Origin of the sequence: Brevibacterium sp. Marseille-P9724 (genome assembly GCF_902500275.1) — a bacterium.
Lineage (GTDB): Bacteria > Actinomycetota > Actinomycetes > Actinomycetales > Brevibacteriaceae > Brevibacterium.
In genome coordinates this window covers 112,949-170,619 of the sequence record NZ_LR722990.1, presented here as the reverse complement: position 1 = coordinate 170,619, position 57,671 = coordinate 112,949, and the positions used below count along the sequence as shown (strand labels likewise).

At 61.8% G+C, this 57,671-nt stretch carries 50 protein-coding genes, 3 tRNA genes and 3 pseudogenes (2 of these 56 running past the window's edge); 18 read left to right on the top strand and 38 right to left on the bottom strand.

Annotated features, from left to right (window positions below; genetic code table 11):
- The 5 genes from GC119_RS00845 to GC119_RS00825 all read right to left on the bottom strand — a co-directional run.
- Positions 1-853: the 5' portion of a GTPase gene (locus GC119_RS00845; RefSeq protein ID WP_070573805.1), read on the bottom strand. It extends 737 nt beyond the left edge of the window; 853 of the gene's 1,590 nt are visible here — the first part of the coding sequence; its start codon is at positions 851-853; its stop codon lies off the left edge, out of view.
- Positions 850-2,562 (bottom strand): GTPase domain-containing protein, encoded by a 1,713-nt coding sequence (locus GC119_RS00840; protein ID WP_070573806.1) that lies wholly within the window; start codon positions 2,560-2,562, stop codon positions 850-852. The genes GC119_RS00845 and GC119_RS00840 overlap by 4 nt, the downstream gene beginning before the upstream one ends.
- A gap of 266 nt (positions 2,563-2,828) precedes the next feature.
- The gene (locus GC119_RS00835; RefSeq protein WP_218079071.1) at positions 2,829-4,454 is read right to left on the bottom strand and encodes an inorganic phosphate transporter; all 1,626 of its coding nucleotides are present in this window, start codon (positions 4,452-4,454) and stop codon (positions 2,829-2,831) included.
- A 143-nt stretch (positions 4,455-4,597) separates the two neighbouring features.
- A tRNA-Arg gene (locus tag GC119_RS00830) sits at positions 4,598-4,670 on the bottom strand.
- A gap of 129 nt (positions 4,671-4,799) precedes the next feature.
- Complete coding sequence (locus GC119_RS00825; RefSeq protein ID WP_070573808.1) at positions 4,800-5,990, bottom strand: acetyl-CoA C-acetyltransferase; 1,191 nt, start codon at positions 5,988-5,990, stop codon at positions 4,800-4,802.
- Between the two features lie 220 nt (positions 5,991-6,210).
- Between GC119_RS00825 and GC119_RS00820 the strand changes: the two genes are divergently transcribed.
- Positions 6,211-7,629: a cell division protein gene (locus tag GC119_RS00820; protein WP_070573809.1), complete on the top strand. Its 1,419-nt coding sequence runs from the start codon at positions 6,211-6,213 to the stop codon at positions 7,627-7,629.
- A gap of 86 nt (positions 7,630-7,715) precedes the next feature.
- Here the strand turns inward: GC119_RS00820 and GC119_RS00815 are convergent, their stop codons facing one another.
- Complete coding sequence (locus GC119_RS00815; RefSeq protein WP_226829147.1) at positions 7,716-8,024, bottom strand: hypothetical protein; 309 nt, start codon at positions 8,022-8,024, stop codon at positions 7,716-7,718.
- Between the two features lie 22 nt (positions 8,025-8,046).
- On the opposite strand from GC119_RS00815, the gene nucS reads away from it, so the two are divergent.
- Both nucS and GC119_RS00805 read left to right on the top strand, forming a co-directional pair.
- Positions 8,047-8,742, top strand: a complete 696-nt coding sequence (nucS, locus tag GC119_RS00810; RefSeq protein ID WP_070573813.1) for an endonuclease NucS — start codon at positions 8,047-8,049, stop codon at positions 8,740-8,742.
- Positions 8,743-8,877: 135 nt separating this feature from the next.
- Entirely contained in the window at positions 8,878-9,858 is a 981-nt protein-coding gene (locus GC119_RS00805) for a pirin family protein (RefSeq protein WP_070573815.1), read from the top strand.
- 10 nt (positions 9,859-9,868) lie between these two features.
- On the opposite strand, the gene murA is transcribed toward GC119_RS00805, so the two are convergent.
- The 21 genes from murA to argS form a co-directional block, all read right to left on the bottom strand.
- Complete coding sequence (murA, locus tag GC119_RS00800; protein WP_070573818.1) at positions 9,869-11,152, bottom strand: UDP-N-acetylglucosamine 1-carboxyvinyltransferase; 1,284 nt, start codon at positions 11,150-11,152, stop codon at positions 9,869-9,871.
- Positions 11,152-11,619: a DUF2550 domain-containing protein gene (locus GC119_RS00795; RefSeq protein WP_070573820.1), complete on the bottom strand. Its 468-nt coding sequence runs from the start codon at positions 11,617-11,619 to the stop codon at positions 11,152-11,154. Before GC119_RS00795 ends, murA begins: the two co-directional genes overlap by 1 nt.
- Before the next feature lie 34 nt (positions 11,620-11,653).
- Positions 11,654-11,911 (bottom strand): F0F1 ATP synthase subunit epsilon, encoded by a 258-nt coding sequence (locus GC119_RS00790; RefSeq protein ID WP_070573822.1) that lies wholly within the window; start codon positions 11,909-11,911, stop codon positions 11,654-11,656.
- Positions 11,912-11,914: 3 nt separating this feature from the next.
- Positions 11,915-13,369 (bottom strand): F0F1 ATP synthase subunit beta, encoded by a 1,455-nt coding sequence (gene atpD, locus GC119_RS00785; protein ID WP_061942531.1) that lies wholly within the window; start codon positions 13,367-13,369, stop codon positions 11,915-11,917.
- 39 nt (positions 13,370-13,408) lie between these two features.
- Positions 13,409-14,329 carry a F0F1 ATP synthase subunit gamma gene (locus tag GC119_RS00780; protein WP_151952237.1) on the bottom strand — a complete coding sequence of 307 codons (921 nt, stop codon included), beginning with the start codon at positions 14,327-14,329 and terminating at the stop codon, positions 13,409-13,411.
- Between the two features lie 25 nt (positions 14,330-14,354).
- On the bottom strand, positions 14,355-15,986 hold the full coding sequence (gene atpA / locus GC119_RS00775) for a F0F1 ATP synthase subunit alpha (RefSeq protein WP_070573826.1): 1,632 nt from the start codon (positions 15,984-15,986) through the stop codon (positions 14,355-14,357).
- Between the two features lie 42 nt (positions 15,987-16,028).
- Positions 16,029-16,829, bottom strand: a complete 801-nt coding sequence (locus tag GC119_RS00770) for a F0F1 ATP synthase subunit delta (RefSeq protein ID WP_070573828.1) — start codon at positions 16,827-16,829, stop codon at positions 16,029-16,031.
- Complete coding sequence (locus GC119_RS00765) at positions 16,829-17,383, bottom strand: F0F1 ATP synthase subunit B (RefSeq protein ID WP_083304103.1); 555 nt, start codon at positions 17,381-17,383, stop codon at positions 16,829-16,831. Before GC119_RS00765 ends, GC119_RS00770 begins: the two co-directional genes overlap by 1 nt.
- Positions 17,384-17,403: 20 nt before the next feature.
- On the bottom strand, positions 17,404-17,634 hold the full coding sequence (gene atpE, locus GC119_RS00760) for an ATP synthase F0 subunit C (RefSeq protein ID WP_062021720.1): 231 nt from the start codon (positions 17,632-17,634) through the stop codon (positions 17,404-17,406).
- Positions 17,635-17,719: 85 nt separating this feature from the next.
- Entirely contained in the window at positions 17,720-18,508 is a 789-nt protein-coding gene (gene atpB, locus GC119_RS00755; protein WP_070573832.1) for a F0F1 ATP synthase subunit A, read from the bottom strand.
- 193 nt (positions 18,509-18,701) lie between these two features.
- Positions 18,702-19,142, bottom strand: a complete 441-nt coding sequence (locus GC119_RS00750) for a hypothetical protein (protein ID WP_070573834.1) — start codon at positions 19,140-19,142, stop codon at positions 18,702-18,704.
- Positions 19,139-20,251, bottom strand: coding sequence for an MraY family glycosyltransferase (locus tag GC119_RS00745; protein ID WP_070573836.1), 1,113 nt, complete (start codon positions 20,249-20,251; stop codon positions 19,139-19,141). The genes GC119_RS00750 and GC119_RS00745 overlap by 4 nt, the downstream gene beginning before the upstream one ends.
- On the bottom strand, positions 20,251-21,012 hold the full coding sequence (locus GC119_RS00740) for an L-threonylcarbamoyladenylate synthase (protein ID WP_070573838.1): 762 nt from the start codon (positions 21,010-21,012) through the stop codon (positions 20,251-20,253). The genes GC119_RS00745 and GC119_RS00740 overlap by 1 nt, the downstream gene beginning before the upstream one ends.
- Complete coding sequence (gene prmC, locus GC119_RS00735) at positions 20,996-21,907, bottom strand: peptide chain release factor N(5)-glutamine methyltransferase (RefSeq protein ID WP_151952236.1); 912 nt, start codon at positions 21,905-21,907, stop codon at positions 20,996-20,998. The genes GC119_RS00740 and prmC overlap by 17 nt, the downstream gene beginning before the upstream one ends.
- Positions 21,908-22,987, bottom strand: a complete 1,080-nt coding sequence (prfA, locus tag GC119_RS00730) for a peptide chain release factor 1 (protein ID WP_070573840.1) — start codon at positions 22,985-22,987, stop codon at positions 21,908-21,910. It lies immediately after the preceding gene.
- Positions 22,987-24,795: a transcription termination factor Rho gene (rho, locus tag GC119_RS00725; protein ID WP_370919383.1), complete on the bottom strand. Its 1,809-nt coding sequence runs from the start codon at positions 24,793-24,795 to the stop codon at positions 22,987-22,989. Before rho ends, prfA begins: the two co-directional genes overlap by 1 nt.
- A 304-nt stretch (positions 24,796-25,099) precedes the next feature.
- A complete protein-coding gene (thrB, locus tag GC119_RS00720) occupies positions 25,100-26,029 on the bottom strand; it encodes a homoserine kinase (RefSeq protein ID WP_070573842.1) in 930 nt (309 codons plus the stop codon).
- A gap of 2 nt (positions 26,030-26,031) precedes the next feature.
- Entirely contained in the window at positions 26,032-27,102 is a 1,071-nt protein-coding gene (gene thrC / locus GC119_RS00715; protein ID WP_070573844.1) for a threonine synthase, read from the bottom strand.
- A gap of 8 nt (positions 27,103-27,110) precedes the next feature.
- Positions 27,111-28,406 (bottom strand): homoserine dehydrogenase, encoded by a 1,296-nt coding sequence (locus tag GC119_RS00710; protein WP_070573845.1) that lies wholly within the window; start codon positions 28,404-28,406, stop codon positions 27,111-27,113.
- The gene (lysA, locus tag GC119_RS00705; RefSeq protein ID WP_151952235.1) at positions 28,403-29,842 is read right to left on the bottom strand and encodes a diaminopimelate decarboxylase; all 1,440 of its coding nucleotides are present in this window, start codon (positions 29,840-29,842) and stop codon (positions 28,403-28,405) included. Before lysA ends, GC119_RS00710 begins: the two co-directional genes overlap by 4 nt.
- Positions 29,842-31,479 carry an arginine--tRNA ligase gene (gene argS / locus GC119_RS00700; RefSeq protein ID WP_070573849.1) on the bottom strand — a complete coding sequence of 546 codons (1,638 nt, stop codon included), beginning with the start codon at positions 31,477-31,479 and terminating at the stop codon, positions 29,842-29,844. Before argS ends, lysA begins: the two co-directional genes overlap by 1 nt.
- 662 nt (positions 31,480-32,141) lie before the next feature.
- On the opposite strand from argS, the gene GC119_RS00695 reads away from it, so the two are divergent.
- The 5 genes from GC119_RS00695 to GC119_RS00675 are packed head-to-tail and all read left to right on the top strand — an operon-like array spanning position 32,142 to position 35,845.
- A complete protein-coding gene (locus tag GC119_RS00695) occupies positions 32,142-32,255 on the top strand; it encodes a hypothetical protein (protein ID WP_370919382.1) in 114 nt (37 codons plus the stop codon).
- Positions 32,252-33,346, top strand: a complete 1,095-nt coding sequence (gene arsB, locus GC119_RS00690; RefSeq protein WP_070573851.1) for an ACR3 family arsenite efflux transporter — start codon at positions 32,252-32,254, stop codon at positions 33,344-33,346. The genes GC119_RS00695 and arsB overlap by 4 nt, the downstream gene beginning before the upstream one ends.
- Positions 33,343-34,344, top strand: a complete 1,002-nt coding sequence (locus tag GC119_RS00685) for a metalloregulator ArsR/SmtB family transcription factor (protein WP_151952234.1) — start codon at positions 33,343-33,345, stop codon at positions 34,342-34,344. Before arsB ends, GC119_RS00685 begins: the two co-directional genes overlap by 4 nt.
- 20 nt (positions 34,345-34,364) lie before the next feature.
- A complete protein-coding gene (locus GC119_RS00680; RefSeq protein ID WP_151952233.1) occupies positions 34,365-34,775 on the top strand; it encodes an arsenate reductase ArsC in 411 nt (136 codons plus the stop codon).
- An 11-nt stretch (positions 34,776-34,786) separates the two neighbouring features.
- Entirely contained in the window at positions 34,787-35,845 is a 1,059-nt protein-coding gene (locus tag GC119_RS00675) for an ArsO family NAD(P)H-dependent flavin-containing monooxygenase (protein ID WP_070573856.1), read from the top strand.
- A 279-nt stretch (positions 35,846-36,124) separates the two neighbouring features.
- On the opposite strand, the pseudogene GC119_RS10995 reads toward GC119_RS00675, so the two are convergent.
- Positions 36,125-36,495, bottom strand: a pseudogene (locus GC119_RS10995) (IS21 family transposase); the annotation flags it as partial.
- 391 nt (positions 36,496-36,886) lie between these two features.
- On the opposite strand from GC119_RS10995, the pseudogene GC119_RS00670 reads away from it, so the two are divergent.
- Positions 36,887-37,084, top strand: a pseudogene (locus GC119_RS00670) (integrase core domain-containing protein); the annotation flags it as partial.
- Between the two features lie 377 nt (positions 37,085-37,461).
- Here GC119_RS00670 and GC119_RS00665 read toward each other — a convergent pair.
- The 4 genes from GC119_RS00665 to GC119_RS00650 form a co-directional block, all read right to left on the bottom strand.
- Positions 37,462-37,534 (bottom strand) — tRNA-Arg (locus GC119_RS00665).
- Between the two features lie 42 nt (positions 37,535-37,576).
- Positions 37,577-38,689 carry a D-alanyl-D-alanine carboxypeptidase family protein gene (locus tag GC119_RS00660; protein WP_226829143.1) on the bottom strand — a complete coding sequence of 371 codons (1,113 nt, stop codon included), beginning with the start codon at positions 38,687-38,689 and terminating at the stop codon, positions 37,577-37,579.
- A gap of 154 nt (positions 38,690-38,843) precedes the next feature.
- A complete protein-coding gene (locus GC119_RS00655) occupies positions 38,844-39,893 on the bottom strand; it encodes a hemolysin family protein (RefSeq protein WP_070573859.1) in 1,050 nt (349 codons plus the stop codon).
- A complete protein-coding gene (locus GC119_RS00650) occupies positions 39,890-41,197 on the bottom strand; it encodes a hemolysin family protein (protein WP_226829141.1) in 1,308 nt (435 codons plus the stop codon). Before GC119_RS00650 ends, GC119_RS00655 begins: the two co-directional genes overlap by 4 nt.
- 267 nt (positions 41,198-41,464) lie before the next feature.
- Between GC119_RS00650 and GC119_RS00645 the strand changes: the two genes are divergently transcribed.
- The 3 genes from GC119_RS00645 to GC119_RS11230 all read left to right on the top strand — a co-directional run bounded on the left by GC119_RS00645 (position 41,465) and on the right by GC119_RS11230 (position 45,945).
- Complete coding sequence (locus GC119_RS00645) at positions 41,465-45,181, top strand: multifunctional oxoglutarate decarboxylase/oxoglutarate dehydrogenase thiamine pyrophosphate-binding subunit/dihydrolipoyllysine-residue succinyltransferase subunit (RefSeq protein WP_070573861.1); 3,717 nt, start codon at positions 41,465-41,467, stop codon at positions 45,179-45,181.
- Entirely contained in the window at positions 45,178-45,786 is a 609-nt protein-coding gene (locus GC119_RS00640) for a GDSL-type esterase/lipase family protein (protein ID WP_070573863.1), read from the top strand. Before GC119_RS00645 ends, GC119_RS00640 begins: the two co-directional genes overlap by 4 nt.
- 78 nt (positions 45,787-45,864) lie before the next feature.
- Entirely contained in the window at positions 45,865-45,945 is an 81-nt protein-coding gene (locus GC119_RS11230; RefSeq protein WP_370919328.1) for a 50S ribosomal protein bL37, read from the top strand.
- A 151-nt stretch (positions 45,946-46,096) separates the two neighbouring features.
- Here GC119_RS11230 and rsrA read toward each other — a convergent pair whose 3' ends face one another.
- Together rsrA and GC119_RS00630 are read right to left on the bottom strand one after the other, a co-directional pair.
- Positions 46,097-46,336: a mycothiol system anti-sigma-R factor gene (gene rsrA / locus GC119_RS00635; protein ID WP_083304107.1), complete on the bottom strand. Its 240-nt coding sequence runs from the start codon at positions 46,334-46,336 to the stop codon at positions 46,097-46,099.
- 29 nt (positions 46,337-46,365) lie between these two features.
- Positions 46,366-46,977 (bottom strand): sigma-70 family RNA polymerase sigma factor, encoded by a 612-nt coding sequence (locus GC119_RS00630; protein ID WP_070573867.1) that lies wholly within the window; start codon positions 46,975-46,977, stop codon positions 46,366-46,368.
- A gap of 263 nt (positions 46,978-47,240) precedes the next feature.
- Here GC119_RS00630 and GC119_RS00625 point away from each other — a divergent pair, with 263 nt between their 5' ends.
- From GC119_RS00625 to GC119_RS00605, 5 genes are read left to right on the top strand one after another with little or no spacing between them, the layout of a single operon-like run.
- Complete coding sequence (locus tag GC119_RS00625) at positions 47,241-47,711, top strand: DoxX family membrane protein (RefSeq protein WP_083304108.1); 471 nt, start codon at positions 47,241-47,243, stop codon at positions 47,709-47,711.
- Positions 47,711-49,009 (top strand): 3-phosphoshikimate 1-carboxyvinyltransferase, encoded by a 1,299-nt coding sequence (gene aroA, locus GC119_RS00620; protein WP_070573868.1) that lies wholly within the window; start codon positions 47,711-47,713, stop codon positions 49,007-49,009. Before GC119_RS00625 ends, aroA begins: the two co-directional genes overlap by 1 nt.
- Positions 49,009-50,019: a ribosome small subunit-dependent GTPase A gene (gene rsgA, locus GC119_RS00615; RefSeq protein ID WP_070573870.1), complete on the top strand. Its 1,011-nt coding sequence runs from the start codon at positions 49,009-49,011 to the stop codon at positions 50,017-50,019. The genes aroA and rsgA overlap by 1 nt, the downstream gene beginning before the upstream one ends.
- A gap of 23 nt (positions 50,020-50,042) precedes the next feature.
- Positions 50,043-50,807: a histidinol-phosphatase gene (gene hisN / locus GC119_RS00610; protein ID WP_070573872.1), complete on the top strand. Its 765-nt coding sequence runs from the start codon at positions 50,043-50,045 to the stop codon at positions 50,805-50,807.
- On the top strand, positions 50,804-52,051 hold the full coding sequence (locus GC119_RS00605) for an aminotransferase class I/II-fold pyridoxal phosphate-dependent enzyme (protein WP_070573874.1): 1,248 nt from the start codon (positions 50,804-50,806) through the stop codon (positions 52,049-52,051). The genes hisN and GC119_RS00605 overlap by 4 nt, the downstream gene beginning before the upstream one ends.
- Before the next feature lie 313 nt (positions 52,052-52,364).
- On the opposite strand, the gene GC119_RS00600 is transcribed toward GC119_RS00605, so the two are convergent.
- Both GC119_RS00600 and GC119_RS00595 read right to left on the bottom strand, forming a co-directional pair.
- The gene (locus GC119_RS00600; RefSeq protein WP_070573876.1) at positions 52,365-52,703 is read right to left on the bottom strand and encodes a P-II family nitrogen regulator; all 339 of its coding nucleotides are present in this window, start codon (positions 52,701-52,703) and stop codon (positions 52,365-52,367) included.
- A gap of 42 nt (positions 52,704-52,745) precedes the next feature.
- Positions 52,746-53,959 (bottom strand): annotated as a pseudogene (locus GC119_RS00595) (ammonium transporter).
- 785 nt (positions 53,960-54,744) lie between these two features.
- Between GC119_RS00595 and GC119_RS00590 the strand changes: the two are divergent.
- Positions 54,745-55,827, top strand: a complete 1,083-nt coding sequence (locus GC119_RS00590; protein WP_070573878.1) for a hypothetical protein — start codon at positions 54,745-54,747, stop codon at positions 55,825-55,827.
- 341 nt (positions 55,828-56,168) lie between these two features.
- Here the strand turns inward: GC119_RS00590 and GC119_RS00585 are convergent.
- Together GC119_RS00585 and GC119_RS00580 are read right to left on the bottom strand one after the other, a co-directional pair.
- Positions 56,169-56,245: transfer RNA gene (locus GC119_RS00585), tRNA-Met, on the bottom strand.
- A 152-nt stretch (positions 56,246-56,397) separates the two neighbouring features.
- Positions 56,398-57,671: the 3' portion of a UPF0182 family protein gene (locus tag GC119_RS00580; RefSeq protein ID WP_070573880.1), read on the bottom strand. Its footprint extends 1,687 nt past the window's final position; 1,274 of the gene's 2,961 nt are visible here — the last part of the coding sequence; the start codon falls outside the window, past its right edge; its stop codon occupies positions 56,398-56,400.

Sequence of the window (57,671 nt, the reverse complement as noted above, 5' to 3'; positions counted from 1 at the left end):
CGATGAGCATGTCCGACTGAGGAATCTTCTCGGGATCGTCAACCGGTCGGCCCAGTTCAGCGCGGATGCGGCCGGCGATATCTGCCAGTTCCTGCTCAATGCGCAGCTGGCCGGCCTCGCGACTTTTGATCATCTTCACAAGCTCGCGGCGAATCTCCGGTACGCCTTCGCGTGTGACAGCGCTGGCGGCTGCAACTCCGGCCTTCTCCATGCCGTCGGCTTCCAAAAGGCTGCGCAGGTGGCCCATGGTCGTCTTCTTCTGCTCGGCGTCCAGACGGTCAACCTGATTGAGCACCACAACAGTGCTTTCGGCAGCTGCCGACATCTTCGCCAGGTAGCGGTTGTGCAGCGTGAAGTCGGCGTACTTCTGCGGATCGACCACCCAGAAGACAACATCGACCATTTCGATGAGCCGATCGGAGACTTCCCGGTGGGCGTAGGCGGTCGAATCATGGTCGGGCAGATCAATGAGAATCAGTCCGCGCAGGGGCTCTTCGTCATCACCGTCGAGGGCAGATTCACGCCAGGTGCGCCGGGATTCGGGGACTTCCAGCCAGTCGAGGAGATCGTCGCCTCCCTCACCCCACACACAGGCGATCGGCTCGGAAGTTGTCGGCCTGCGCACTGCCACCTCGGCGATTTCCAGACCGGAGACCGCGTTGAACAGCGAGGACTTGCCAGACCCTGTGGATCCCGCGAAGGCAACCACGGTGTGCTCGCTGCCGAGCCCACGGCGTCCGTCTGCCCTGCGGAGCACCTCGGCAGCAGCCTGTGCGGTCGAAGCAGACAGCGCACCGCCCTCGAGGTCGAGTGCAGTGCGAATGCCCTTGGACAGTTCGTCAGAGCGGTTCACGTCAGGCCTTCCAGTCGGCGAACAGTAGCGAGCAGGTCTTCAGCTTGGCTTCCGCTGACTGCAACGGATGCAAGCGCGTCTTCAAAGGGCTCGCGAGCCCGCGACAGCAGGCTGATGCCTGTATCGAGCAGGCGACGGCGCGAGGCAGCGGCGAGCTCTTCAGTGGCTTCCGGGCCGAAGATCGTATTGAGCAGCCGGTGCACGGCGAGGCGATCCTCGGACTCACCGGTGCCGGCGTGGGCTGGTCCCGTTCCTCCTGCACCGGCACAGACGGCGTACATCAACACGGCGGAAACACCTGCCACGCCAAAGGACATAATGCGAGCCTTTGCCACTTTTGACTGGCCGACGCTGCGCACGGTGTCCTCGACACTCGACGCCCACTCGGCCACGCGCTGCTGGCACAGCTGATCAAAGCCCGCGGGCAATGAGCCCAGCTGCGGGTGACGCTCAACAACCGGGCGGCCATGTGGGAGCTCCTGCCACATTTCGACAATCGAACCGGACGCGCGAACAGCCTGTTCGCGCACCAGAACGACAATCGACGACAGAATGGCCTGAATAAGCAGATCGGCGCTGTCGCGCTGGCCGGTGACAGCCGATGTGATGCGATCACGCAGGCGGCTGACCGTGGGCTCAAGGCCGCGGAAGAACTGCCCGGTGCCGACGAAGTCCTGCCACCGGGCCTGCACTTCACCGCGCAGCACCTTGTCATTGACGAGAGCCTCACCCAGGTTTCTGCCTGCCGCAGCGAAACTGTCTTCGGCCGACCCCTGCAGTTCGCGGAAAGCACCCACCTGTTCTTCCGCAAAGTCAGCCAGGGCTTCTGTCTGCGGGCGCACGGAGGCCAGCGCGCCGCGGAGGGTGCGCTCGAGCACCGCGGTGCGCGCACGGGATGACCGTCCCAAGTTCTCTACCCACGACTTCAGCGGGTACACGGCTGTCTCGGGGATCAGGTCGTCTTCCAGCTGGAGTTCTGGAACAGTGAAGATCGGAGCGGAACCGTGCCCCGCCTCGGCGAGCAGCCGGGACAGATGATGGCGAACTTCGCGGTTGGCCTGAGGCGGAACCCGGTTCAAAACGACAGCAACAGATGTGCCGCGCTCGTCAGCCTGGTGCAGCAGATCCCACGGGACCGCGTCGGAATAGCGAACAGCAGTTGTGACAAACAGCCACAGGTCGGCAGCCGCCAGCAGCTGGCGGGACAGTCGGCGGTTGGAATCGCGCACGGAGTCGATGTCGGGAGAATCGACAATCGCCAGTCCCCGCGGTACGGCGGTACTGGCGACAAGGCGAAGCTTCTGCTGACTCTTGGATCCTTCATCATTGCCCCGGGTGCGCTGAAGGTGCGGAAGGATTCTGTCTGAAGCGAAATAGGACCGGTCCTCCGGGTGGTGAACGAGCACCGGCCAAACGGTTGTGGGCCTGACGACACCGGATTCGGTAAGCTCTTCGCCGACAATCGAATTGACGAGCGTCGACTTGCCAGAGCCGGTGGATCCGCCGACGACGACCAGCAGGGGCGCGTCAGGGTCACGAAGACGAGGCAGAAGATACTCGGAGATCTGCGTGCTGAGAGCACGTTGAAGTCGGGCGCCCTCCTCTGCCCTCTGCGTATGCAGGGGAAAATCGGCAGCTCGCACTCGCGCCGCAGCGTCCGATAGGATCGGCACTGCCTTAGCACGCAGGTTCGTTCGCTGTGAAATCACATATTCACTTTGACGAAATTTTCAGCTTGTCTCCACTCGCCGCGCCGACAGAACGGGACAGCTTTGGTAAGTCTGCTCACCAAAACCCCTGTTTTCTAGGGCTTTGCGGCGCTGGAGGCAGCCATTGCGCTTGGCAGGACCGCGAATCTCACACGGCAGAAACGTTCACACTGGCCCGCTGCAGCAGGCGCGTCGCACAGTCAAAAGAGCGGGGCGGTCAGGCGACCGCCCCGCTCACATCTGCCCCATCGACCTTGGAGCAGCTGTCAGCCGCCGAACACGGCGCGAAGACCCAAGACTCCGATCGCACCAATCACCGCGGCCGCCGGCACCGTGATGACCCACGCCAGCGCAATCGGCTTCATGAGGTTCCAGTTGGCGGCCTTGTTCACGATGCCGACACCGAGAACAGCGCCGATCAGGATGTGCGTCGACGACACCGGCAGACCGAGAACCGAGGCCAACATAACGACACCGGCGGCCGAAAGCTCCGCGGCGAAGCCGGACGCCGGGTGCATCTCAGTCAGACCCGAGCCCACTGTCTGGATGACGAACCGGCCGATGAACCACAGACCGGCGATCAGGGCGACACCGGCAGTGAGCATAACTGCCGGGTGGACCCCCGCCTCGTCATTGATCTGATTGGTCTTGAGCACGTCGAGAATCGCCGCGAACGGTCCGACGGCGTTGGCGATGTCGTTCGAGCCGTGGCTGAAGGCGAACGCGGCGGCCGTGAAAACCTGCATCCAGCTGAACAGCAGGAACGTTGAGCGCGACAGGTCGCGCTTCTTCAGCGAGCGCGCGAAGATGAAGACGGCCATCCACACGGTTGCCGCGATCATGCCGAGGATGAGGAAGTTGCCGACCGAGCTCAGTTCGAAGTTGAGGTTCTTCAGCCCCTTGAACAGCATCATCGAGCCGATGACCACGGCACCGAAGGCTGCCAGCAGAGGCACCCATGTTTCCAATGCGCGGTGCGCGTTGATTTCCTTCGCCCGGGTTTCCACGCGGTGCAGGTCACGGTAGTACTCCGATTCGAACTCTTCCGGATCGTAGTCGTCGCGCTGGTAGACCGAGGCGTCGCGCGCCATGGCATTCGTGTACGAGATCTGCTGCAGTTCGTCGAGACGTTCGAACGCCTGCTTGTGCTTAGTGCGCAGTTCAGCACGTTCGCGCTTGAGCTCGCGCAGCTTCACATCCATTTCCTCGTTGTAGACGAGGATGTGCTTTTTGATCTGCCCGAACAGCACCCAGGCCACGATTCCGCCAAGCAGCGGCGAGAGCACCCAGGACATGACGATCTTGCCGATTTCGCCCCACTGCACCATTTCGAAACCGCCGGTGCCCGTGGTGAAGCCCAGGGTCAAGGCTGCACCGACGATGCCGCCGACGATCGAGTGGCTTGTCGATACGGGCCAGCCCATGCGGGTTGCCACCAACAGCCAGATGGCAGCACCCAGCAGCGCCGACATCATGATGAACACGAAGTCCATGGGCTCAAGGTCAATCGCATTGAGGTCGACGATGCCCGACCGCACGGTCTCAGTCACTTCCCCACCGGCCAGCACAGCACCGCTGACTTCGAAGATGGCGGCGATGACAAGCGCCTGCTTCATCGACAGGGTGCCGGCGCCGACGCTCGTTCCGAAGGAGTTGGCGACGTCGTTGCCGCCGATGTTGAAGGCCATGAACAGTCCGAAGAGGACCGTCAGCACCAAAACCACCTTGTTCGCTCCGACATCGACGTAGCCGAATGACCACACCATGAACACGACGAGCGCGATCGTCATGAGGCCGCCGAAGGAAATATGCCACCAGCGGTCCGGTCCTAAGAAGCCGTGGCCGCCGGGTTTCACCGAGATGTTCTGCTGGGGTTTCATCGTCTGCGACATACAAAGCCTTTCCGTAGTGGCAACATCGTGGCGCAGACGGTTGACACACAGAACAAAGCTGTGTGAATTCTGTGTGACGATTGTGCGGCATGCAAAAGGCCCGGAGTCTCTGATGCTTGTTCAGAGACTCCGGGCCCAAGAAGCGCCCCCAGCAGGACTCGAACCTGCAACCTACGGATTAGAAGGCCGTTGCTCTATCCATTGAGCTATGGAGGCTTCAGCTCGTCATTCTAGCGCCCGCCGAGACGGTGAGAACGGCGGCCTGCATGCACCCGCACCCGTACAGACAGCTGGGCTCGGCATCGGAACTCCCCGAGGCCGAACCCAGCAGTCACTAGGACGGGATCAGGCCTGCGGCACCTGGATGATGAGGGCGTCACCCTGACCACCGCCGCCGCAGAGGGCGGCAACACCTTGGCCTCCGCCTCGACGCTTCAGTTCCAGGGCGAGGTGGAGGACAATGCGCGCTCCCGAGGCACCGATCGGGTGCCCCAGGGACACGGCACCGCCGTTGACGTTCACACGCTCAGCGTCAATGCCGAGGTCCTTCATCGACGCCAACGACACTGCAGCGAAGGCCTCGTTGATCTCGTACAGATCAAAGGAGTCCGCCGCCACGCCTTCGCGCTCGGCGGCAGCCTTGATGGCCTGCGAGGGCTGGTGCTGCAGAGTCGAGTCCGGGCCGGCCGTCCACGCGTGGGACTTGATTTCTGCGAGGATCGGCAGGCCCTGTTCGAGTGCCTTGTCCTTGTTCATGACGACGACGGCCGCAGCACCGTCGGAAATCTGCGAAGCGTTGCCGGCGGTGATGGTGCCGTCCTTGCGGAACGCCGGACGCAGACCGGCCATGGATTCAGCGGTCGTGTCCGCGCGCACACCCTCGTCGCTGTCGACGACGACTTCGCCCTTGCGGGTCTTGATCGTGACCGGGACGACCTCGTCGGCGAACTTGCCGTCAGCCCAGGCCTTCGCAGCACGCTGGTGCGACTGAGCAGCGAAAGCGTCCTGCTCTTCACGCGAGAAGTGCACACCGTCTTCGTCGTTCATCGATTCGGTCAGACCGCCCATAGCCTTATCAGTGAAGGCATCCCACAGACCGTCGTAGTCCATGTGGTCGCGCATCTGGATGGTGCCGTACTTGAAGCCGGCACGCGAGTTCTCCAGCAGGTGCGGAGCATTCGTCATCGATTCCTGACCGCCGGCGACGACCACATCGTATTCACCGGAGCGAACCAACATCGCGGCGTGAGTGATGGTGTTGATGCCCGACAGACACAGCTTGTTGAGGGTGACAGCCGGAACGCTCATGGGAATGCCTGCCTTGGCTGCGGCCTGACGGCCAGCGCCCTGACCGACGCCGGCCTGCAGGACTTGGCCCATGAGGACGTATTCAACGGCGTCGGGAGCAACTCCGGCCTTGTCGAGTGCACCCTTGATAGCGTGCGCACCAAGATCGACTGCGGAAAGACTTGCCAGACCACCGGACATTTTGCCCAGCGGCGTGCGGGCACCGGCAACGATGACGGCTTCTGCCATGAGAACTCCTTTGCTGAGGTTTCAGTGAGTCACGCCTCACTTTGGCAACAATCCTAGAGCACCGCACAGTGACCCACGACACTGCGGGCATCGGAAACTCCCTCTTTGAGGAAATGTGAAGCTGACTACGTAGAATTGTCCTAGGCGTTCAACACCGACGCGAACCGAACAACCGCAGCGCCGGACGCGCCGAGCAATTGGATTAAGGAGAATCGGAACCGTGACACAGCCGGAAGAATTCCGCACAGCTATGCGGGGGTACGAAAAAAACGAAGTCGATTCGCGTTTGAGCCAGCTCAAGCAGGAAATCGAATCCCTCCGCAAGGCTCTCTCCGATGCCCGCAGCCAAGTCATCGCGGCCGACCGCGCCAAGTTGCAGATCGCAGGAGAGCTCTCCGAAGTCAAACAGCAGCTCAAAAAGGCAGCCGATGACAGCGAAGCACAGGCCGGCCCTCCCGGCAGCCGCATCGACCAGCTGATCAAAATCGCAGAATCCCAGGCTCGCGAAACCCTCGCCCAGGCGACTGCGGACGCGGAGACAATTCGCAACAAGGCCCGGGCTGACGCTGCATCGTCCCGTGCTCGAATGCACACCGAAAGCAACGACACCCTCAGCAGCGCCCGCGCAGAAGCAGAAGCCACCGCCAAAGCAGCCGACCTGCGCGCCAAAGAAACCATTGAGTCCGCAGAAAAGCGCGCTGCCGAACTCAAGCAGACCGCAGAGCGCGAAGCACAGCAGATCCGCGACGACTCCGCTGCCGAAAAGTCCGATTCTCACGAGGCACTCAAACGCGAACTAAGCGAAAAGCGGGCCACAGCAGAGAAAGAAGCGGCAGATACAATCGCCGCGGCTAAGAAGGAAGCGGACACGCTCCTGGAAAAGGCGAAGGTCGAAGCGCAGGCTCTTCGAACAGAAGCAGAAAAACTGTCGACCGAAACTAAGAAAGCCGCCGATGCTCAGACTGCGAGCCTGGCCAAAATCCGCGCCGACCACGAAAAGGCAGAAAACGAGCGCTTCACCAAGGCCCAAGAAGAAAATCAGAAGCTGCAGAAAGCAGCCGCTGATCGCGCCGCAAAGGCCGATGCCGACGCCAAGGAAGCTGCCGAACGCGCTGAGAAGACCCGCCGAGAAGCCCTCGAAAAGGCCGACAAGATCATTGCCGACGGCAAAGCGCGAGCACAGGAGATCATCGACGAGGCGCGCGACACCGCCGAAGCGACACTGGAAGAATCAGCGGCCGAAGCCAAGCGGTCGGTTTCCTCGGCGCAGTCGCAGGTTGACCTGCTGACCAAACAGCGCCGCACCATCACTGCCCAGCTGGAACAGCTGCGCTCTATGTTCAGCGCACCGGGGCTGTTCGACGACGTTGACCTCGAGGATGACCGATCCGACCAGATCAAAGCAGCTTCCTTCCCCACCGAAAAGATCGGGTCTAAGGAAGAACTCGAAAAGCTCAAGAAAGCCGAAGGACCGGCACAGAAGACCGGCCCGGCAGCCGCCCCCGGCAAGAACAGCAAGCCCTCCATCCGGCCGACTTCGAAACAGCCTGCCGAAAACAAGAGCCCCGCAGCGGCGTCTGGCAATAAGCAGACGGGCCAGGCAGCCGGTCCGGCCAATGGCAAGAACGCAGGCAAGTGATCTGAGCAAACAGCCAAAACCGGCGCCGCAGGTGCGGCGCCGGTTTTCTGTGTCTGTTCAGCTGCGCTGATCCGACAGCGGCTGCCTCAGCGCCGACTGCGGGCATTGAAACACGAAGTGTGCCAGTGGCGCCGCTCACCCACGCCGGTCCCCCATCCGAACTCATCGTCTGAGCGCCATGCGACTGTATGCGGTGTCGACGCCGGTAGGTCCTGATTGCAGCCGGGGCAGATGTACACCTTGCCCGAAGTGCCGCTGCGAATCTGCTGCACAACCCACGTGCCGTCCGGTTCTGTGATCGACCGGCGCACAGAGTTCATCGACGACAGCGGTCGATGCGGCTGCTGCCACTTATTGCGGCGGCGGTTCGACGGGGAGCGTGGCATAGAAGTCATTGTGTCACGTAGAGTGTGCGACGTGCGTTTGGTGATTGCTCAGTGCAGTGTTGACTACGTCGGTCGTCTGACCGCCCACCTGCCCATGGCCACCCGGCTTATCATGCTCAAGGCCGACGGTTCGGTACTCGTTCACTCCGACGGCGGTTCCTACAAACCGCTTAACTGGATGACCGCTCCGGCTCAGCTTAGAGTCGATGATCCCTCCGACGATCAGGTCGCGGCCGGCATTCGAGAAGTCTGGACCGTCAGCGCTGAAAAGACCGAGGATCGGCTCATCATCTCGATTGCCGAAGTTCTCCAGGACACAACACACGAGTTCGGCGTCGACCCCGGCCTCATCAAGGACGGTGTTGAGGCGCACCTGCAAGAGCTTCTAGCCGACCAGATCGACACACTCGGCGAGGGCTACACAACCGTTCGCCGGGAGTACATGACGGCCATCGGTCCGGTCGATATCCTCGCCCGCAGCGCAGAAGGAACCTCGGTTGCGGTGGAAATCAAAAGACGAGGTGGAATCGACGGGGTCGAACAGCTCACCAGGTACCTTGAGCTGCTCAACCGCGACCCGCTCCTGGCTCCCGTCACCGGGATCTTCGCCGCCCAGGAAATCAAACCGCAGGCGCGCACCCTCGCAGAAGACCGGGGAATCCGGTGCGTCATCCTGGACTACGACGCCATGCGCGGAGTCGATGACTCTGAGTCCCGCCTTTTCTGACCACCACATGCCGGCGACGCCAAACTGACGACGGCTTTGATCCCCGAATGTTAGGGTCAACGCGGTGGGCGCGGAAGGTGCCTGTCGAAGTCTGTCGACCCAAGCTGATTACCCTCGCAAGGAGCGAGACGACCAATGAGCAATCTGGAAAAACGGCCCCGTGTCCACGTATGCACAGCAGCGGATGTCGCTGAGCTGACCGTGGTCGAACCGCGTGACATTCGCAGTGTGGACACTCACGGCATCCCCCTGCGTCGGGCGCTGCCCCACGCCGAGCTCGGGATGATCGGCCCGTGGTGCTATCTTGACCACTTCGGCCCACAGGGCATTGACGATGAAACCGGCAGACTCTCAGTGCCCACGCACCCCCACGCGGGCATCGCTTCGATTCCCATGCTCTTCAGCGGCAGCCTCACACAGACCGACTCGACTGGGTCCACTGTCACGGTTGAGCCCGGTCAAGCGTCTCTGTTCATTTCCGGCCGAGGGGCTTCGCACTCCGAGTTCACGACGGAAGACACAAAGATTCTCCACGGTGTAGAACTGTGGTATGCGCTGCCGGACAAACACCGTTTCGCTCCGGCGTCGGCCCAGCTTCATCAGGCTGAGTGCTTCTACGCCGGTGACTGCAAAGTGACTGTCTATCTGGGCTCACTCGGCGAGGTGCGCTCCCCCATCGACCCTGTGGTCAGTGTTGTCGCAGCGCAGCTGGACATCTACGGCAACACGCAGATCACGCTCAGCGAACATTTTGAGCACGGTCTGCTCGTTGACTCAGGCGAAGCCCACCTGGGGCTCGAAGACGGCACCACGACTGTCATCGAAGCTGAACAGCTGGCTTTTCTACCTCGCGGCAACACCACGGTCACACTGTCAGCGGATATCCCGACGCGACTGGTGCTCATTGGCGGTCGGCCATTCGACGAAGAAGTCGTCATGTGGTGGAATTTTGCGGGCCGTTCTTACGAAGAGATCGAGCAGTGGTACGCCCAGTACAAGAGCGAAGTCGACGGCGACGAGCAGCAGCAAGCCGACGAGCAGATCTCTGTGTTCGGCCCGCTGCCGCACAATCCGGCTGACACACTTGCTCTGCCGACCCTGCCGGAAGCCGAGTGAGCTTAGGCTCTCAGCTGAAGTCGAGAACCTCGGGAACAGCAGCGCGCTCAACGTCAGCCCCCAGGGCGCGCAGCTTCTCAGCGAAGTGCTCGTATCCGCGATCAATGTGATCGACACCGGCGACTTCGGTCGTGCCGCTGGCAGCTAGACCGGCGAGAACCAAACCCGCGCCTGCGCGAATATCGGAGGCTTCCACCTCGGCACCCGTCAGGTCCGCTTGGCCGGTGATAAGCGCATGATTGCCGTCAATCGCGATGTTCGCACCGAGGCGGGCAAGTTCATGCACAAACCGCCAGCGAGCCTCGAACAGGTTCTCGGTCACAACGCCAACACCGTCGGCGACCGCGTTCAGGGCAATGGCAAACGGCTGCAGATCAGTGGGGAAACCGGGGAACGGAAGAGTAGAGATGTTCACCGAACGCGGCCGCTCAGGTCCAATAACACGCAGACCGCGCTCAGTGTCAGAAATCGTGGCGCCGGCTGCATCGAGCTTGTCAAGAACGTTCGGGAAGAGATCACGCGTCACTCCCACGACTTCAACATCGCCGGCCGTGATCGCCGCAGCGTAGGCCCACGTGCCGCCCACAATCCGGTCCGGTACACAGCTGTACTCAACCGGATGCAGCTTGTCTACGCCGTCAATTACAAGACGAGCGGTGCCGATGCCGTCAATGTGCGCGCCCATGCGCACCAGCATGGCGCAGATGTCGATGATCTCCGGTTCCTTAGCCGCGTTGTCAATGACGGTGCGCCCATCTGCCAGAACCGCGGCCATCACCAGATTCTCTGTCGCGCCGACGGAAGGAAACGCCAAGGCGATCTCAGCGCCGTGAAGGCCAGCCGGTGCCTCTGCAACGAAATAGCCGTGGTCCAGATGAACATCGGCACCTAGAGAGCGAAGGCCGGCAGCGTGCAGGTCAAGGCCGCGCGAACCGATCGCGTCCCCGCCGGGGAGGGCAACCTTTGCACTGTGCATACGCCCGATGAGCGGGCCCAGAACCGAAATGGAGGCGCGCATAGCGCGCACGAGCTGATAGTCGGCCTGAATGTCTGTGCGCTCAGGCACGTCGATCGATACGATGCCGGCCGGCGCATCGTATTCAACAGAACAACCCAGCCGCTCCAGCAGACGGGCCATGATAGACACGTCGAGAATCGCCGGCACGTTCGTGATGACTGAACGGCCGGGCGCAAGAAGGGCGGCGGCCATGAGTTTGAGGACGCTGTTCTTAGCACCTCGAACTTCTACTGAGCCTTCGAGACGAACAGGGCCGCGTACGCGCAGAACTTCCATCAGTTGAACCTTCCGACGGCTATGTTGTCGCCGGGAGGAGACGATTCGATCCAGGCGGACAGAGCAGACAGCGAATCCGCATCGAGTGCGAGCCTGCAGATCTGCGGATCCGGATTGCCAGTGGTGATCGCCAGTGTAGCGATGTAGGCGTCCGACATAACGGCGAAGCGTTCATCGCCTTCCGGTTTCGTCCGCTCCGCGATTTCCATAGTCGAACGCGGCAGACGCACTGCCGGGCGGGACGAAAAGCCGAAGATCGGATACCAGTCAAGAGTGCGGACGCTGAAAACCGCAACGCCTAAACGCCAACGTGGGCGGTGACCAGAGCCACCGCCCACGCAGTATGAGCAGTCAAAGGCGCCCTTGAGGCGACCGATGGCGCGGCGGCGAAAAGAGACTGCTGCAACTGCAATAACAGCCAATCCCACCAACGAGAGCAGAATAATCAGCAGGACGGATGCGTTCACAGTAACAGTCTAAATTCGCGGGCGTCGAAAGCGGTCAGACCAGTTTTGCCGTGTCGGCAACGATGTGCACACGGTCGTTTTCGACCGAAATGAACCCACCGGCCGCGTGTGCGGTAACCAGCTGATCTTCAGAGTCAATGATCCTCACGTCGCCGCCGGCGATCACGGCAAGCACCGGTTCGTGACCGGTGAGGATGCCGATTTCGCCTTCAACGGACTTAGCGACAACGCGCTTGGCCTCGCCGGACCACACTTCGCGGTCAGCGGCGACGACGGTGACGTCGAGTGCCATGGATCAGTTCTCCTTCTGGAGCTGCTCGTAGTTGCGCAGCACATCGTCGATTGGGCCGACGTTGAAGAAGGCCTGTTCGGGGATGTGGTCGAAGTCGCCGTCGCAGATTCCCTTGAAGCCTTCGATCGTGTCCTTGATCGGAACCGTCGAGCCTTCAACACCGGTGAACTGCAGAGCGGTGTAGGTGTTCTGCGACAGGAACTGTTCGATGCGACGAGCGCGGTGAACCGTGAGCTTGTCTTCTTCGGACAGTTCGTCAACACCGAGGATGGCGATGATGTCCTGCAGTTCCTTGTTCTTCTGCAGAATCTGCTTGACGCGCACAGCGGTGTCGTAGTGATCCTGACCAACGTAGAGCGGGTCGAGGATTCGCGACGACGAGGTCAGCGGGTCAACAGCCGGGTACAGACCGCGCGAAGCGATGTCACGCGAGAGCTCCGTGGTGGCGTCCAGGTGGGCGAACGTCGTAGCCGGAGCTGGGTCGGTGTAGTCATCTGCGGGCACGTAGATGGCCTGCATCGACGTAATCGAGTGACCGCGGGTCGAAGTAATGCGCTCCTGGAGCACACCCATCTCATCGGCCAGGGTCGGCTGGTAGCCCACTGCGGAAGGCATACGGCCCAGCAGAGTCGAAACTTCCGAACCCGCCTGCGTAAAGCGGAAGATGTTGTCGATGAACAGAAGCACGTCTTGCTTCTGGACGTCGCGGAAGTACTCAGCCATTGTCAGACCGGTCAGGGCGATGCGCAGACGCGTGCCCGGCGGTTCGTCCATCTGGCCGAACACCAGGGCGGTGTTGGGCAGAACTCCCGATTCATCCATTTCGTGGATGAGGTCATTGCCTTCACGGGTGCGCTCACCGACGCCGGCGAACACGGACACACCGCCGTGGTCTTGGGCGACACGGGTGATCATTTCCTGAATGAGCACGGTCTTGCCGACGCCTGCACCGCCGAACAGACCAATCTTTCCACCCTGCACGTAGGGGGTGAGGAGGTCGATGACCTTGATGCCGGTTTCGAACATCTGGGTCTTCGATTCGAGCTGGTCGAAGTTGGGGGCCGTGCGGTGGATGGGCCAGCGTTCGGTGATCTCGTAAGGTTCGTCGATCATCGAGTCGTTGAGCACGTCACCGGTGACGTTGAAGACCTTGCCCTTGGTGACGTCACCGACGGGCACCGAAATCGGACCGCCGGTGTCGCGGACTTCCTGGCCGCGCACAAGGCCATCGGTCGGCTGCATTGACACGGCGCGAACGATGCCGTTGCCGAGCTGCAGCTCGACTTCGAACGTCAGTTCGCGGGTGCCCTCAGACAGTTCGACCTCGGTCTTGAGTGCGTTGTAGATTGCGGGAACCGAATCGAGCGGGAACTCAATATCGACAACGGGGCCGATAACTCGAGAGATCCGCCCGACCCCACCCTTGACCTGGGGTGTTTCAGTAACGGTTGCAGTCATGTTCTCTTTCTTTTCTGCTCTCTTAGGGCGTTAGACGCTTCAGTCAGCAGATCCCGCGCCGGCGAGTGCGTCTGCACCGCCGACGATCTCAGAGATCTCCTGGGTGATCTCAGCCTGACGTGCCGAGTTGGCAAGCCGCGTGTACGTCCGGATGAGGTCGTCTGCGTTGTCGGTTGCGGTCTTCATTGCCTGCTGGCGCGCTGCCTGCTCGGATGCTGCCGCATTCAGCAGTGCAGCGAGGATGCGCGACTCGATGTACTTCGGCAGCAGCGCGTCCAGCACGGTGTCTGCGTCAGGTTCGAATTCGTACAGCGGCAGAGGACCGTCGGCGGTCGTCGGCGCCGGATTTTCGTCATCGGCTTCGACGACCTCGAGCGGAAGCAGACGACGGTGTTCGGGCTCCTGGGTAACGGAGTTCACGAACCGTGTGTAGACGAAGTAGATTTCGTCGACACCGTCGTTGCCGAAGTCGCGGTCGAATGCTTCCAGAAGGGCATTGCCGATCTTCTGTGCGTCTTCAACCGAAGGGTTCTCAGAGAATCCCGTCCAGGCGCCGGCCAGCTGACGCTCGCGGAACGTGTAATACGTTTCGGGCTTGCGTCCGACCACGTAGAGCTGCTGTTCGACATCTCTTTCGTCAAGAAGCTGAACGAGCTCTTCTGCTCGCCGGATGACGTTCGATGAGTACGCACCGGCGAAGCCGCGGTCGGGGCCGATGACGACAACAGCCGCGCGGCGCACGTTCTCCGGTTCCGTTGTCAGCACGTGGTCGACATTCGACTGCGTTGCGACGGCGGAAACGGCTCGCGTGATCGCGTTGGCGTAGGGTGTTGCGTCCTTGACCCTGCGGATGGCCTTCTGAATACGGGAAGCCGCGATGAGCTCCATCGCCTTGAAGATCTTCCTCAAGGACGATGTCGAGTTGATCTTCGCTTTGAAGACCCTCTGTGAAGCTCCCATCAGTACTTCCTTTCCCTATACCGGATCAGCGCTGCTTGACGATCTGCTCCTGAACGACTTCTTCTTCGTCAGTTGCGTCGAAGTCTTCAGTGCCGACCGCCGAGCTTCCGTCCGAGGACTGGAACTCGCGCTTGAATTCGGTGATCGCGGTTTCAAGCTCTCCGAGGAGATCCTTGCCGAGCTTGTCGTTCAGGTTGGCGATCGTGGACAGAATCTCGGTCTTGCGCTCGAGGTAGTCGTGGAACTCCCGCTCAAAGCGCAGGACGTCTTCAACCGCAATGTCGTCGAGGTGGCCTTCGGAGCCTGCCCAGATGGAAACGGTCTGCTTTTCCGACGGCATCGGGTCGTACTGGCCCTGCTTCAGAAGTTCCATCAGACGCGCACCTCGGTCGAGCTGACGTTTGGTGGCCGCGTCGAGGTCTGAGGCGAACATCGCGAACGCTTCGAGCGAACGGTACTGCGCCAGGGAGATCTTCAGGGTTCCCGAAACACCGCGCAGCGGCTTGCGCTGAGCCGAACCGCCGACGCGCGAAACAGAAACACCGACGTCGACGGCCGGACGCTGGTTGGCGTTGAAGAGGTCCGACTGCAGGAAGATCTGACCGTCGGTAATCGAAATGACGTTCGTCGGAATGAACGCACCGACGTCGTTGGCTTTGGTTTCGATGATCGGCAGACCGGTCATCGAACCGCCGCCGAGTTCGTCGGAGAGCTTGGCGCAGCGTTCAAGGAGGCGCGAGTGCAGGTAGAAGACATCGCCCGGGTAGGCTTCACGGCCCGGCGGGCGGCGCAGCAGCAGCGAGATCGCACGGTATGCCTCAGCCTGCTTCGACAGGTCGTCGAAGACGATGAGCACGTGCTTGCCCTGGTACATCCAGTGCTGGCCGATAGCCGAACCGGCGTAGGGTGCCAGGTACTTGAAGCCTGCCGGGTCGGAGGCTGGCGAAGCCACGATCGTGGTGTATTCGAGAGCGCCGTTTTCTTCCAGAGAACGGCGGACCGAAGCGATAGTCGAGCCCTTCTGACCGCATGCCACGTAGATGCAGCGAACCTGTTTGTTCGGGTCACCGGATTCCCAGTTGGCCTTCTGGTTGATGATCGTGTCGATCGCGAGTGCGGTCTTGCCGGTCTTGCGGTCGCCGATGATGAGCTGACGCTGACCGCGGCCGACTGGAACCATGGCGTCGATGGCCTTAAGGCCGGTTTCCATGGGCTCCTTGACTTCCTTGCGGTCCATAACGCCGGCGGCCTGGAGTTCGAGTTCGCGGCGTCCTTCGGCTTCGATGTCGCCGAGCCCGTCGATGGGGTTGCCGAGCGGGTCAACAACACGGCCGAGGAACTTGTCGCCGACGGGAACCGAGAGGACCTCGCCCGTGCGGTACACCTTCTGCTCTTCGGCGATGTTGGCGAATTCACCGAGGATGACCACGCCAATCTCGCGTTCATCGAGGTTCTGGGCCAGGCCGAGCGTTCCGTCTTCGAAGCGCAGCAGTTCGTTGGCCATAACTCCGGGCAGCCCGGACACGTTGGCGATGCCGTCGCCAGCGGTCACAACGGTGCCCACTTCCGTTTTGTCAGCCGAGGTCGGCTTGTAGTTCTCTACAAACTTCCCCAGCGCGTCCCGGATCTCCTCCGGGCGAATTGTCAGATCCGCCATCGCGGTTTCCCTGCTTCCTTGGTTTCTGCGGCGCGGCCGCGTTTAGCTTGCGAGCCTGCGCTCGACTTCTGCGAGTCGGTCGGCAATCGTCGAGGTCATCACTTCGTCTCCCACCTGCACGCGCACGCCGCCGACAACGCCGGGGTCGATGCGGATGTTGAGGACGAGCTTGCGGCCGAAGCTGGCCGACAGAGCGGCCTCGAGACGGGATTTCTGCTGTTCGCTCAGCTCCCGTGCGACCGTGACGTCAGCAACTGCGCGCTGCTGGCGGAACGCCAAGACCTCCGAGAAGTTCTCGTAGGCTTCGGCGACTCGGCGGCGGCGCGGGTTGACTGCACCGTGGACGAGCAACATGAGCGTTTCTGCCGAAACGCGATTGCCGACGATCTGCTTCAGCAGCTGTTCCTTGGCTGCCGGCTCTGCGTCAGATTCGAGAGCGCGTTCGAGGTCGTGGTCGGAGAGAACCAGGCGCGTAAAGCGGAACAGCTCTTCTTCAACCTCCCCCAGGCGCTCCTGCGACTGAACGTGTGCAGCCAGAGACGCCACGCCCGCGGTTTCGACAGCGGTCACGTAGTCCTGAACGCGCGCCCACCGACGGCCAGCGGCGTTGACGAGCAGATCGACAGCGGGAGCCGAGAGCTTGCCTGCGAACAGTGAGTTCAGCAGGTTCCGCTTGGCTTCGATGTCGACTGCCGAGTCCGTCAGAACGCGTCGCAGCTGAACATCCGAAGCGAACACGCCGACAGCTGCCAGAAGATCGGCGGCGAAGCCGGTTCCGGGCGTGACTGCAGACGATGCCTCGTCAACGGTCTGCAGCAGTGAATTTCTGCTCGATGCCAGCATCACGCGTCCTTGCCGGCCGGAGCCTGTGCTTCGAGGTCAGCGATGAAGCGGTCGACAACACCGTTGGAGCGGGCGTCGTCCTGCAGCGATTCGCCGACGATGCGGGATGCGAGGTCTGTGGCCAGCGTGCCGACTTCGCTGCGCAGCGAAATCATTGCTGCCTGGCGCTCAGCTGCGATCTGCGCTTTGGCAGTCGAGATGATGCGCTCGGCTTCCTCGTTGGCCTGCTGCTTCATATCAGCGATGATCTGAGCTCCGTCTTCCTGAGCCTCGGCACGCAGACGGGCTGCCTCTGCGCGGCCCTCGGCGAGCTGCATCCGGTACTCTTCCAGCGCTGCATCGGCCTCAGCCTGTGCCTTTTCGGCCTTTTCGATGCCACCCTGGATAAGCCTGGATCGCTCGTCAAGGACTTCCTTGAACTTCGGAAGGATGAACTTCCAGAAAGCGAGCAGGATGATGACGAAGCAGACCATCGACCACACAATGTCGTAGACAGCCGGAATCATGGGGTTCTGGTCAGAAGCCCCAGCGGCGATAAAAGTAGTCGGGGTCAAGAGTCAGTCCTTATTCCAGATCAGACGAAGATGAAGTGGGCTGCAATGCCGAGGAAGGCCAGGAGCTCGACGAATGCAATACCCAGGAACATGGTGGTTCGCAGCTGGCCGGAGACCTCAGGCTGGCGAGCCATGCCCTCGACGGTCTTGCCGACGAGGATGCCGATACCGATACCGGGGCCGATAGCGGACAGACCGTAGCCGACCGTTGAGATGTTGCCCGAGACTTCAGCGAGAATGGTGGTATCCATGGGATGTTTTTCCTTCCAGTATCTTGGCCGACTCGCTTAAGCCGACCGTGGTCCCGTGTGTTACAGGAGTTTGTGGGATTGTGCCTCAGTGGTCCTGAGAGATGCTCAGCTGGATGTACACAGCGGTCAGCAGTGCGAAGACGTACGCCTGCAGCACGGCGACCAGGATTTCGAAGAGAGTGAACGCGAAGCCGCCGATCAGCGTCAGTCCGCCGAGCGCAAAGAGACCGCCCCCGACTTCGAAAAAGAAGAATTGGGTGGCAGCGAAGCACAGCACCAGCAGCAGGTGACCGACGATCATGTTGAAAGTCAGACGCAGTGTGAGCGAAACCGGGCGGGCGATGAAGGTCGAGACGAACTCAATCGGCGTCACGATGATGTACATGAGCGGCGGGACACCAGCCGGGAACAGCTGGCTCTTGAGATATGCGCCACCGCCCTGGGCCTTGATTCCCGCACCGATCATGACGAAGTAGGAAACGAGGGCCAACACCAGGGGCATGCCGATGTTGGAGTTGGGCGAAATGTTCAGGAACGGGATGATGCCCGTGATGTTCATGCAGAACACAGTCAGGAAGATGACGGCGATCAGCGGGAAGAAGCGGTCGCCATCCTTCTTGCCGAGGATGTCGTGGGCGATGCCCTTGCGGCAGAAATCAAGCGCCATTTCCGCGATCGACTGTGCACGGGTGGGAACCAGGCGTCCGCCGCGCAGCATCAGCCAGAATGCAAGCACCATGAGGAGGGCAACTGCAATCCGAATGATCATGATTCGATTGAGTTCGAAAGGGGTCCCAGCGAAGAGCACAGCGCTTGGGAAGAACTCTTCGAGCCCTGGTGCGTGGAAGCCTCCTCCCTCTGCGACGAGGGACATCGGTGAAGTCAGAGCTGACGCGTTAAACAGGGCGAACTCCCAAAGCTCAGGGCACACGCGTGCGGTGGCCATATGCGGATGGTCGATGTGTTTGCAGGGCTACGATTGACGGCCCCGGAAGAACACACACGATTCCCAGTGGAATCATCGCGGTTTCACTGAATCCTACCAAGCACGACTACTCTTTCAAAACTCAGTCCCGTTTCCCAGCAGTCGGATCAACAGTGGGAATCCGCGCGTTCTGAACAGCCCAGGTTTCGATTGCCAACGACGCGACGGCTCCCGCGACGAGCGTGATGAACAGGACCATCGGATGGTAGAAGTCCCGTCCCGACAGAACCGCAACCACCGCGAACATGAGTGCGATCTTGACGAGAAAACCGCCCATTGCGGCACCGGCTGTCACAGCCGGCCCCGAGTCTGCGGTGAAGAGCATGATGATCGCGGTTATGCCGAAGAACACAAACGCGACAGCCGCACCGATGAGCGCACTGTAGACACCGCTCACGCCCACGACCAGTCCCCCGATCACCGCGCCGATCAGCCCGATGGCGATACCGGCGATCGCACTGAGCAGGAGAATGCGCCGCATGAGCTGGCTGATGATTGCCGCGCTGGTGGACTGCTGGCTCATCTGGTTATTTCCCTTCGATACCGACGGCGGGCGATCACAGGGTAGAAGGTGACCGCGAGTGTTATGAGGAGGCTGATGCCCATGACGATGATGACGATGTCTGTTGGAAACAGCAGGAAGCCGATCGCACCGAAGGCGAAGTTCGCCGTCCACAAGTACATGATGAGCACTGCGCGTGCGTGTGAATGACCCAGGCGCAGCATGCGGTGATGAAGGTGCTTGGCATCCGCGCTGAACGGCGATTTGCCCGCAGCCATGCGCCGAACGACGGCCAAGAAAAGGTCGATCAGCGGCAGGGCCATGACGGCCAGGGGCAGAATGATCGGCATGTAGGCGGCGAACACGCGTTCGTTTGACAGCAGCGCGGGGTCGACCTGACCGGTGACTCGAATCGTCGAAGCCGCGAGCAGAAGGCCGATGAGCATTGATCCCGAATCGCCCATGAAGATGCGTGAGGGATTGAAATTGTGGGGCAGGAAGCCTATGCAGCCTCCCACCAGCAGGGCGACGATCAGCGAGGCCAGATTCGCGTAGCTGGCGGGGCTGGTGTCCACCGCGAGCTGATAGCTGTAGATGAAGAACGCCACGCCGCCGATTGTGACGACGCCGCTGGCCAGGCCGTCGAGCCCGTCGACGAAGTTGACGGCGTTGATTGTCACCAGAACGACGAACACCGTGAGGATGACCGACATGCGGGGCGACCCCACGATGATGTCAACCCACGGGATCGACAGCATAGCCACGCCGTTGAGTGCCATGAAGCCGGCAGCCAGCGCCTGCCCGGCAAGCTTCGCCGCCCAGTTGATGTCCCAGATGTCGTCGATGACCCCGATGAGCACCAGCAATCCGCCTGCCCCGGCTACGCCGATGATCGGGGCGGGGTTGTCGAACAGGTGCCGCAGAAACGGCGTTTGGGAAGCAAACAGCAGTCCCACGAGAACACCCGTGTAGATGGCCACTCCGCCGAGCCTGGGGGTGGGAACCGAATGGACGTCGCGATCGCGCAGCGGCGAGAAGATGAGCCCGCGTTCGGCGACGCGACGGACCATGGGCGTCACGAGATAGGACACGATGGCCGATATGACGACAATGAACAGGTAGACGCGCATCAGCCGTCCCTATCGGCCTTTCCGGAAGTCGGCTTTTCCACCGCGGCTGGCTCATCTTCGAAAGACTGTGCTTCTGCGGCAGTCGGCGCATTGGCCTCAGAGCCAGCCGGCTCCTGACCGACGTCGAGAAGGTTCGGCACGTGTTCGGCCAGGGCGGAGTACGGAATAGGACCGGAGCGCACAACCCGCGGCGGCTGCGCCGTCATGTCGATGATGGTCGACGCCCCCTGCCCCTCGGCAGGACCTGAATCGAGGTACAGTTCGATGTTCTGCCCCAGCATCGCCTCAGCGTCTTCAACGGTCTGCGCTGCCGGCTGTCCGTGTTCGTTGGCGGAGGAAACAGCCAGAGGACCCGTGCGGCGCAGCACGTCGAGAGCGGGCTCGTGATCGGGCATGCGCACAGCGACGGTCCCGTGAGTGTCGCCGAGGTCCCAGTCGAGCATGGGCTGGGCTCGACAGATGATGGTCAGCGCACCGGGCCAGAACTCTGCCGTGAGCGCCATTGTCACCGCATCGACACCCTCGGCAATGCCCATGAGAGTTTCCGGGCGGGCTATGAGCACAGGCGGCGGCATGGTTCGATCGCGGCCCTTGGCATCGAGCAGCCGTTCAACCGCTTCGGGAGAGAATGCGTCGGCTGCTACACCGTAGACGGTGTCAGTGGGCAGAACGATGAGCTTGCCGTCTTCGATGACCCGTGCGGCTTCGGCTATCACGAGGTCGTGGACCTCTGAGCTGCGAAGGTCATAGTGCCGCGACATGGGTCTCCTCGTGTGGTTTGAAGCCGGTTGTGAAACGTTCCCTGCCAGTGTAGTCGCGGTGGACCTCGACCTGTTCAAAGCCTGCGTCTGCAAAGGCGGCCCGCATCTGCTGGACTTGGTACTCTGCGTGTTCGACTGCCAACGCCCCGCCGCCGACCACGATTTCCGCTGCATGGGCGATGAGTGCACGGGGAAAGTCCATACCGTCCTCTCCCCCGCCGTACAGGGCGATTTCGGGGTCAGCATCGACTTCGGGAAGATTGGGCTGGCGGGCACGGTCAACGTACGGCGGGTTGGACACGACCAGGTCCACTGGACTTTCGGGAATGAACTGCAACGCGTCTGCCTGGATGACTGCGCACTGCGAACCGCAGCGGCTGAGCAACGGCACGTGGTTTTCGATGTTTGCCTTTGCCCACCGAGTGGCTGAGGGACTCAGCTCGACACCCGTTGCCGAAGTGGCGCCGACCTCACTGGCCACGGACAGTGCCAGGACCGAGGTGCCGGTGCACAGATCAAGAACCCGCCGACTGCCGCGGGGACGGCTGCGCAGAAAGTCAATGCCCCACTGGGCAAGAAGCTCAGTTTCGGGGCGGGGAATGAAGACTCCAGGGCCCACCGCAAGATCGAGATGCCGGAAAGCCGCCCTGCCGGTGATGTGCTGAACCGGAACCCGCTCGGCCCGCCGGGCAAGGCCCTCTTCAAGGCGCTGTGCAACGTCGTCGGGCACAGCGGGATCCGAAAGGAGCGTCAGAGAGAGGCTCTTAACGTCGAACTCCCAAGCCCACGCCAGCAGGAGGCGCGCCTCCGCATCGGCGGTTTCGATTTCCGCTTGGCGCAGCCGTGCGCAAGCGGCGGACAGCGCCTGCCGAGCGCGGATCGGCTCAGCAGACAATCAGCCGATCCCTTCGAGCCGTTCAGCCCGCTCAGCAGCACGCAGCGATTCGACGACCTCATCCAGTCTGCCGTCAAGCACCTGGTCGAGGTTGTAGGCCTTATACCCGGTCCGGTGATCGACAATCCGGTTTTCCGGGAAGTTGTAGGTGCGGATGCGCTCTGAACGGTCGACCGAGCGCACCTGCAGGCGGCGCGCGCTCTGGGCTTCTGCCGCAGCTTCTTCGGCCTGCTTTGCAAGCAGGCGTGCACGCAGAATCCGCATGGCGGCCTCACGGTTCTGCAGCTGCGATTTTTCGTTCTGACAGCTGGCGACGATCCCCGTGGGCAGGTGGGTGATGCGCACAGCGGAGTCCGTTGTGTTGACAGACTGGCCGCCGGGGCCAGAAGAACGGTAGACGTCGATCCGCAGATCATTGTCGTCAATGCGGATTTCATCGGGCTCATCGACTTCCGGGAAGACCATCACGCCCGCCGCGGATGTGTGGATGCGGCCCTGCGATTCCGTGACGGGAACCCGCTGTACGCGGTGAACACCGCCTTCGAACTTCATCCAGCCGTACACTCCGCCTTCGCGCGACTTGACAGCCAGAGTGATGTCTTTCCAACCGCCCAAAGCGGTTTCAGTGGAATCGAGAACCTCCACGCTCCACCCGCGGTTGGATGCCCAGTGGCGATACATGTTGACGAGGTCCGCGGCGAACAGGGCCGATTCGTCCCCGCCCTCGCCGGCTTTGACCTCCAGCAGGGCGTCGCGAACATCGTCGGGGTCTTTGGGAACCAGCAGTTCCCGCAGCCGCTCTTCGAGGTCGGCGATCACGCCGTCCAGACGATGCGCCTCGTCAGCAAAAGAACTGTCCTCTTCGGCAAGCTCAGCGGCAGCTTCACGGTCGCTGCGCGCAGTGTCGATTGCATCGACACAGGTCTTGACCTGACCGAGCTCGGAGTACCGCCTGGTCAGCTTCCGCGTCCGCCCGGCATCGGCGAGCACGTCCGGGTCGGCCAGTTCCGCCTCGATCCGGTCGTGCTCGTCAATGAGAGAGCGAACGCTGGCTTCCAGCTGCGAAGAGTCAAGCGCCATCAGTCGTCAGAGGCGGCTTTCGGCAACGGAGTGGTCTTCTGCACCTGCATGAGGAACTCGGCGTTGTTCTGCGTTTCCTTGAGCTTCGACAGCAGAAGCTCAAGTGCCTGCTGCTGTTCAAGGCCTGCGAGCACACGGCGCAGACGCCACATGATCTTGCGCTCTTCTGCGCCCATGAGGTTCTCTTCGCGGCGCGTGCCGGAGCCGTTGACGTCAACGGCCGGGAAGATGCGCTTGTCTGCAAGGCTGCGCGACAGGCGAAGCTCCATGTTGCCGGTGCCCTTGAACTCTTCGAAGATGACTTCGTCCATCTTCGAACCGGTCTCAACGAGAGCAGTTGCCAAGATGGTGAGCGAACCGCCGCCTTCGATGTTTCGCGCAGCGCCGAAGAAGCGCTTGGGCGGGTAGAGGGCGTTCGCGTCGACACCACCGGAGAGGATGCGGCCGGAGGCCGGCTGGGCCAGATTGTAGGCCCTGCCCAGGCGGGTGATGTTGTCCAACAGGACCACGACGTCTTGGCCCATTTCGACCAGCCGCTTAGCGCGCTCGATGGCGAGTTCCGCAATTGCCGTGTGGTCATCGGCCGGACGGTCGAATGTCGAGGCAATGACTTCGCCGTCGACGGCGCGCGTCATGTCCGTGACCTCTTCGGGGCGTTCGTCAACCAGGACGACCATGAGGTGAACATCGGGGTCGTTTGCTTTCACCGCGTTGGCGATCTGCTGCATGATCGTGGTCTTGCCTGCCTTGGGCGGGGCGACGATCAGACCGCGCTGGCCCTTGCCGATGGGGGCGACAAGATCGATGATCCGCTGTGTGACGTTGGACGAAGTCGTCTCCATCCGCAGGCGCTCCTGCGGGTAGAGCGGGGTGAGCTTCGAGAAGTTCACACGGCGCTTGGCATCTTCGACTGACAGGCCGTTGACGGAGTCCAGGCGGACGAGGGCGTCGAACTTTTCGCGGCGGTTGTTGCGTTCGCCTTCGCGCTGCTGGCGAATGGCGCCGACAACGGCGTCGCCTTTGCGAAGCCCGTTGCGCTTGACCATGTTGTTCGACACGTAGACGTCGTTCTGACCCGGCAGGTAACTGGACGTGCGCAGGAAAGCGTAGTTGTCGTGCACGTCGAGGATGCCGCTGACGGGGATGAGGACGTCGTCCGGACGCAGGTCATCGTCACCGCGACGGCGCTTGCGGTCGCGGCCGCGCCCGCGGCGACCGCGGTCGTTGTTGTCATCCCGACCCGAATCGTCGTGGCGGTTGCCGCGGTTGTCGCGATTGTCACCGCTGTTGCGATTGTCAGCGCCGTCATCGCCGTTGTTTTTGCGGCCTCGGCCGTTCTTGTTTTTCTTCTGGCCGTGTTTGTCGTCGCGGTCGTTCTTGTCGGCACGACCGTTTTTGTCGTCGTGGGCGCTATCATCGCGCTCATTGTTGTCGCGGTTCTTCTCGCCGCGTTTGCCATTACCGGACTTAGCAGCGTCCTCGGAGTTGTTATCTCCGCGCTTTCCACCGCGGCCGCGACGGCGTGAACGACCGCCGCCTTCACCGTTGTCCTCAGCGTCTGCGCCGCTTTCGGGCTTCGCCTCGGCACTCTGGCTGGCGCTGTCGTCGTCCTTCTGGCCAGCGCTTTCGCCGTCCGTCTTTTCGTCAGCGGTCTCGGTCTTCTCCGCGGGAGCGTCCGAGCGCTCCTTCTTGTCTGCGCCGGCATCAGAACCAGAAGGGGCGGCCCCGCCCTGAGCCTTAAGAATTGCGTCAATCAGATCACTCTTGCGAAGGCGGCGGTAGCCTTTGATGCCCAATCCTGCGGCCATTTCCTGCAGCTGCGGCAGGCGAAGGGCGGACAGGCTTCCGGAGTGGTTGAAGTCAGTGTTTTCTGACACGAAGGTTCCTTCTCCCTCGTTCGGCTGAAGCACACAGAGGCATTCAGCAGTGGTCTGCACATGAAAGTGGCTGTGAAAGCACCAACGTGGGTGCTGAGGTGATTGTTCTTCATCGGAGACAGAATCTGTCGATCCGAGCATCACAGCAATCGCTGCGGAAGAACAGCCTAAGCATAACGTGAAAAAACGGTGCAAGGCTAATCAGCACGCCGACAGAACAGCGTACTGATTGGCTTTATGCGCCTGTTCGAGTGATGGTTGCCCCAAAATCGGCAATCGAGGCGGCAATGACGTCGGCATCGTCTTCACCGATGACTGAGACGACCTCGTCGCGCAGATCTTCGCCGGTGCCCAGCACCAGCGCCGTCGGACCAGCTCCGGACACAACAGCGGCAAGGCCGTGTTCGCGCAGCGCATCGACCCGGGCCAGAGTTTCGGGCATGGCCGGCCTGCGATATTCCTGGTGCAGGTGGTCTTCTGTCGCCGCAAAGAGCAGCGAGGGATCACGCCCGATTGCGTGGATGAACAGCGCCGCGGCCGCCGAGTTCGCCACGGCATCAGCGTGCGGAACCTGTTCGGGGATGAATGATCGCGCGTAATCGGTGTCCAGCGTCGTGTCGGGAACCACGAGCACCGCCCTCACAGCAGGGTGGGCGGGAACTGAAACCGAGCGCGGACTGCCCTGTGCATCGGCCATGCTGATGGAAACGCCTCCGAACAGCGCCGGTGCAGCATTGTCCGCGTGCCCCTCAAAGTGAACAGCCCAGGCGAGTCGCTCGGCTTCGCACAGCTCGCCTCGGCCGACGCACGCGAGAAGGGCATCGGCAATCGAGATCCCCGCGACCACAGCGGCAGCCGATGAGCCCATCCCCCGCGAATGCGGAATCGTATTGGCGCATCGCAAAGTCAGCCGGTCTGCCAGTTCGGCGCTGCCGTGGTGGTCGAGCACTTCGCGCACGACCCTGTGGATCAGATGATCCGAGGAGGCGGGCACTTGGCCGGCACCCTGGCCCGTAACCTCGACACAGCTGCTGAGGTCGACGGGAGAGGAGTGCAGTTCGGCCACCACCTCGTCGGCAATGTCGAGGGCAAGGCCGAAGGTGTCGTAGCCGGGCCCCAGATTGGCCGAAGTCGCAGGAACCGAGACCTCGATGCTGCAGGGCACTCTCAGTCCTCCAGACCCAGTGCGCGCGCAGCGCTGACAGCGTCAACGGGCACGCTCCCCGCTTCGAACTGACCTTCTGCGGCCTTCAGCGCCCAGTCGGCGTCTTTCAGTCCATGACCGGTGACTGTGCACACTATGACAGCCCCCTGCGGCACTCGACCGGCCTCGTGCATCTTCAGCAGACCGGCAATAGACGCTGCCGAACCGGGTTCGATGAAAATGCCCTCTGTGGAAGACAGCAGGCGGTGAGCCCGGATGATCTGCTCGTCTTCAACCGAGTCGATGAGTCCGCCCGATTCTTCACGAGCGGCAATCGCCTTGTCCCACGACGCGGGGTTGCCGATCCTGATGGCCGTCGCGATAGTCTCCGGTTCGTCAATCGGATGGCCGGTGACAAGCGGAGCCGCACCGGCGGCCTGGAAGCCCCACATGCGCGGGGCTGAGTCCGCCAGACCCTTCTGTTCGTACTCGGTGTAGCCCTTCCAGTAGGCCGTGATGTTGCCCGCGTTGCCCACCGGCAGCGCGTGGATGTCCGGGGCTTTGCCGAGCGCGTCGACAATTTCAAAAGCGGCTGTCTTCTGACCTTCGATGCGATCGGGGTTGACCGAGTTGACCAGGTGAACCGGATACGATTCCGACAGCTTTCGGCAAAGCATCAGGCAGTCGTCGAAGTTTCCGTCGACTTCCAGCAGCTGAGCGCCGTGGGCTACCGCCTGGCTCATTTTTCCGGGGGCGATCTTGCCCTTGGGCACAAGAACCGCGCAGGTCATGCCCGCCTTGGTCGCATAGGCGGCAGCAGACGCCGAAGTGTTCCCGGTCGATGCGCAGATGACAGCTTTGGCACCGGCTGCTTTGGCTGCGGTGATGGCCGCGGTCATACCGCGGTCTTTGAACGAACCGGTGGGGTTCATCCCCTCGTATTTGACGTAGACCTCGGCTCCGGTGCGCTCGGAAAGCTTTTCGGCGAAGATGAGCGGCGTCCCGCCCTCACCGAGCGAAACCGGGTCTGCCTGCGGGTCGATTGCAAGGTGTTCGCGGTATTCGGTCACGACCCCGCGCCACTGGTGTGCCATGGTCTTTCTCACTGTCCTTCAATGCGCAGAATCGAGACGACCTCGTCGACCACGTCAAGCGCGCGCAGCCGCTCGACCGTCGATGCCAGCGCGGATTCGGTTCCGCCGTGGGTCGCAATGACGAGCTTGGCCCGCGGGTCAGCCGCATCATCGAGGCTCGTCTGCTCGACGAGCTTGATGGAGACCCCCTGGTCAAGGAACACCCCGGTTACTGCGTGAAGCACACCCGGGCGGTCCTGGACAGCCAGCGTGATGTGGTAGCGCGTGTTGATGTCGTCAATCGGAATGATCGGCAGCGATCCGCTTTCGAGCTTGCGGTACTGTCCTGCTCCGCCGAGCACCTTGCGGCGGGCCACGGAGACGAGGTCGCCAAGCACTGCGGACGATGTCGGGGCTCCCCCGGCTCCCTGGCCGTAGAACATGAGTTCGCCGGCGGATTCGGCTTCGACGAACACGGCGTTGAACGCTCCTCCAACGCTGGCAAGAGCGTGGTCCGCCGGAATGAGGGCCGGGTAGACGCGAGCTGAGACCCCCGCTGCCGGAATCTCTTCGCAGATGGCCAACAGCTTGATGGTGAAGCCCTGGCTGGCTGCGGTTGAAATCATGTCGGCGGTGATGTTCTCAATGCCCTCCACGTGAACATCGTCGATGCTCACTGAGGTGTGGAAGGCCAGCGAGGCGAGAATCGCAGCTTTGGCGGCAGCGTCGTGCCCGCCGACATCAGCTGTTGGATCAGCTTCGGCATAGCCGAGCTCCTGAGCGGTCTTCAAAGCGTGCTCGTAGTCCCAGCCCTTGGCTTCCATCGCATCCAGGATGAAATTGGTGGTGCCGTTGACGATACCGAGCACACGGGTGATGCGGTCACCGGCCAGGGAGTCTCCGACGGGGCGGATGATGGGGATCGCCCCGGCCACAGCGGCTTCGTACTCAAGGCGAACTTTGGCTTTGTCGGCGGCGGCGAAGAGTTCCCCGGAGTGCTTGGCCAGCAGCGCCTTGTTGGCGGTCACAACCGATGCACCGGAATTGAGGGCTTTGACCAGCAGTTCGCGAGCCGGTTCGAGTCCGCCCATGAGTTCTACGACGATGTCGGCGCCTTCGATTGCCGCTTCGAGGTCATCGGTGATGAGATCAGTCGGAATACCGGGGCGGGCCTTCGAAATGTCGCGCACACCGACGGACATGAGCTCGAGTTGGCTTCCGATGCGCTCGGTGAAGCTGTCGGCGCGGTTGAGGATCGCATCGGCAACTTCACTGCCGACGGTTCCCGCTCCGAGCAGGGCTACCTTGAGAGGCTGTGCGCTCATTTTTCTCCGTTCTCATTGGCCCGGGCGAAACCGGGATCCGATGCAAACATCTGTTCGTAGGTTTCAGGAAGCACCACCCACTCGGCCTGTCCGTTTTCAACGGCGACGACGCCGGGGCGCGGCACGTGGTTGTAATTCGACGACAGCGGCCTGCAGTAGGCGCCCGTGCCGGGGACCGCAATGAGATCACCGCGGCTGATGTCCGCCGGCAGATATTCATCGCGGACGACTATATCGCCGCTTTCGCAGTGTTTGCCGACTACGCGGACGACAGTCGCTTTGGCGTCAGACGACCTCGAGGCCAGTGTGCACGAATAGTCGGCATCGTACAGAGCGGTCCGTATGTTGTCGCTCATTCCGCCGTCAATTGACACATAGGTGCGGATTCCCGAATCGGTTTCGACTTCCTTTATGGTTCCAGCGGTGTAGAGGGAGAACACCGCCTGCCCGACAATCGCTCGCCCCGGCTCAAAGGACACCGCGGGACGGGGAAAGTCGGCGTCGTCGCACTCTTCGGCAACCGCGGCAGCCAGGAGAGCCGCCATCTGCTCAAACGCGACGGGTTTGTCCTGCGATGTGTAGCGGATGCCGAAGCCTCCGCCCAGGTCGATCTCCGGTATTGCGAATCCGGTGTCTGCGCGCAGGCGGGCGGAGAATTCAATGATCCTGCGGGCGGCGAGGGCAAAGCCGTCTTCTTCGAAGATCTGAGAGCCGATGTGGCTGTGCAGGCCCACCAGTTCAAGATTGGGGTCCGTGATGACAGCACGGGCGGCGCGGTCAGCCGCTCCCCCGCTGATGGACAGGCCGAACTTCTGGTCTTCGTGGGCTGTGGCGATGAAGCTGTGCGTGTGCGCTTCAACGCCGACTGTCAAACGCAGCATGACGGGCGCGGTAATGCCGCGAACCGCAGCGGCCTGGGAGACGCGCTCAATTTCGTCGAGTGAGTCGATGACGATCCGGCCGATTCCCCAGTCGAGGGTCATTGCTATTTCGTCATCGGACTTGTTGTTCCCGTGCAGGCCCACCGCTTCAGCGGGAACACCGGCGGCCTGGGCTGTGCGCATTTCACCGAGTGAGCACGTATCGACTCCCATGCCCTCCTCGTGAGCCCAACGGGCAACTGCGGTGCACAGAAAGGCCTTTCCTGCGTAGTAAGCGCGCGCCTGCATGCCGTGAGCTTCGAACGCGTCGCTGAATGCTCCGACGAAGCTGCGGGCACGGTGGCGGAAGTCGTCGACGTCGAGCACATACAGCGGGCTTCCGAAGCGCTCGGCAAGCGCTGTCGCCACAACGCCGGCGACTTCGAGTACGCCGTCAGCGTTTTTGGAGGTGTTGCGCGACCACAGGGAGGCCATGAGTTCGTTGACGTCGGTGGGCACGGGAAGCCAGACGGGCGACGGTCCGGCGTGCAGAACGCCCGAGGGGTGAGCCGGCATTACATCTTCTCCGGTGCAGAAACTCCGAGCATGCGCAGCCCGTTGGCCAGTACAGTCTTCGTTGCCCGATCGAGAACCAGGCGAGTGCCGTGAACAGCAGTCAGATCTTCGTCTGTCCGCGGCACAACACGGCACGCGTCGTACCACTTGTGGAAGCTGCCAGCGAGAGATTCAAGATAGCGGGCAACCCTGTGGGGTTCACGCAGCTTGGCGGAGTCGGTGACTACTCTCGGGAAGTCTGCCAGTGCCGAAAGCAGGACGGCCTCGGTGGGATCTGTCAGCGTCGCCGGGTCCACGGGGGCCTGGTCCACTCCCGCCTCGACCGCGCGGCGCTCAACACTGCAGGCTCTGGCGTGGGCGTACTGCACGTAGTAGACGGGGTTGTCATTCGATGCTGAGCGCAGCACCTCCGGATCGAGCGTGAGCGGCGAATCGGTGGGAATGCGCGCCAGCGAGTAGCGCAGGGCATCAGCTCCGAGCCATTCGATCAGGTCGCGCAGTTCGATGATGTTGCCCGCCCGCTTGGACAGCCGCGCGCCGTTGACGCTGATCAGCTGGCCGATGAGAATCTCGATGTTCTCATCGGGGTCGTCTCCGGCAGTTGCAGCCAGCGCTTTGAGTCGTCCCACGTAGCCGTGGTGGTCAGCGCCCAGCAGATAGATCTTCTTGACGAAGCCGCGGTCCTTCTTGGACAGGTAGTAGGCGGCATCAGCAGCAAAGTAGGTGGGGCTGCCATCGGCGCGGACGAGCACGCGGTTCTTGTCGTCGCCGAAGTCCGTGGTGCGCAGCCACACGGCTCCGTCTTCGTCGAAGATGTGGCCCTGTTCGCGCAGGCGCTCTACTGCCTCGGCGACTTTGCCTGCATCGTGGAGGGACTTCTCTGAGAAGAATACGTCGAAGTCCACTCCGAATGCGGCGAGCGTGTCTTTGATGTCCGCCATCTGCAGTTCGTAGGCTTCTGCGCGCAGTTGGTCGTAGATGTCAGCGTCGGCGCTGTCTGCCCATTCGGGGTGGCGCTGCCGAAGAGCGTCGGCGATTGCCTGCACGTACTGGCCGGGATAACCGCCCTCGGGAACGTCGTGACCGCGCAGACGCGCCAGGACGCTGCCGGCGAAAGTGTCCATCTGAGAGCCGAAGTCGTTGATGTAGTACTCGGCAGTGACATCGGCTCCGGCAGCCCGCAGAACGCGGATCAGAGCATCGCCGACGGCGGCCCAGCGCGTGTGTCCGAGGTGCAGCGGGCCAGTGGGGTTGGCTGACACAAACTCCATGTTGACCGGTGCGCCCGCCAAAGCTGTCGATTGCCCATAGGTTCCACCGGCCTCGACAATGTCGAGGGCAAGCTGACCTGCTGCCGCTTTGTTGAGGGTGATGTTGAGGAAGCCGGGTCCGGCGACGTCCACGGTGTCGACACCGGGGTTTTCACGCAGCTGTTCGGCAAGTCTTTCTGCCAGTTCCCGAGGTGGAACTCCCGCTTGTTTGGCAAGCTGAAGGGCCGCATTGGCCGCCCAGTCGCCGTGATCTCGGTTTTTGGGTCGTTCGACCGTGAGCTTGTCGGGGACTGCAAGGTTCAGGCCGCCATCGGCGAGAACCTGGATGGCCTGTGCAATTGCTGCTTTGAGATCTTCCGGAGTCACAGGGACAACGATATTACGCCCGCGCCCCCAGCGGGCAACCAGGTGCCGCGGCACAGACTCAGCCGCGTGCCGCCGGATCGCACATCAGCATCGAAGCACCCTGCGTGAAGCGGCTTTTCTGTGAACGGCCCGTTCGGCGACGCGCCACGCAGAACAGAAGAATCTCGGGGCATCGGCAGTCGAGGTCCCGAGATTCCCACGATTGTGCCCGCGACAGAATTCGAAGCCACGACCTTTTGCCCTCTGGGTCGCTAGGTGCGGCGGCGAGGAACTCGCGGGCCCGCGAGCGCGCCTCACTCTTGGTGCAGCCCGGAGCGAGCCTGCTTCTGGTGGGGCTTTGCGTTCGCCGCGCGTCTTGGAAACCCGGGGCGGGTCGGACAATTGACTTTTGTATCGACATGCATCAATATCTATGCATGTCGATACAAAAGTCAATGGTTGTCGGGTCTGACCCTGCCGTCTGTACCGATGGAGTCCCGGGCACGGAGATGATGGAGGCGACGCGTGCTCAGGCCGAACGGTTTGGTGCACGCATCATCTTTGATAACTCCATTTACCTCGATCTGCCTGGGGGAAGTCACGACCGCCGACACTGGCCTGGGTGAAGCAAAGTCGTCAAGATCGATGCCGATACCAATCCCGGAGCCGTTACAGCGGCCGGAGTGACATCCATTCCTACGCTCGGCTTTTACCGGGACGGCCAACGACGCGACGTCCCCATCAGAGCACACCCGCACCCAGACATCGTGAACAAAATCAAGGAACTCCCGGCATGACTGCAGACACCACCACACAGCAGGCAACACCCGCACGCCTGTCGACACTGGATAAGGGGTTACCGGCCTGGATCGGCCTGGCCATGATCGCGGGCCTCCTCCTCGGCCGGCTGGCCCCAGGGGTCTCTGAGCTTCTTTCCCATTTGGAAGTCGGCGGCATCTCAGTGCCCATCGCCCTTGGCTTGCTGGTCATGATGTACCCCGTCCTCGCTAAAGTCCGTTATGACAAGGTCGCCGATGTCACCGGCGATAAGAAGCTGCTGATCTCGTCATTGATCCTCAACTGGTTGGTCGGGCCCGCCGTAATGTTCGCTCTGGCCTGGACGTTCCTGCCAGACCTCCCCGAATACCGCACAGGATTGATCATCGTCGGCCTGGCCCGCTGTATTGCCATGGTCGTGATCTGGAACGACCTCGCCTGCGGTGACCGAGAGGCAACCGCTGTGCTGGTCGCGATCAACTCGATCTTCCAGGTGGTCATGTTCTCAGTCCTCGGCTGGTTCTACCTCACTGTCCTGCCCACGTGGTTGGGACTTGATACACAGGGCCTGGATGTGTCAATGGGCCAGATCGCTCTCAACGTGCTCGTCTTCCTCGGCGTCCCCCTGATCGCCGGATTCGCCTCACGGTGGATCGGCGAGAAACGTCGCGGCCGTCAGTGGTACGAAGAGAAGTTCATTCCCCGAGTGGGGCCGTGGGCGCTCTACGGTCTGTTGTTTACGATCGTGCTGCTCTTCGCGCTCCAGGGCGAGCAGATCACCAGTCAACCGTTGGACGTGGCTCGAATCGCACTGCCATTGCTGGTCTACTTCTCGCTGATGTGGTTCGCCGGCCTCCTGCTCGGCAAGAGCCTCGGTCTTGGCTACGCTCGATCCACAACACTGGCGTTTACGGCAGCGGGCAACAACTTCGAACTCGCGATTGCCGTCGCCATCGGCACCTTCGGCGCTACCAGCGGCCAGGCCCTGGCTGGAGTCGTCGGCCCCCTCATCGAGGTTCCTGTTCTGGTCGGCCTCGTCTATGTCTCACTCTGGGCCGCGAAGGCATGGTTCCGCACTGACCCCTACGCCACGGAGTCGAGATCGTCATGACTGAAACCACTGTGATCGCGACTGCCGATGAACCGTGCGCCCCCGACCCGTCCCACGCCATCGCTCTCGACGTCGCGACGACGCTTGCCGGCACACTCAAGGCACTCGCTGACCCTCTGCGGCTGCGGATGCTCTCAGCGATCAGCACCGATCCGCGTGGAGAGTCATGTGTCTGCGACCTTGCAGAGCTTGCCGATGTTTCCCAGCCAACTGTCTCTCATCACTTGAAAGTGCTGAAGACAGCGGGGCTGCTCGACTCTCAACGTCGCGGCACCTGGGTCTGGTATTCGATTGCTGCTGGTCGCCATGCCGCTGTGAGCGCTCTACTGGAAGGGTTCGCCCCCGCCGTCATCGCACCAAACCCGCCGCGCGAGGCAACAATGGTGGGCACTGCCTTCGACGTCGATGCCCACATCAGCCGTTTGGCCGCAGACCTGTCGGAAACGTCGGCTGGTGTGTCGCCAGAGACCGTCACCGGCATCGTGCGCGATTCCTACACAGCGCTGGCTCGATCGGCGAAAACCACTCGCTGCCTCGTCCCCTTGACCGAGCGCTTCGCGAAGCAGCGCTTGGCTGACATCACCCGGGACCGAGCCAGCGCGCCTCCGCAGGTCCTCTTCATCTGTGTCGCCAATGCAGGCCGATCCCAACTCGCCGCGGCCCTGACACGTCACTTATCCGGAGGTAAGGTCATCGCCCGCTCCGCAGGTTCGACTCCCGCGGCCGGAATCAACCCGAACGTCACCGAACTCATCAGCAACCTGGACGGGGAGAACGTCGGGGAACTGTTCCCAAAGCCGTTGACCGATGACGCGATTCGTGCGGCTGATGTTGCGATCACGATGGGTTGCGGCGACGTCTGTCCCATCGTGCCCGGGCTGCGCTACGAGGATTGGCCAGTCGCCGACCCAGCACTGGCCTCTCCTGAAACAGCGACACTCATCCGCGACGATCTTGCGGCCCGCGTCCAGGCCCTACTCGATTCCCTCACCAGCTGATCGAAAGAGAGACCGCCCCTATGACTGACCACAAACCATCTGTCTTATTCGTGTGCGTCCACAACGCTGGACGTTCCCAAATGGCCGCCGGCTACCTGCGCCATTATGCGGGCAACCGCATCGAAGTCCGCTCAGCAGGATCCGTCCCGGCCGAACACATCAACCCCATCGCGGTCGAGGCGATGAGCGAAGACAGCATCGACATCACCGCCGAGCAGCCGAAAGTTCTCACAGACGAGGCTGTGCAGGACTCAGACGTGGTCATCACAATGGGCTGTGGCGACGCATGCCCTTTCTTCCCGGGAAAGCGCTACGAAGACTGGGAACTCGATGACCCAACAGGCCAGGGCATCGAAGCGGTTCGCCTGATCCGCGACGACATCAAGATCCGCATCGAGGCGCTCGTGGCTGACTTACTCGGTCAAGATTAAGGGGGCACCGGATGACTGATGTCGTAGTCATCGGCGGTGGGCAGGCCGGCCTCGCCGCTGGATATTTTCTTCGCAGAGCAGGTCTCGAATTCGTGATTCTCGACGACCACGCCGGCCCCGGCGGAGCCTGGCAGCACGGGTGGCAGTCGTTGCGTCTGTTTTCACCCGCCGAATACAGTCCACTGCCAGGCTGGCCGATGCCTGCGCAGAAGGGTGAGTCATTTCCCACCGCCGATCATGTCGTTGACTACCTGACCCAGTACGAACACCGTTACGATCTGCCCGTTCAACGCCCGGTTCACGTCAGCAATGTCTACCAGGATCGGGGGCAGCTGTTCGTCGATACCGATACCGGCACCCTGGAGACCACGGCGGTCATCAGCGCCACCGGAACATGGCAACGCCCCTATGTCCCTCACTATCCGGGCTGTGAGGATTTCACGGGACGACAGCTGCACACCGTTGAGTACTATTCGCCCGAGGACTACACCGACCAACGGGTTGTCATCGTCGGCGGTGGGAACTCCGCCGCCCAGATCGTCTCGGAAGTCTCGACCGTGGCGCAGACACTGTGGGTGACGCAGCGCCGACCACGGTTCATGCCTGATGACGTCGATGGACGAGTGCTCTTCGATGTTGCCACCGCCCGCGAGGCGGCCCAGCGGGCCGGGCGCGACCACGATGGCGTGTCGGGGCTCGGCGATATCGTCATGGTCCCTCCCGTGCGGGCTGCACGCGATCGTGGCGACCTGAGCGCTTCGCCGATGTTCGAGCGATTGACCTCGGCTGGGGTTTCGTGGGCCGACGGCAGTGAGTACAGCTGTGATGCCATCATCTGGTGCACCGGCTTCAAACCACACCTCAAGCATCTCAAGGGGCTCGAATTGACCTGGGAGAACGGGCATCCAGTCACCGTGGGCACTCGAAGCATCGATGTTCCTGGTCTGCACCTGCTGGGGTATGGCGATTGGACGGGGTTTTCCTCCGCGACCATCATCGGTGCCGCCCGCACAGCGAAGTCTGCGGTCGCGGACGTGAGCGAATACGTGCCAAGCACTCAAGCACAGTAGCTACCGCGACACCAATGCGGATCGAGTACTGCTTCAGCTGGCGCTACAGTGGACGGGACAGCCCTGGAACCTGACATCAGTATCGAGTTGTCAGCCCACCGGCACCAATGAGCAATACTGCCATCACAATTGCCATAGCAGGATATCCGCTCAGCAGACCGGCTCAAGCGGGTCCGGCCACAGGGGCAAAGGCACCGACAAACGTCATCGGTGCGGTGGAGACTGCGCAGAAGACCAAGAAGCAGAGCATCTATGAAACCCGGAGCTTGGCAAGGCGCCCTGCTTCATGTCCAACGTCGGCCACACGAATGCATACCGTGAGAACGGCAGGCACCCGACGAACGCGTGCACCCGCTGACTGCGACCGCCGACGGGATCCGACAGACGCATCGTCTTGCCCGACCAGTCGACCTCGACGCTCTGACCTGCTTTGCGGCGGACTCGCGTTGAGAGTCCGGTGACGAGGCCATGCTGCTGACACGTCTTGCAGAACCTGTTGCACCCCATCGACGGAGCCCCCATCGCAGTGCACGCATCGCGGTGCTCACCATGCAGCAGTTTCAGCGCTGCTCCGACACCGGCGAGTTCGCGGTGGACGAAGTCCCAATCAGGCTGGGTGCATAGACGCTTTCGCGTTCCCCGCGCCCCGGCGACCAATCGCGTATACTTGCGTGCTATTCGACTTTCTCCTTCTGCCGTGTGATCGGCCACACGGCAGAAGGAGCCGAGATGTTGTGGGCATGACGCTGCAGTCGCCAACCGGGATGAAGGAACGGGCACCCGAACTGCACGATGGGTGGTGTCTGAGCAACCATCCAGCAGAACGAGCCCCGTTCCGATGACCCACGCTATTACCCCGCTGGCCCCGGAAAGAAGACACAGCTTCGTAACCCGCGTCCTCGACGACAGCCGGCTCCGTCCCGAACACAAACGGTCAGCTCGGCGCATCCATCTCGAACTGACACAGTTGGGCCACCACCGCGGCCTGCGCACCGGCATCACGCGCCTCATTCGCGTCGTGCCGGAGAAAGGGACCAAGTTATCGAGCGATACCAGCGACTGCTTTCCGAGGAATGCCTCTTTGCCCGCGTCAATGAGTCCAAGCAGGATCACCGGAAGGCAATAGAGGTGCGGGGCCATCACTACAACTGTCATCGGCCTCATACCCCCTGTGCATATCAGCCACCGGCCGCCCGCGTCCACGAACGTGTCGACCACGTCGTGACCCCATACACCTAAAGCGGCGGAAGATCGACACGACAGCCGATCGACGACCATGCGCCGTCTCAGTGCCGTAGGACTCGCAGCTCTGCGCGGACGAGTCTGGTGAGCGACAACGCTGCCTCCAGAGGATTCGGGTCTTGCGCAGTGCCCTGGACCTGTCAGGTCAGCAGCTCAGCGTTGAGCACGGTCTCATGTGAGCCCCAGGGGCTCCCAGTGACTGGCGACTCCTGGAAGAACTCGTCGATGCGCATGAGCTCATCATCCCTTGGGCGGCCCCCACGTGCAGCCGGCGGCCCGTTGAATATTGCGCACTTCAGTGCATACATGCCCCTAGAGACAGGCATGAAGAAGGCCCCTGATCGACGTTTCCGCTGACCAGGGGCCCGTTCTCGTGCCCGCGACAGGATTCGAACCTACGACCTTCTGCTCCGGAGGCAGACGCTCTATCCACTGAGCTACGCGGGCAAAAGCTCTCCAACTGTATCACGCATCAGAGAGCCGTGTCGGTCATTGGCCCTTGATCATTTTGCGAGCTGGTACGTATTCCCAGTGCCAGGGCTCGTACTTGCTCGACTTTGCCCAGTCCGGGTTTTCCCAGCCATATTCCCCGGCATTTGCGACAAGCCACTCGTACTGCTGTCCACTGGCGGTTTCCGTCCCGCCGCCGAAGTCGATGGCAATGCCCCAGCCGTGCATTGAGGTTCCAGGCTTTGCGGCAAGTCCCGGCTTGGAGGCCGCTACTGCCTGTTGGGAACCGATGGGCCGGTAGCTGTCGGTGACCTCAAGCTCTTTGCCGGTGTCCGCTTTGTACGCAGCGTTCATCTGAGCGAAGGCAACCGCAGCGTCAGCACGAAGCTGGTGTCCACCAACACCGATCTTGCACATCCATTCGTCCGGAAGCTGTCCGTTCTGGGCATCGCCCGAGGGAGCATCGCCGGAACAGCCGGGAAGAGCGGTGCGTTCAATGGTGCGCGAAGCAGCGTGGGCTTTGTCGCCCTCAGACTGCAGAACACCGCCCGAGAGGCTGCTCGTCTGGCCGAGAGTCGAATCGCCGCTCTGTGCGCCTGCACCGTCCACTGCTTCCAGCAGCAGGCCATCAGGTGAATCCCCGACTTCTTCGGCCTTGGCATAGGCCGAAGAGCCCAGACTTGAGCTCATAACGGCGAAACCGCCTCCGATCACGCCGATCGCGGCGACTGCAGCGACTGAGGAACCGGCAAGCTGGCGGCGCATGCGGTATGCGCGCAGGCGAGAACCGTCAGAGCCACGGCCGATCGCCGCCGGGACCGGCCCGTTATTGACCGGAGCCAAGGGGACAACAGAGGCGCGCCTACCCGCAGCCGACGACACGGCGTCCGCACGGCGCATAAAGCTGAACTTGCTCTTTTTCGCAGAGCGCTTTTCAGCCATGAGAGCATCGCGTCGGCTCATAGGCTGGCGATTGGGCACCGCCTCGACAGCACTTCCGCGCATGCCGCGCTTTTCAGCCAGGAGCGCTTCACGGCGGCTGATAGGCTGCGCATTCGGCATCGTGGCGGAGGCTTCCCCGCGGGCGGCGCGCTTTTCAGCCAGGAGCGCTTCACGGCGGCTCATAGGCTGGCCATTCGTTCCTGCGTCCACAATCCTCCCTCGGGTAACAACCTCACGGATGCGCCGTCATCGACAGCGTCCGATGTCACAACAGTGTAACGACCAATAGCCATCTTCACAATTCTGTTATCGCCTTGGCATGTTAATCACAGACAGATCACCTATGGAGTGCTCATTCAGCCCGTCAGCTGGCCGATCCGCGCTGCATCACGTCGCGGACCTCGCCGACAAGCTCTTCGAGAACGTCTTCCAGAAACAGAACGCCGACCGGCTTTCCTGCCGCGCTGATCACGCAGCCGACGTGATTTCCCGCCTCCTGCATCTTCTGCAGAGCATCTTCGATTTCAGCGTCCGCCGAAATCGTCACCAGCGAGCGAAAGCGCTTGGAGTGCACGGGGCTTTCATAGTCGACCTCGTCTTCGACGTACAGGACGTCCTTGACGTGGATATAGCCGTCGGGCGCACCGTCGGCATCGAGCACAATGAACCGCGAAAAGCCCTTCTGCCCAACAAGAGCTGAAATGCGCTCAGGCGTCACGTCCGGCGCAACAGTGACAACCTTCTGGATGGGAACCATGACATCGGAAGCTTTTTTGTCGGAGAACTCCAAGGCCCCTTTGAGCAGTCCGCCGTCGTCGGCCAAGAGACCTTCGCGCTTGGACTCAGCGACAATCGCCTGCACTTCTTCGACCGTGTAGGCGGCGTTGACGTCATCGCGCGGAGTGATCCCGCACAGCTTGAGCAGGCCATTGGCAAAGGCATTGAGCGGATGAATGACGAAGCCGAAGATCTTCGCCAGGAAGACCAGCGGCGGAGCCAGAATCAGCACAGAGTGCTTCGCTTCTGCCAGCGCAATGTTCTTCGGAATCATCTCGCCGACGACCACGTGCAGAAAGGTCACAGCCGAAAGCGCAATCGCAAAGCCGAGGGCACCGGCAGCCGCGGGAGGTATCTGCATCCACTCGAGCGGGCCGGCCAAAAGGTGGTGGATTGCAGGCTCGGCAATGCCGCCGAGCATAAGCGAACAGACCGTGACGCCCAACTGGCAGATGGCCAGCATGAGCGACACGTGCTCCATTGCATACAGCGCGGTTTTGGCTGAACGGCGCCCGGCGTCAGCCAAAGGCTCGATCTGCGAACGGCGAGCCGCCACAACACTGAATTCAGCGGCCACGAAGAAGGCATTGCCCAGAATGAGCACCACCAGCCAGAAAAGTCCCAACCAGTCGTTCACAGTGCCGTCCTCGAAAAGTCGGGGATCATGCGCAGCCGCTCGATCCGATGGCCCATCATCCTCTCGACAACGAGATCGGCGCCGTCAATGCTGATGCGCGCGCCGACCTTCGGGATCTCTCCCAAACGATAGAGAACCAGGCCGGCCATGGTTTCGTAATCGGAATTCGAGGGAATCGCCATGCCGGTAGCCTCCACCACCTCGTCCGGGCGCATCATGCCCGGCACAATCCACGAGCCGTCGCGGGCCGGCCGCACCATGACGCGCAGACGATCGTGCTCATCGGCGACCTCCCCAACGAGCTCTTCCACAACGTCCTCCAGCGTGACAAGACCCGCGGTGCCGCCGTACTCGTCGATGACGACAGCCACCTGGTTGCCCTCCTGGCGCAGGAGCAGGAGGAGAGGCTCCAGTTCCAAGGTGTCCGGCACCTCGCGCAGATCGGACATAAGACCCCCGGCGTAGGCGTCCTCACGTTTGCTGAACGGAACGGCAATCGCGTGCTTGACGTGCACAATGCCCACGATGTCATCGCGCGAGTCACCCGCCACCGGAAAGCGCGAAAAGCCAGTCGAACGTGCGTGCGCGATGATGTCCGCGGCAGTCGAGTCCTTGTTGACCGACACCATGCGCGTGCGCGGAGTCATAATGTCCTCCGCCGTGAGTTCAGAAAAGCTCAGAGTGCGGGTAACCAGGTCGGCCGTCTGTTCGTCAATCGCACCTTCATCGGCAGAATGGCGCACAAGTGCGGTGAGCTCATCTGCCGACCGCCCCGCCGTCGACTCTTCCTGCGGTTCAATTCCCATTGAACGCAGCGCCCTATTGGCCGAACCGTTGAGGAGCGCGATCACCGGCTTGAAGACAACAGAGAAGAAGTACTGAAACGGCACGGCGATCTTAGCCGCGGTCATGGGAGCGGAGATCGCCATGTTCTTCGGCATGAGCTCGCCGACCACCATCGACAGCACGGTCGAAATGATGAGCGCAATGACAATTGACAGGGTCTGCGCCGCAGCAGCGGGAACATCAAAGCCGGTGAACAGCTGCCTGAGCAGCACACCGACTGACGGCTCCATCAAGAAGCCCGTGAGAAGCGTGGTGAGCGTAATGCCCAGCTGTGCTGCAGACAGCTGCGTCGACAGGTGCTTCAGCCCCAAATCCAGGTACTTAGCTCCGCGCTTCCCTTCGGCAAGTGCCTTGTCGACATCGTGCCGATCGAGTGTCAGAAGAGAGAATTCGCCGGCCACGAAATAACCCGTGCCGACGATCATGAGGAGGGCCAAGCCCAGATACAGCCACTCCACTACGAAACCACCTCGAACGTCACCGAGGCGCACAAGAACCCGACGGTCAACGCCGGGCCGAAACTGGCATATTTCATGACGCCATCCTAGCGAACAGTCAGCGGGATTCGAGTCGCCAACCGCGCGGCAGATCGGCCGCGCTTCGACCGGGGTGACGGACGACACAGGAGAAATCTAAACCGTGCGGGATACTGCCGAATCAATTGGCTAGACTGGTTCGCGACGTCGTTGTACCCACCAAAGCTTAGGAAGAAGGCGATCAGCGCCGTGTCTGAATCGAACCCGACCATCACGGCCGATGACTTCGGCTCGAACGAATGGCTGGTTGAGGAACTCTACGAGCAGTACCGAAAAGACAAGAACTCAGTAGACAAGGCCTGGTGGCCCGTCTTTGAGAAGTACGAAGCTCAGAGCAGCGATTCGGCCCCTGCCGCACAGAAGGCGGCTCCGCAGAAGAAGGCCCCTGCCACATCTTCGCAGAGCACAAAGAAGAAGAGCTCGACGTCGTCCAAGGGCGTAACCCCTTCGTCGACGGAAGCGGAAACCCCTAAGGCCGAATCCAAGACCGCCGCCTCCAAGAAGACCGCAGCCGGCAGTGCGCAGAAGACCACCTCAGCGCCTCAGGATGCTGAAGACAAGGTCACCAAACTGCGCGGACCTGCCAAGGCCGTAGCCGTCAACATGGACGACTCCATCAACGTTCCCACCGCTACGTCCTACCGTCAGCTTCCGGCTAAGGCGATGATCGACAACCGGATCGTCATCAACTCGCACCTCAAGCGCACTCGCGGCGGCAAGGTCTCCTTCACCCACATCATCGGCTTTGCCGTGATCCGGGCACTCAAGGCGATGCCCACCCAGAACGTCTACTACGACGAACAGGACGGCAAACCTGCAATGGTACAGCCGGCCCACGTCAACTTCGGGCTGGCAATCGACGTGCCCCGCCCCGACGGCACGCGCATGCTGTTGGTGCCCAACGTCAAGGCAGCCGACACTCTGACCTTCCGCGAATTCATGGCGGCCTACGACGACCTCGTCGAACGCGGCCGGGGCGGCAAGCTCGGAGCCGAAGACTTCGCGGGCACCACCGTGTCGCTGACCAACCCCGGCGGCATCGGCACCATGATGTCCGTCCCCCGCCTCATGCGCGGTCAGGGCGCAATCGTCGGCGTCGGCGCCATGAACTACCCCGCAGAATTCCAGGGCGCAAGCCAGGAGACCATCAACCGTCTAGCCGTTTCCAAGGTCGTGACCCTGTCGTCGACCTACGACCACCGCGTCATCCAGGGTGCAGGCTCGGGCGAATTCCTCAAACTCGTCCACGAATACCTGCTGGGCGCCGACGGCTTCTACGACGAAATCTTCGAGTCCCTCCAGCTTCCCTACGAACCAGTGCGCTGGCTGCCCGACCTCGATGCATCCGATACCGACGATGTCAACAAGACCGCCCGCGTCATCGAGCTGATCGACTCGTACCGCACCCGCGGCCACCTCATGGCGAACATCGACCCGCTGGTGTACCGCCAGCGCACGCACCCGGACCTCGACATCAACAACCACGACCTCACCCTGTGGGATCTCGAGCGCTCCTTTGCAACCGGCGGCTTCGGTGACAAACCGGTCATGCCTCTGCGCGACATCCTCGGGCTGCTGCGCGACGCCTACTGCCGCACGACCGGCTACGAGTACATGCACATCGCCGACCCGGAGCAGCGCCGCTGGTTCCAGTCGAAGATCGAAGTTCCGCACGAAGAGCTCACCCGCGAAGAACAAGGCCACATCCTCGGCCGGCTCAACGCAGCAGAAGCCTTCGAAACCTTCCTGCAGACCAAATACATCGGCCAGAAGCGCTTCTCGCTCGAAGGCGGCGAATCGACCATCGTCCTGCTGGACGAAATCGCCAACGAAGCCGCCGACGCAGGCCTGGAAGAAGTGGCTATCGGCATGGCCCACCGCGGCCGCCTCAACGTTCTGACGAACATCGCCGGAAAGTCCTACGCACAGATCTTCCGCGAGTTCGACGGTGTGCAGTCGCCCGAATCCTTCCAGGGCTCCGGCGACGTCAAGTACCACCTGGGCATGGACGGCTCCTTCACCTCGCCGGCAGGCAACACCACCAAGGTGTCGGTCGCGGCAAACCCCAGCCACCTCGAAACCGTCAACCCCGTTCTCGGCGGAATTGTGCGCGCCAAGCAGGACGAACTCGACCACGGCGAAGAGGGCTTCGGCGTTCTTCCAATTCTGGTCCACGGCGATGCAGCCGTCGCCGGTCAGGGCGTGGCTTTCGAAACCGTTCAGCAGTCCGAACTGCGCGGCTACCGCACCGGCGGTACGATCCACGTGGTCATCAACAACCAGGTCGGCTTCACCACATCACCGGCATCGGCCCGCTCGTCGTTCTACTCCACCGATGTCGCCAAGTCGATCTCGGCTCCGGTCATCCACGTCAACGGCGATGACCCCGAAGCCGTCTTCCGTGCGGCCCGCCTGGCATTCGAATTCCGCCAGACGTTCCACCGCGACATCTTCATCGACCTCGTGTGCTACCGCCGCCGCGGGCACAACGAAGGCGACGACCCGTCGATGACCCAGCCGGTCATGTACTCGCTCATCGACAAGAAGGCCTCGGTGCGCAAGCTCTACACCGAATCCCTTGTCGGAAGGAAGTTCATCAGCGACGAACAGGTCTCCGAAGTCGTCAAGGACTACCAGAACAAGCTCGAAGCCGCCTTCGAAGAGACGAAGGAAGCCGAGAAGTCCGCAGGTGCCGACGCCGGATTCCCGCAGAAGATCGACATCGCGCCAACCGACTTCGGCACGGAGATCGAAACCGCTGTGTCCAGCGACGTCATCGAAAAGATCGGCGACGCCCACGTCGACGTCCCCGAAGACTTCGAAGTTCACAAGAAGCTGCGCAGCCTTCTGAAGAAGCGTCAGGAAATGTCGCGTTCGGGCGGCATCGACTGGGGCTTCGCTGAGCTGCTGGCCTTCGGTTCGGTGCTCATGGAGGGCATCCCGGTCCGCATTGCCGGTCAGGACTCCCGCCGCGGGACCTTCACCCAGCGCCACGCTGTGCTGATCGACCACGACAACGGCAACGAATGGACTCCGCTTGCCAACCTCACCGATGATCAGGCTCGCTTCTGGGTCTACAACTCGCTGCTGAGCGAATATGCCGCCATGGGCTTCGAGTACGGCTACGCCGTTGAGAACAAGAAGGCCCTCGTGCTGTGGGAAGCTCAGTTCGGCGACTTCGCTCAGGGCGCGCAGTCGATCATCGACGAATACATCGCGTCTTCTGAACAGAAGTGGGAACAGCTCTCCGGTCTCGTTCTTCTTCTGCCCCACGGCTACGAAGGCCAGGGCCCGGACCACTCCTCGGCCCGCATTGAGCGCTTCCTCCAGCTGTGTGCAGAGAACAACATGACGGTTGCAAACCCGTCGAACGGCGCCTCGCACTTCCACCTGCTGCGCCGCCACGCACACACCGAGAACAAGCGCCCCCTGGTGGTCTTCACGCCGAAGTCCATGCTGCGCCTCAAGGCTGCCGCAACAGATGTCGAGCAGTTCACCTCGGGCCGTTTCGAACCGGTCATTGCCGACACGACCGTCGATGCTTCGAAGGTCAACCGGGTGGTTCTTGTCTCCGGCAAGTTCTACTGGGACCTCGTGGCTGAGCGCTCCAAGCGCAACGACGAAACCACGGCTATTGTCCGCATGGAGCAGCTGTACCCGCTCGACACCGACGCGGTCAAGGAAGCACTCAGCGCCTACCCGGCCGATGCAGAAATCGTCTGGGCGCAGGAAGAGCCCGAAAACCAGGGCGCTTACCCGTTCATGGCCCTGCACTTGGACCCCGCGCTCGACGGTCGCACGCTGCGCCCCGTCGGCCGCGCATCGTCTGCAGCACCGGCTACCGGCCTGAAGAAGGTTCACGACTTCGAACAGGCCGAAGTCATCAAGCGGGTCTTCGATAAGTGACTCCGCACAGGAGCACATCGATCGTCGTGGCCGGTGACCATCTGGTTGCCGGCCACGGCGATGGTCGTGCCCTGGGATGGGTTGGCCGTGTGGCTGTCCGCACGCACCCAGTGCTCGAGGGGGCCAGATTCTATACTCTGGCTGCCCCGGGCGAAGATTCCGCGAAGTTTGCAGACCGCTGCATGGCCGAAGCCCCACTGCGCTTCGACGATGACGGTGACAATCGGCTGGTGCTCGCTCCAGGCTGCGGCGATATCGCCGCCGGAACTTCCACGGCGCGTTCCCGGCTGAATCTGGCTAATCTTCTCGACCAGGCTCTCAGCCGCGGGTACTCGGCTTTTGTCGTCGGCCCAACCCCCGCACGCGACCACGCCGACAACCGCAGGATTGAAGAACTCAACCGCGGATTTTCAGAAGTTGCCCTGCGCCGCAGCATCCCCTACGTGGATTGCTTCACTCCCCTGGCAGACCACGCTGTCTGGCAGCGGGAACTGGCGGCGTCAAACGACGGTCTGCCGCGCCAGGAGGGCTACGGACTGCTGTCGTGGCTCGTGCTCAACCGAGGATGGTTTGAATGGTTGGGCGTGGAGGACGCCGTCGTCTGATTCGAGGCGCTGCTCACTCTATTTGGCGTGGGAGCGGCAGTGTGAAAGAATACCGTAGTTGACCAGGAGGAGATCATTATGAGCAAGCGCGGACGTAAGCGCAAGGACCGCAGGAATAAGCCCGCTAACCACGGCAAGCGCCCCAACGCAGGTCGCTGATCCTCGGTCTCTACAGACGCAAGGGCGTGATGGTGTTCTTCACCATCACGCCCTTCTTTGTCTGCTTCAGGCTTTTATGAAACGCGAAGCCTGGTTCAGCTGTCTGATGCTCCGAGGTTCCCTGTCAAACCGCAGCATCACCCGGCACATCTCAGCTTTGCCAGCGTATCTGGGTGCTCTCGACTGTGATCCTGGCCCGGATTCGCTCGACGAGTCCTTCAGGTGCGACATCGCAGTTGCACGAACGGCGCACAAGCTTCTTCAGCATTGATTCGATCTGGTATTCATCCGAACATTCTTCACAGTCACGCAGATGAGCTTCGATTGCCCGACAGGCTTCGGGGCTGAGTTCACCGTCGAGGTACCCGTAGATGCGTTCCAGGCTTTCCATGCGACACGAACTCCATCGGTTTGTCTCAGTCATTTCTTGACCTCCGTCTTCGCAGTGCCGATGCCTCGCTCAGCTGCGTAGTCGGTGAGCTTTTCACGCAGCTGGCGGCGTCCGCGGTGCAGTCGTGACATCACCGTGCCGATGGGCGTATCCATGATTTCGGCGATTTCTTTGTACGGGAGTCCCTCGACGTCCGCGTAGTAGACCACCATGCGGAAGTCGTCCTGCAGGCTGGCCAGCGCCTCTTTGACGTCGGAGTCAGGCATCTGGTCGAGCGCTTCGAGTTCTGCAGAACGGCCCTGATCCGAGGTGTGGCTGGCCGCTCGGTGCAGCTGCCAGTCCTGTATGTCGTCATCACTGGATTCCAGCGGCTGACGCTGCTTTTTCCTGTAGTTGTTGATGAACGTGTTCGTCAGGATCCGGTAGAGCCATGCTTTGAGATTGGTTCCCGGCTTGTACTGGTGGAAGGCCGCGTATGCCTTCAGATACGCCTCCTGCACGAGGTCTTCGGCATCTGCCGGATTGCGCGTCATGCGCATGGCGGCTGCATACAGCTGGTTGACATACTGCAGGGCGTCGGCTTCAAAGCGCGCTGCGCGCTCTTCGTCCGTTTCGCGTTCAAGGTCAATCGGTTCACTCATCACGGTCAATGCTACGTCCCCGCGATGTGCGCGCTCTGGGAAACTATCCGCGGAAGCACCAGCGGAGCCTGTCGCTTCGGTTTGAGCTGGCGACCGTCGCTCCTGGCACAGCACCATGCGATCTCCTCTCGGTCTTTTCACTGGGCACAACGGCCGGTGCCGGGCAACTATTCCGCGGCAGCCCGACCGCAGGTTCGGCCGACTCTGCCGTTCGCGGTCGTGGGCGATATGCTTGAACTGCTCTCGAAAGAAAGGACGCAGCTTTGTCTCTCGTACGGCTTATTGCCCGCCCAATGCTTGCCACGTCGTTCATCGCCAACGGCGTCAGCCGGGCACGCCGCCCCCAGTCCGCTTCTATCGCCCCTCTGACCCGACTGCTGGACGAAAAGTTCGACGTCCAGGTCAGCCCCGAACTCGTTGCCCGCGGTGCCGGTGCTGCACAGATCGCAGCCGGCAGCCTGCTTGCCATCGGCAAAATGCCGCGCCTGTCGGCCGGTCTGCTGGTGAGCACCTACCTCATCGATGTCGTTGCCGAACAGCTCGACAGTGAGGCTGAGAAGAAGACCTCCCTGGTCACCAAGACTTCGCTGCTGGGCGGAGCCCTGCTGGCCGCTGTCGACACCGCCGGCCGCCCCAGCCTGGCATGGCGTGCCCGCCACGCTGCCGAGAGCGCGTGGGACAGCATTGAAAAGCAGTCCGCTAAGGCAATGGACGCAATTTCGCCGACATCCTGATGACTGACACCCGCACTACTTGGCCCGCACCCGCTGTTTCTCAGCCGGTGCGGGCTCGTGTTTCTGTCCCCGGTTCGAAATCTCTCACCAACCGTCTGCTTGTGCTGGCAGCCCTCGCCGAGGCACCCTCGATTCTGCGGGCACCGCTGATCTCGCGGGACACTCAGCTCATGCTCGATGCGGTCACCGCTCTCGGCGGCTCTGCTGAGCTCGACGGCGACTCCGTGCGTATCACACCCATCCCGGGCGTTTCCAGCAGTGCTCCTGTTGAGGTCGCGTGCGGTCTGGCCGGGACTGTCATGCGCTTTGTTCCTTTTACGTGTGCTGCCGCCGGTGTTTCCGCCCGCTTTGACGGAGACGAACAGGCCCGCGTTCGCCCCATGGGCACCGTGCTCACGGCACTGCGCGACCTCGGTGTTGCTGTCAGCTCCGAAAACGAGGCCCTGCCGTTCACCATGACGGTCGACTCTGTGCCCCGGGGCGGATCCATCGACATCGACGCCAGCCGATCCAGCCAGTTCGTCTCCGGCCTGCTGCTGGCCGCACCGCGTTTTGCCAATGGCCTCACCGTGCGCCATACGGGCGCGTCCCTGCCTTCTGTTCCGCACATCGACATGACGATCGAAACGCTTCGCTTAGCCGGTGTCGCGGTCGACACCCCAAAGCCCAATGTGTGGAGCGTTCGCCCCGGCCCCATTGCGCCGCTGGACGTTACGGTGGAACCCGATCTGTCGAACGCCGCGACATTCCTCGCTGCCGCGCTGGTCACCGGCGGCGAAGTGACAGTGCCCCACTGGCCGGATCGCACAACGCAGGCAGGCGATGAGTTCCGCCGCATTGCGCAGGCATTCGGCGGTGAATGTGAACTCACCGGCGGCGAACTCACAGTCCGCGGCCCCAGGCAGCTGACACCCGTGGACCTCGATCTGTCCTCCGTCGGCGAACTCACCCCGGTGACAGCAGCAGTGGCAGCTGCGGTCGGCGGCACCTCGCGAATCACCGGAATCGGGCATCTGCGCGGGCACGAAACCGACAGGCTCAGCGCACTGGCGACCGAACTTTCGAGCTTAGGCGTCAAAGTAGAGGAAAGTGAGGATTCCCTCACGATCACCGGCCAGCCCTCCCACTCCGTCAGCCCACGCACAGACCGGGGCTGGAACACCTACGCGGATCACCGCATGGTCATGGCCGGAGCGGTCCTCGGGCTGGTCACCCCGGGGCTTGTCATCAACGACCCCGACACCGTCGGCAAAACACTGCCCGCATTCACCCGAATGTGGGACGAGGCTTTCGGCTGATGGCGGGCCGCTACGCGCACTTCACAGAAGAGGACTATCGTCCTCGCCCCAACCGCAAGGGCAAGCGTCGGCGGACAAAAGAGCTGCCAAGCTATGACGGAGCGATAGGCGGGATGATCACATCGGTCGACCGGGGCCGCTACAGGGTTCAGCTCGACACGGGTGTTGACGTTACGGGCGTGCGCGCCTCGCACCTGCGGCGCACTCCCCTGGTCCCGGGCGACCGTGTACGGCTGGTGGGCGATACTTCGGGAACCGAGGGAACTTTGGCCCGCATTGTCGTGCTCGACGACCGCAAGACGATTCTGCGGCGCAGCGCAGACGACAATGACGACTCCGAACGGGTGATCGTCGCCAACGCCGACCAACTGGTCATTGTCACGGCGGCAGCTGACCCAGCTCCCTCGGAAGGGCTGATCGACCGGGCGATTGCTGCGGCCTTCAATGCGTCCATCGAACCGATCCTCGCGGTCACCAAGCTCGACCTTGCGCCGATTGACTCTCTGTGTGAACGATTCGCGGACACGGGCGTCCCCATCATCGCGTGCGGTTTCGATTCTTCTGGCAAGCCGAAGACGACTGAGCTGGCTGCCCGTCTGCACGGCAGAATCAGCGTTCTGCTGGGACATTCCGGGGTGGGCAAATCAACACTCATGAATGCGCTCGTCCCCGAGGCCGACCGTGCTGTCGGGCACGTCAACCAGGTGACCGGACGCGGCCGGCACACCAGCTCATCGGCCCTCGCCCTTCCGCTGCCCGACGGCGGATGGGTCATCGACACTCCCGGAGTGCGCTCCTTCGGCCTTGCCCACGTTGATGTTGACACTGTGATCACAGCATTTTCCGACCTCGCACCGGCGACCGCACACTGTCCGCGCGGGTGCGAACACCGGGCGGACTCCCCCGGCTGTGCGCTGGACAGGTGGGTCGCCGATGGCCGCGCCGGCCAAGGAGGGGCCGCGCGGCTGGACTCGCTTCGCCGCCTTCTGGACAGTCTCGGCACTGCTTAGGCCATTCGACTAGCCTGGTGGGCATGGACGACCTCGAACTTGCCCACTATTTGGCAGACAAGGCTGACGCGCTTTCGCTGCCGGCGTTCCGCGCTCAGGATTTCAGCGTCGCACAGAAACCGGACATGACCCCCGTAACTGATGTCGACCGCGCTGTTGAACACGCCCTGCGCGAAATCATCGTCGACAACCGCCCCGACGATTCGCTGTACGGGGAGGAATTCGGCGCATCTGGAGAAAGCTCGCGTCGTTGGATCATCGACCCCATCGACGGAACCAAGAACTTTGTCCGCGGAGTTCCCGTCTACGCAACACTCATCGGCCTGTACGAAGGTGCCACTCCCCTTCTGGGCATGGTGAGCGCTCCGGCACTCGGCCGCCGCTGGTGGGGTACTCCCGAAGGTGGGGCATTCTTGAGGTTCGACGGTGATGACCGCAGGATTTCGGTCTCCGAAGTCAGTGAACTGGCCGATGCGTCGCTGGCGTTCTCATCGCTGTCCGGTTGGCGCAACCTGGGCCGCCGCGACGCATTTATTTCATTGACGGACCAGGTGTGGCGCCTGCGCGGCTATGGTGACTTTTGGTCGTACATGCTCGTAGCAGAAGGGGCCGTCGACATTGCAGCGGAACCTGAGCTCGAACTGTACGATATGGCCGCCCTTGTTCCCATTGTGCAGGCTGCCGGCGGCGTCTTCACTGACGTCGACGGTCGTCCCGGGCCGTTTGGGCCCAACGCGGTCGCATCAAACGGACACCTGCACCGAGCCGCCTTGGAGAAACTCGCATGACACCTGAGCTCAGCCCGCTGCCCGAAGAGGTCAACCGCGCTGCCGGACTGCTGGATGCTAACGGCAATCCCACCGAAACGATCTTCGGCGTCATGACGAAGTTCGCGGCCGAACACGGTGCCGTCAACCTCGGGCAGGGAGCCCCTGGAATCCCCGCGCCGGAACGGCTGCTCGACGCGGTCGACCGCGCTATGCGCGGCGGCGACAACCAGTACCCGCCCGGGCAGGGCCGCCCTGATCTCATTGAAGCGGTGTGCGCGCAGCGGCAACGCGAATACGATCACAGGATTGAGCCCGATCAGGTGCTCATCACTGTGGGTGCCACTCAGGGACTGACGAGCGCCATCATGGCGCTGCTGCCCCGCGGTGGCAAACTTGTCACCTTTGAACCGTTCTTCGACTCCTACCCTGCGGCTGTTGCAATGGCCGGGGGCGCATTCGCCACAGTGCCGCTCCTGCCCGCTGAAGGCAGCTGGCAGCCGGACTGGGATGCTTTCGAACGCGAGGTCGAGGGTGCCTCGATCATTCTGGTCAATTCGCCCCACAACCCCACCGGCACCGTGTTCTCCGCTGAGGCTCTCGATCGCATCTATGACGCGGCGGAGCGCGCGGGCGCGTGGATCCTCACAGACGAGGTCTACGAGCACCTGGTGTTCGACGAGCACCTGGTGTTCGACGAACACGAATATCAGCCGTTTGCCGCCCGCTTCCCGGATTCTGAACGCATCGTCTCAGTGTCCTCTGCCGGAAAGGCGTTCAACATCACCGGCTGGAAGATCGGCTGGCTCATTGCAGCACCTCGCGTGCGTGCCGCTTGCCAGGCAATTCAGCAGTACATGACGTTCGCCGCGGGCAATCCGCTGCAGGCAGCACTTGCGCAGGCAATCGGCGAAGGCTGGTCCTTCCCACAGGAGAACCGCGACACTCTGCAGCACAACCGCGAAATCATCGTCAGAGCACTCGAAGATGTTCCCGGTCTGCGTGTCCACGCACCGCAGGCCGGCTACTTCCTGCTGGCTGACTTCTCGCAGCTGACGGACAAGGATGCGACGGAGGTCAATGACACACTCACCCGAAAGGTGGGCGTGACGGGCATTCCCGCACCCGCGCTGTGCCGCAAGGGCTCGGAAACCGCGAAGCGCTTCCGCAGCTTCATTCGCTTCAGCTTCTGCAAGTCAACCGAAGAGGTCGAAGACGCCGCCCAGCGCATTCGCAGCAACCTCGATGTGTTCCAAAATCTCTGAGGTTTGAAGTGGGCGCGGGTACGAGCTGCGCGGGCTTCTCCCCTCACCGCAGATGTACGCCTAAGCCGCGTACGTCCCGGCTCGTAGACCAGACTCACGCTGTAATGCAGATTTGCGCGCTAATCCAGCGCATTAACGCGCGAACCTGCATTACAGCGTGAGAACAGCTCGCCATGGCGATGACCAGGAACGTCTAGGGCCCCGGCACTTCTGTGCCGGGGCCCGGTCTGCTCACCCCTGCCGAGGTGCCACGCTCCCCTGCCTTCCACCTCGGGCGTTTTCCGGTGGCTGTGGGGGCAGGACGCGGTGTCGGTCAGACTGCGTCTGTTCCCCGCTCGCCTGTGCGCACGCGGATCACATCTTCAACTGGTGTGACCCAGACTTTTCCGTCCCCGATTTCTCCGGTGTGGGCCGTAGAGACGATTGCTTCGACAGCAGAATCCAGTAGTGGATCATCAACCAGCACTTCGATGCGGACCTTGTCTACGAAGTCGACTTCGTACTCAGCGCCGCGATACATCTCGGTGTGTCCCTGTTGCTGTCCGTAGCCCCGAACCTGCCAGGCCGTCATTCCGTGTATCCCCTGGGCTTCGAGCGCCTGTTTGATTTCAGATGCCTTGAACGGCTTTACGACTGCCGTGATGAGCTTCATGTGAACTCCCTACTGTGCTTTTCGATCCGTGGTGTTTGACGCTCAAACGCTGCGCTCATAAGCGGATTCACCGTGACAGGTGATGTCAATGCCGGTGAACTCCTGCTTCGGCTGCACGCGCCAGCCCATGGTCGCCTTCAGAACCCAGGCGATGAGCGCAGTGAAGATGGCCGAAACCAGCATTGCGACGACCGCAATGAGGATCTGAACAGCGAACAGCTTGAGGCCTTCAACGCCACCTCCTGTCAGCAGTCCTCGATCGGTTGCAAGCAGTCCGACGCCGACTGTTCCCCACAGCGCGGCCACCAAGTGCACACCGACGACGTCAAGCGAATCGTCGAATCCGAACTTGAACTTCAAGCCGACTCCCCAAGCTCCCAGCAGACCGCCGATGAAGCCCAGAACGATTGCCGTCAGAGGTGTGAGGTCTCCCGCTGCCGGGGTGATTGTGACGAGACCCCGCAACAACACCGGAGGCCGCACCGAGTGAAGTCGGCTGACCTTCCGTGACTTTCTCGTAAGCGAGCCACCCGAGCATCGCCGCGCCGGTTGCGACAGTCGTGTTGATCCACGCCAGTCCAGCCGAACCACAGCAGCGCCGAGCCGAGCATGACAAACGGAACATTGTGTGGCCGGTGCGGAGACTTCATGAAGTTGTCGCGCTTACCCACGATGAGCGCAAGCACCAACGCGACAGTTCCCGCTGAGATATGAACAACCGTGCCGCCCGCGAAATCGATGGGTGCGACCGATGCCTCCTCACTCGCTGTTCCGAACAGCGCTGCCGACAGGCCGGATGCCGAATGCGACAGGAACCCTCCGCCCCACACCATGTGAGCAAGTGGAAAGTAGACGAAGGTGGCCCAAAGCGCCGCGAATGCTAACCAAGTGCCGAACTTCACGCGCTCCGCGAGAGCACCGGATATTAGAGAAACCGAAATAGCCGCAAATGTCAGCTGAAACCCAACGTCAACAATGTTGGCATATCCATTAGCACCTTCAATATAGTTTCCGCGCGAATCCAGAATAGAATCTTTCAGACCAAAGAATTCGAATGGGTTTGCAAACAGACCGCCTATTGACTGGGAACCGTAGGACATCGACCAGCCCCACAGCACGTACACGATGCTCACGACGGCGACCGCACCGAAGCTCATGAGCATCATGTTCAAAACGGACTTCTGCCTTGACATACCGCCGTAGAACAGCGCCAATGCGGGAGTCATCAATAATACGAGAGAGGCTGCGATCAGCATCCAACTCGCGTTGCCCGATGCCGCCGCTGCCTGATCCGGAGTCATTGTTCTTCCTTCCTGTGCCGTCGACCGTCTTTCTGATCTCTCTGACCTCTTTCCCGGCGATCGACGGATTAACGCTACAACACATAACTCGGATATGTAATGGATTGCTGGCTTTACGGAGAGGCGTGAAGCTGTGAGCGGGCGCCCACTCCAACTGCTTTCACAAAGCTAGCTGAAATGTCCATTGAATATTTGAAGCCGGGTGATAGAATCCAAAAGATGCTTTCACCCCTCCGAGGGGTTCCGCGAATTGCGCAGGGATGCGCAGCCTTACGATCCACAGATCCCCACGCACCGACACTTCCCCTAAAAGACGCGGCTCACCAACCCATTCCGGCACAGCAGCGAGCTGCATAAGTGCCATTCGCTCAAAGATCCACGCGCCCACTATTCAAGATGCGCATATAAACAGGTATGCACATTTTGGCGGAGCCTCCCAACCCCAACAATCTTTGTATTTGCACACCCGCATTTGTCCGCGATTTCGGAACTCCTTCATGGCTCCCCTGGCTCAACCCCTCCCGGGACCACGCCTTATGCAGTACAGCAAACTGCATCTCGCCCTGTATCTCGGCACGGGCCTGTCACGTGCTTCCGCGGCGCAGCGGTCACGCCGGCGACGGAATTTCAGACGGCGACGCCGACAAATCGGACTGCCCCCCCTGGCGACCATCCGCAGTAGGCTTCTCCAACAGAACAATCTTCTAGTCAGCTCGCTCGTCGACTCGCGGAGGACCACGATGCCCACCCCCTCATCTCAGCCCCTGCACGTACTCCTCGTAGCTGATCCAGGGCTGCCCAGCAGACGAGCGGCGTCTATCCAGGCCTCGTTGGAACGCTGCCTGCGCGAGGCGTATGGGGCCGCAACGACGCTGCAGACCTGCACCGATACGGTCTATCTGACGCCCGAAAGCGAGCTGGATTTAGACGCAGCTGAAGACCTTCGTGCTGACTACCCCGATGTCAGCGTCATCCTCATCCTCACAGAGATCCCCCGACACACCCAGGGTGCCCCTCTCATTGCCGAGGCCTACTCCGACCGCAGCCTCGCAGTTGTTTCCTGCCCCACACTCGGAGCGTGGGCCACCAAGCGTCGCATCATCAAAGTCATGATGGGCTCAGTCAACAAACTGGTTCCTTGGGGTCCCGAAACCACAACGCCCAGATTTTCTCTCCGATGGTCGAACTGGTCCCATAATGAAGATTCCGGCCATCAGTCCCTGCATGCCCACACCCTCACCGGAGGCCCGCGGCTGATCTTGGGAATGACGATTTCCAACGAACCCTGGCGCACAGCGCCAAAACTCTCAGGAGCTCTCGCCGCAGCATCTGCAACCGGAGCTTTCGGCATCTTCTACAGTTCGATCTGGCAGATGTCGACCTACCTGTCCACGCTCCGCCTGCTCTCAATCGGCGCTCTCGCCATCGTGGTAATGGTCGCCTGGTTGATCATCAGTCACAGACTCTGGGACCAACCGATCAACGAACGACTGGCCACAGTGGTCATGTACTACAACCTCTCCACCGTGCTCACACTCCTGGTCACTGTGTTCGCACTCTTCGCGACATTGGTCGTCCTCATTCTCCTGGGCGGCCTCGTCGTGATCGATCCGGAGTTTATGACCCAGCAGATTCAGCAAGACGCATCGTTGACCAACTATCTCGATATCGCATGGCTCAGCGCAGCCATGGGTGTGGTGGCCGGCGGCATCGGCGCCAATTTCGACACTGACACCGACGTGCGAAGGCTGACTCATGGTCAGCGGATGCGGCAGCGAATCTATACAGACAACAGCACAGACGACACGGTCGAGAACAGCTGAGCGATATCTGGCTGGGGCTGCGCGCCAGCTTGGGCGGCCCCGCCCTTGTTCCCGCTAAGACGACTGCCGTCCGCTGCCCAGCGCAACCCAGCCTCGCGCTCTAATGCAGATCCACGCGCAAATGCGCTGCATTAAAGCGTGAAAGCACATTAAAGCGAGCACCCATCGCAACGAACATCGGCGGGAAGCCAACACGGCCGCCGCGCCGCACTTCGTCCCGACAAGCACCGACGGCGGCGAACATATAGAGCCTTCAGCGCAGGAACCATGACCCGACGCATATGCAGCCCAAACACAAAAAATCCCGGGATACCTGTGCTAGGTATCCCGGGATTTTTACGTGGTGGCGGGGGAGGGATTCGAACCCTCGACCTCCGGGTTATGAGCCCGGCGAGCTACCGAACTGCTCCACCCCGCGGTGCGTGTTCAACTATACGGAACATTGCGGTGAACACCAAATTACAGGCATGTGATGTGCATCGCACCACCCTCGCTGAAGCGAGCGGGGCCACCGCGCCCGCTCCGACCACCTCACGGTCGCCGGAGCGAACGGAACGGACGCCGCTGAGGTCAATCCCCTGCGCCCTGTCCCGCACCGGCGTCTGCACCGTCAGCCTTCATGGCTTTGTCCAGTGCGTCACGCAGGCGATCCTGAGCCTTGCCGTACTCGTCCCAGTTGCCTTCCTTCATAGCATCGTCCGAGTCCTTCATGGCCTTGTCAGCTTCCTTCAGAGCCGCGTCAAGTCCGGAACCGCCTCCAGAGGCGTTCTTGTCGCCGCCATCCGAACCGTCAGCGGTGACGGACCCCTTTTCTTCGTCTGAAGCCTGACCGGACTGACCGTGGTCGCCTGCGGACACACCGGAGTCGCCCCCGAACACCTGGTCGAGCGCTTCGTCAAGAGTGGGCGCAAAGCCGATCTGCTCGCCGAATGCCACAAGGACTCGCTGCAGAACCGGATAGGAGGTTTCACCCTGCGAACGCACATAGACCGGCTGCACATAGAGTAGGCCACCGCCGATTGGCAGTGTGAGCAGGTTGCCGTTCTCCACCTTCGATTCGCCCTGACGCAGCAGGTTGAGGTTCTGCTGAATGGCCGGTTCGGTGTTGAAGTTGTTCTGCGCCTGACCGGGACCGGGCACGGTGGTGTTGCGCGGCAGCTGCAGCAGGCGCAGCCGGCCGTACTCCTCGCTGACCTTGCCCTTTTCGCTGCCCGCGTCACCGCTGGCGGCGAAGTAGCCGGTGAGGTTGTTGCGCGTCTGCCCCTCAATGGGACGCGGAATGAAGCTCGAGGTCAACGAGAACGTGGGTTGATCCTGACCCGGCATCTGCAGGGTCATGTAGTACGGCGGCTGCATGAGCCGTTCCTCGCGGTCAACCGTCGGGTCGAGCGGAGTGGTCCAGAAGTCCTGCTTGGTGTAGAACGAGTTCGCATCCGGCACGTGGTACTGCGTGAGCAGCTGACGCTGAACCTTGAAGAGGTCTTCCGGGTAGCGGACGTGGCTCATGAGGTCACCGCTGATCTCCGAAATCGGCTTGAGCGCGTTCGGGAAGATCTTCGACCATGACTGCAGAAGCGGATCTTCTTCATCCCAGGCGTACATGTCAATAGAACCGTCGTACGCATCGACAGCAACCTTGACTGAGTTGCGAATGTAGTTGACCTTCTGCGGCGGAAGCGCAGCCACAGAACCCTGCCGCTGGGTGTTGGAGTCTTCCGTCACATTCTGGAGAACCTGCGGTGTTGAATACGGGTAGTTCGAGCTCGTGGTGTAGGCGTCGACGATCCACTTGATGCGGCCGTCGACCACGGTCGGATACGGATCGCCGTCCACTTCGAGGAACG

Excerpts from the sequence above, each read along its gene's own strand:
- GC119_RS00835 (WP_218079071.1), bottom strand. The coding sequence starts at position 4,454 with ATGTCGCAGACGATGAAACCCCAGCAGAACATCTCGGTGAAACCCGGC.
- GC119_RS00825 (WP_070573808.1), bottom strand. The coding sequence starts at position 5,990 with ATGGCAGAAGCCGTCATCGTTGCCGGTGCCCGCACGCCGCTGGGCAAA.
- GC119_RS00815 (WP_226829147.1), bottom strand. The coding sequence starts at position 8,024 with ATGACTTCTATGCCACGCTCCCCGTCGAACCGCCGCCGCAATAAGTGG.
- GC119_RS00805 (WP_070573815.1), top strand. The coding sequence starts at position 8,878 with ATGAGCAATCTGGAAAAACGGCCCCGTGTCCACGTATGCACAGCAGCG.
- murA (WP_070573818.1), bottom strand. The coding sequence starts at position 11,152 with ATGGAAGTTCTGCGCGTACGCGGCCCTGTTCGTCTCGAAGGCTCAGTA.
- GC119_RS00790 (WP_070573822.1), bottom strand. The coding sequence starts at position 11,911 with ATGGCACTCGACGTCACCGTCGTCGCCGCTGACCGCGAAGTGTGGTCC.
- atpD (WP_061942531.1), bottom strand. The coding sequence starts at position 13,369 with ATGACTGCAACCGTTACTGAAACACCCCAGGTCAAGGGTGGGGTCGGG.
- GC119_RS00780 (WP_151952237.1), bottom strand. The coding sequence starts at position 14,329 with ATGGGAGCTTCACAGAGGGTCTTCAAAGCGAAGATCAACTCGACATCG.
- atpA (WP_070573826.1), bottom strand. The coding sequence starts at position 15,986 with ATGGCGGATCTGACAATTCGCCCGGAGGAGATCCGGGACGCGCTGGGG.
- GC119_RS00770 (WP_070573828.1), bottom strand. The coding sequence starts at position 16,829 with ATGCTGGCATCGAGCAGAAATTCACTGCTGCAGACCGTTGACGAGGCA.
- atpE (WP_062021720.1), bottom strand. The coding sequence starts at position 17,634 with ATGGATACCACCATTCTCGCTGAAGTCTCGGGCAACATCTCAACGGTC.
- atpB (WP_070573832.1), bottom strand. The coding sequence starts at position 18,508 with ATGTCCCTCGTCGCAGAGGGAGGAGGCTTCCACGCACCAGGGCTCGAA.
- GC119_RS00750 (WP_070573834.1), bottom strand. The coding sequence starts at position 19,142 with ATGAGCCAGCAGTCCACCAGCGCGGCAATCATCAGCCAGCTCATGCGG.
- GC119_RS00745 (WP_070573836.1), bottom strand. The coding sequence starts at position 20,251 with ATGCGCGTCTACCTGTTCATTGTCGTCATATCGGCCATCGTGTCCTAT.
- GC119_RS00740 (WP_070573838.1), bottom strand. The coding sequence starts at position 21,012 with ATGTCGCGGCACTATGACCTTCGCAGCTCAGAGGTCCACGACCTCGTG.
- prfA (WP_070573840.1), bottom strand. The coding sequence starts at position 22,987 with ATGGCGCTTGACTCTTCGCAGCTGGAAGCCAGCGTTCGCTCTCTCATT.
- rho (WP_370919383.1), bottom strand. The coding sequence starts at position 24,795 with ATGGCCGCAGGATTGGGCATCAAAGGCTACCGCCGCCTTCGCAAGAGT.
- thrC (WP_070573844.1), bottom strand. The coding sequence starts at position 27,102 with ATGGCACACCAGTGGCGCGGGGTCGTGACCGAATACCGCGAACACCTT.
- GC119_RS00710 (WP_070573845.1), bottom strand. The coding sequence starts at position 28,406 with ATGAGCGCACAGCCTCTCAAGGTAGCCCTGCTCGGAGCGGGAACCGTC.
- lysA (WP_151952235.1), bottom strand. The coding sequence starts at position 29,842 with ATGCCGGCTCACCCCTCGGGCGTTCTGCACGCCGGACCGTCGCCCGTC.
- arsB (WP_070573851.1), top strand. The coding sequence starts at position 32,252 with ATGACTGCAGACACCACCACACAGCAGGCAACACCCGCACGCCTGTCG.
- GC119_RS00685 (WP_151952234.1), top strand. The coding sequence starts at position 33,343 with ATGACTGAAACCACTGTGATCGCGACTGCCGATGAACCGTGCGCCCCC.
- GC119_RS00680 (WP_151952233.1), top strand. The coding sequence starts at position 34,365 with ATGACTGACCACAAACCATCTGTCTTATTCGTGTGCGTCCACAACGCT.
- GC119_RS00675 (WP_070573856.1), top strand. The coding sequence starts at position 34,787 with ATGACTGATGTCGTAGTCATCGGCGGTGGGCAGGCCGGCCTCGCCGCT.
- GC119_RS11230 (WP_370919328.1), top strand. The coding sequence starts at position 45,865 with ATGAGCAAGCGCGGACGTAAGCGCAAGGACCGCAGGAATAAGCCCGCT.
- rsrA (WP_083304107.1), bottom strand. The coding sequence starts at position 46,336 with ATGGAAAGCCTGGAACGCATCTACGGGTACCTCGACGGTGAACTCAGC.
- GC119_RS00630 (WP_070573867.1), bottom strand. The coding sequence starts at position 46,977 with ATGAGTGAACCGATTGACCTTGAACGCGAAACGGACGAAGAGCGCGCA.
- aroA (WP_070573868.1), top strand. The coding sequence starts at position 47,711 with ATGACTGACACCCGCACTACTTGGCCCGCACCCGCTGTTTCTCAGCCG.
- rsgA (WP_070573870.1), top strand. The coding sequence starts at position 49,009 with ATGGCGGGCCGCTACGCGCACTTCACAGAAGAGGACTATCGTCCTCGC.
- hisN (WP_070573872.1), top strand. The coding sequence starts at position 50,043 with ATGGACGACCTCGAACTTGCCCACTATTTGGCAGACAAGGCTGACGCG.
- GC119_RS00605 (WP_070573874.1), top strand. The coding sequence starts at position 50,804 with ATGACACCTGAGCTCAGCCCGCTGCCCGAAGAGGTCAACCGCGCTGCC.
- GC119_RS00600 (WP_070573876.1), bottom strand. The coding sequence starts at position 52,703 with ATGAAGCTCATCACGGCAGTCGTAAAGCCGTTCAAGGCATCTGAAATC.
- GC119_RS00590 (WP_070573878.1), top strand. The coding sequence starts at position 54,745 with ATGCCCACCCCCTCATCTCAGCCCCTGCACGTACTCCTCGTAGCTGAT.